Origin of the sequence: Pseudomonas sp. ATCC PTA-122608 (assembly GCF_001952855.1) — a bacterium.
Taxonomy (GTDB): Bacteria; Pseudomonadota; Gammaproteobacteria; order Pseudomonadales; family Pseudomonadaceae; genus Aquipseudomonas.
Map to the genome: position 1 here is coordinate 57004 of NZ_LPNO01000002.1, position 57671 is coordinate 114674.

52 protein-coding genes (2 of these 52 only partly in view) are annotated in these 57671 nt (G+C 60.8%); 29 read left to right on the forward strand and 23 right to left on the reverse strand.

Going from position 1 to position 57671, the window contains the following annotated elements:
• From AU074_RS02845 to AU074_RS02865, 5 genes are all read left to right on the forward strand, one after another.
• Positions 1-3424 carry the 3' portion of a response regulator gene (locus tag AU074_RS02845; RefSeq protein WP_076013408.1) on the forward strand. 74 nt of this gene lie to the left of the window's left edge, so only the last 3424 of its 3498 coding nucleotides appear in the window; its start codon lies beyond the left edge, outside the window; the stop codon is at positions 3422-3424.
• Positions 3425-4240, forward strand: coding sequence for a protein-glutamate O-methyltransferase CheR (locus AU074_RS02850; RefSeq protein WP_063030076.1), 816 nt, complete (start codon positions 3425-3427; stop codon positions 4238-4240).
• Positions 4237-4836 (forward strand): chemotaxis protein CheB, encoded by a 600-nt coding sequence (locus AU074_RS02855; RefSeq protein ID WP_076013409.1) that lies wholly within the window; start codon positions 4237-4239, stop codon positions 4834-4836. Before AU074_RS02850 ends, AU074_RS02855 begins: the two co-directional genes overlap by 4 nt.
• On the forward strand, positions 4830-6023 hold the full coding sequence (locus AU074_RS02860) for a hybrid sensor histidine kinase/response regulator (protein WP_076013410.1): 1194 nt from the start codon (positions 4830-4832) through the stop codon (positions 6021-6023). The genes AU074_RS02855 and AU074_RS02860 overlap by 7 nt, the downstream gene beginning before the upstream one ends.
• A gap of 78 nt (positions 6024-6101) precedes the next feature.
• A complete protein-coding gene (locus tag AU074_RS02865) occupies positions 6102-6479 on the forward strand; it encodes a response regulator (RefSeq protein ID WP_010171103.1) in 378 nt (125 codons plus the stop codon).
• A 30-nt stretch (positions 6480-6509) separates the two neighbouring features.
• Here the strand turns inward: AU074_RS02865 and AU074_RS02870 are convergent, their stop codons facing one another.
• From AU074_RS02870 to AU074_RS02885, 4 genes are all read right to left on the reverse strand, one after another.
• Positions 6510-8180, reverse strand: coding sequence for a response regulator (locus AU074_RS02870; RefSeq protein ID WP_076013411.1), 1671 nt, complete (start codon positions 8178-8180; stop codon positions 6510-6512).
• The gene (locus AU074_RS02875) at positions 8177-9679 is read right to left on the reverse strand and encodes an ATPase domain-containing protein (RefSeq protein WP_076013412.1); all 1503 of its coding nucleotides are present in this window, start codon (positions 9677-9679) and stop codon (positions 8177-8179) included. The genes AU074_RS02870 and AU074_RS02875 overlap by 4 nt, the downstream gene beginning before the upstream one ends.
• Positions 9680-9800: 121 nt before the next feature.
• Entirely contained in the window at positions 9801-10859 is a 1059-nt protein-coding gene (locus tag AU074_RS02880; protein WP_076013413.1) for a lipopolysaccharide assembly protein LapB, read from the reverse strand.
• A 75-nt stretch (positions 10860-10934) separates the two neighbouring features.
• Complete coding sequence (locus tag AU074_RS02885) at positions 10935-11825, reverse strand: bestrophin family protein (protein WP_076013414.1); 891 nt, start codon at positions 11823-11825, stop codon at positions 10935-10937.
• Positions 11826-12928: 1103 nt separating this feature from the next.
• Between AU074_RS02885 and AU074_RS02895 the strand changes: the two genes are divergently transcribed.
• Genes AU074_RS02895 through AU074_RS02915 form a run of 5 tightly spaced genes read left to right on the forward strand, consistent with a single transcriptional unit; the run spans position 12929 to position 18483 of the window.
• The gene (locus AU074_RS02895) at positions 12929-14578 is read left to right on the forward strand and encodes an AMP-binding protein (RefSeq protein ID WP_076013415.1); all 1650 of its coding nucleotides are present in this window, start codon (positions 12929-12931) and stop codon (positions 14576-14578) included.
• A 22-nt stretch (positions 14579-14600) separates the two neighbouring features.
• Entirely contained in the window at positions 14601-15368 is a 768-nt protein-coding gene (locus tag AU074_RS02900) for an SDR family NAD(P)-dependent oxidoreductase (protein ID WP_076013416.1), read from the forward strand.
• 10 nt (positions 15369-15378) lie between these two features.
• Positions 15379-16563 (forward strand): acetyl-CoA C-acyltransferase, encoded by a 1185-nt coding sequence (locus AU074_RS02905; protein ID WP_063030094.1) that lies wholly within the window; start codon positions 15379-15381, stop codon positions 16561-16563.
• Between the two features lie 9 nt (positions 16564-16572).
• Positions 16573-17700, forward strand: coding sequence for an acyl-CoA dehydrogenase (locus AU074_RS02910; RefSeq protein ID WP_076013417.1), 1128 nt, complete (start codon positions 16573-16575; stop codon positions 17698-17700).
• 9 nt (positions 17701-17709) lie between these two features.
• Positions 17710-18483 carry an enoyl-CoA hydratase gene (locus AU074_RS02915; protein WP_010171088.1) on the forward strand — a complete coding sequence of 258 codons (774 nt, stop codon included), beginning with the start codon at positions 17710-17712 and terminating at the stop codon, positions 18481-18483.
• 140 nt (positions 18484-18623) lie between these two features.
• Here AU074_RS02915 and AU074_RS02920 read toward each other — a convergent pair whose 3' ends face one another.
• The 12 genes from AU074_RS02920 to arnC all read right to left on the reverse strand — a co-directional run bounded on the left by AU074_RS02920 (position 18624) and on the right by arnC (position 31911).
• Positions 18624-19775, reverse strand: coding sequence for an acyl-CoA dehydrogenase family protein (locus AU074_RS02920; RefSeq protein WP_076013418.1), 1152 nt, complete (start codon positions 19773-19775; stop codon positions 18624-18626).
• A gap of 3 nt (positions 19776-19778) precedes the next feature.
• Complete coding sequence (locus tag AU074_RS02925) at positions 19779-20882, reverse strand: enoyl-CoA hydratase/isomerase family protein (protein ID WP_076013419.1); 1104 nt, start codon at positions 20880-20882, stop codon at positions 19779-19781.
• 142 nt (positions 20883-21024) lie between these two features.
• A complete protein-coding gene (locus AU074_RS02930) occupies positions 21025-21723 on the reverse strand; it encodes an HPP family protein (RefSeq protein ID WP_076013420.1) in 699 nt (232 codons plus the stop codon).
• Positions 21724-21902: 179 nt separating this feature from the next.
• Entirely contained in the window at positions 21903-22082 is a 180-nt protein-coding gene (locus AU074_RS32955) for a type VI secretion system contractile sheath small subunit (RefSeq protein WP_256576841.1), read from the reverse strand.
• Between the two features lie 514 nt (positions 22083-22596).
• Positions 22597-24219: a glycosyltransferase family 39 protein gene (locus tag AU074_RS02940; protein ID WP_076013422.1), complete on the reverse strand. Its 1623-nt coding sequence runs from the start codon at positions 24217-24219 to the stop codon at positions 22597-22599.
• A 3-nt stretch (positions 24220-24222) separates the two neighbouring features.
• A complete protein-coding gene (locus AU074_RS02945) occupies positions 24223-25602 on the reverse strand; it encodes a UDP-glucose/GDP-mannose dehydrogenase family protein (protein ID WP_076013423.1) in 1380 nt (459 codons plus the stop codon).
• Positions 25599-26012 (reverse strand): 4-amino-4-deoxy-L-arabinose-phosphoundecaprenol flippase subunit ArnF, encoded by a 414-nt coding sequence (gene arnF, locus AU074_RS02950; protein ID WP_076013424.1) that lies wholly within the window; start codon positions 26010-26012, stop codon positions 25599-25601. Before arnF ends, AU074_RS02945 begins: the two co-directional genes overlap by 4 nt.
• Positions 26009-26356 (reverse strand): 4-amino-4-deoxy-L-arabinose-phosphoundecaprenol flippase subunit ArnE, encoded by a 348-nt coding sequence (arnE, locus tag AU074_RS02955; RefSeq protein WP_003217625.1) that lies wholly within the window; start codon positions 26354-26356, stop codon positions 26009-26011. Before arnE ends, arnF begins: the two co-directional genes overlap by 4 nt.
• On the reverse strand, positions 26353-28008 hold the full coding sequence (gene arnT, locus AU074_RS02960; protein WP_076013425.1) for a lipid IV(A) 4-amino-4-deoxy-L-arabinosyltransferase: 1656 nt from the start codon (positions 28006-28008) through the stop codon (positions 26353-26355). Before arnT ends, arnE begins: the two co-directional genes overlap by 4 nt.
• Positions 28005-28889, reverse strand: a complete 885-nt coding sequence (gene arnD / locus AU074_RS02965) for a 4-deoxy-4-formamido-L-arabinose-phosphoundecaprenol deformylase (RefSeq protein WP_076013426.1) — start codon at positions 28887-28889, stop codon at positions 28005-28007. Before arnD ends, arnT begins: the two co-directional genes overlap by 4 nt.
• Complete coding sequence (arnA, locus tag AU074_RS02970) at positions 28889-30880, reverse strand: bifunctional UDP-4-amino-4-deoxy-L-arabinose formyltransferase/UDP-glucuronic acid oxidase ArnA (protein ID WP_076013427.1); 1992 nt, start codon at positions 30878-30880, stop codon at positions 28889-28891. The genes arnD and arnA overlap by 1 nt, the downstream gene beginning before the upstream one ends.
• On the reverse strand, positions 30877-31911 hold the full coding sequence (gene arnC, locus AU074_RS02975; protein ID WP_076013428.1) for an undecaprenyl-phosphate 4-deoxy-4-formamido-L-arabinose transferase: 1035 nt from the start codon (positions 31909-31911) through the stop codon (positions 30877-30879). The genes arnA and arnC overlap by 4 nt, the downstream gene beginning before the upstream one ends.
• 469 nt (positions 31912-32380) lie before the next feature.
• Here arnC and AU074_RS02980 point away from each other — a divergent pair, with 469 nt between their 5' ends.
• From AU074_RS02980 to AU074_RS03000, 5 genes are all read left to right on the forward strand, one after another.
• On the forward strand, positions 32381-33169 hold the full coding sequence (locus AU074_RS02980) for a M949_RS01915 family surface polysaccharide biosynthesis protein (protein ID WP_076013429.1): 789 nt from the start codon (positions 32381-32383) through the stop codon (positions 33167-33169).
• A 103-nt stretch (positions 33170-33272) separates the two neighbouring features.
• Positions 33273-34187 carry a tyrosine recombinase XerC gene (gene xerC, locus AU074_RS02985; protein ID WP_017480337.1) on the forward strand — a complete coding sequence of 305 codons (915 nt, stop codon included), beginning with the start codon at positions 33273-33275 and terminating at the stop codon, positions 34185-34187.
• A gap of 105 nt (positions 34188-34292) precedes the next feature.
• On the forward strand, positions 34293-35213 hold the full coding sequence (rbsK, locus tag AU074_RS02990; protein WP_076013430.1) for a ribokinase: 921 nt from the start codon (positions 34293-34295) through the stop codon (positions 35211-35213).
• 28 nt (positions 35214-35241) lie between these two features.
• A complete protein-coding gene (gene fucP / locus AU074_RS02995; protein WP_076013431.1) occupies positions 35242-36573 on the forward strand; it encodes an L-fucose:H+ symporter permease in 1332 nt (443 codons plus the stop codon).
• Positions 36570-37616: an aldose 1-epimerase family protein gene (locus AU074_RS03000; RefSeq protein WP_076013432.1), complete on the forward strand. Its 1047-nt coding sequence runs from the start codon at positions 36570-36572 to the stop codon at positions 37614-37616. Before fucP ends, AU074_RS03000 begins: the two co-directional genes overlap by 4 nt.
• On the opposite strand, the gene deoR is transcribed toward AU074_RS03000, so the two are convergent.
• Positions 37613-38371, reverse strand: a complete 759-nt coding sequence (gene deoR, locus AU074_RS03005) for a DNA-binding transcriptional repressor DeoR (RefSeq protein ID WP_076013433.1) — start codon at positions 38369-38371, stop codon at positions 37613-37615. The two genes, AU074_RS03000 and deoR, sit on opposite strands and share 4 nt — an antisense overlap.
• Before the next feature lie 129 nt (positions 38372-38500).
• Here deoR and deoC point away from each other — a divergent pair, with 129 nt between their 5' ends.
• Positions 38501-39184 carry a deoxyribose-phosphate aldolase gene (deoC, locus tag AU074_RS03010; RefSeq protein WP_076013434.1) on the forward strand — a complete coding sequence of 228 codons (684 nt, stop codon included), beginning with the start codon at positions 38501-38503 and terminating at the stop codon, positions 39182-39184.
• Positions 39185-39321: 137 nt separating this feature from the next.
• Complete coding sequence (locus AU074_RS03015; RefSeq protein ID WP_003217639.1) at positions 39322-39546, forward strand: DUF2188 domain-containing protein; 225 nt, start codon at positions 39322-39324, stop codon at positions 39544-39546.
• Between the two features lie 119 nt (positions 39547-39665).
• On the opposite strand, the gene AU074_RS03020 is transcribed toward AU074_RS03015, so the two are convergent.
• Both AU074_RS03020 and AU074_RS03025 read right to left on the reverse strand, forming a co-directional pair.
• On the reverse strand, positions 39666-40523 hold the full coding sequence (locus AU074_RS03020) for an SDR family oxidoreductase (protein ID WP_003217640.1): 858 nt from the start codon (positions 40521-40523) through the stop codon (positions 39666-39668).
• A gap of 98 nt (positions 40524-40621) precedes the next feature.
• Positions 40622-40894 (reverse strand): DUF2790 domain-containing protein, encoded by a 273-nt coding sequence (locus tag AU074_RS03025; RefSeq protein ID WP_076013435.1) that lies wholly within the window; start codon positions 40892-40894, stop codon positions 40622-40624.
• A gap of 277 nt (positions 40895-41171) precedes the next feature.
• Between AU074_RS03025 and AU074_RS03030 the strand changes: the two genes are divergently transcribed.
• From AU074_RS03030 to AU074_RS03080, 11 genes are all read left to right on the forward strand, one after another.
• Positions 41172-41684 (forward strand): sigma-70 family RNA polymerase sigma factor, encoded by a 513-nt coding sequence (locus AU074_RS03030; RefSeq protein WP_076013436.1) that lies wholly within the window; start codon positions 41172-41174, stop codon positions 41682-41684.
• On the forward strand, positions 41681-42628 hold the full coding sequence (locus AU074_RS03035) for a FecR domain-containing protein (RefSeq protein ID WP_076013437.1): 948 nt from the start codon (positions 41681-41683) through the stop codon (positions 42626-42628). Before AU074_RS03030 ends, AU074_RS03035 begins: the two co-directional genes overlap by 4 nt.
• 101 nt (positions 42629-42729) lie before the next feature.
• Positions 42730-45651 (forward strand): TonB-dependent receptor, encoded by a 2922-nt coding sequence (locus AU074_RS03040; RefSeq protein ID WP_076013438.1) that lies wholly within the window; start codon positions 42730-42732, stop codon positions 45649-45651.
• Positions 45652-45820: 169 nt separating this feature from the next.
• Positions 45821-46582: a GntR family transcriptional regulator gene (locus AU074_RS03045; RefSeq protein WP_076013439.1), complete on the forward strand. Its 762-nt coding sequence runs from the start codon at positions 45821-45823 to the stop codon at positions 46580-46582.
• Positions 46583-46599: 17 nt separating this feature from the next.
• Positions 46600-48312, forward strand: a complete 1713-nt coding sequence (locus AU074_RS03050; RefSeq protein WP_173860349.1) for a fumarate reductase/succinate dehydrogenase flavoprotein subunit — start codon at positions 46600-46602, stop codon at positions 48310-48312.
• Positions 48313-48367: 55 nt separating this feature from the next.
• Complete coding sequence (locus AU074_RS03055) at positions 48368-48613, forward strand: ferredoxin family protein (protein ID WP_003217650.1); 246 nt, start codon at positions 48368-48370, stop codon at positions 48611-48613.
• A gap of 123 nt (positions 48614-48736) precedes the next feature.
• Positions 48737-50143, forward strand: a complete 1407-nt coding sequence (locus tag AU074_RS03060; protein ID WP_076013441.1) for an ABC transporter substrate-binding protein — start codon at positions 48737-48739, stop codon at positions 50141-50143.
• Between the two features lie 12 nt (positions 50144-50155).
• Positions 50156-50938, forward strand: coding sequence for an ABC transporter permease (locus AU074_RS03065; protein WP_076013442.1), 783 nt, complete (start codon positions 50156-50158; stop codon positions 50936-50938).
• Positions 50938-51777: an ABC transporter ATP-binding protein gene (locus AU074_RS03070; RefSeq protein ID WP_076013443.1), complete on the forward strand. Its 840-nt coding sequence runs from the start codon at positions 50938-50940 to the stop codon at positions 51775-51777. The genes AU074_RS03065 and AU074_RS03070 overlap by 1 nt, the downstream gene beginning before the upstream one ends.
• Positions 51774-52727, forward strand: coding sequence for a HEAT repeat domain-containing protein (locus tag AU074_RS03075; protein ID WP_076013444.1), 954 nt, complete (start codon positions 51774-51776; stop codon positions 52725-52727). Before AU074_RS03070 ends, AU074_RS03075 begins: the two co-directional genes overlap by 4 nt.
• Positions 52724-53041, forward strand: coding sequence for a DUF971 domain-containing protein (locus AU074_RS03080; protein WP_076013445.1), 318 nt, complete (start codon positions 52724-52726; stop codon positions 53039-53041). Before AU074_RS03075 ends, AU074_RS03080 begins: the two co-directional genes overlap by 4 nt.
• Here AU074_RS03080 and AU074_RS03085 read toward each other — a convergent pair.
• Both AU074_RS03085 and AU074_RS03090 read right to left on the reverse strand, forming a co-directional pair.
• Positions 53026-54231 carry a multidrug effflux MFS transporter gene (locus tag AU074_RS03085; RefSeq protein ID WP_076013446.1) on the reverse strand — a complete coding sequence of 402 codons (1206 nt, stop codon included), beginning with the start codon at positions 54229-54231 and terminating at the stop codon, positions 53026-53028. The two genes, AU074_RS03080 and AU074_RS03085, sit on opposite strands and share 16 nt — an antisense overlap.
• Before the next feature lie 198 nt (positions 54232-54429).
• The gene (locus AU074_RS03090) at positions 54430-54789 is read right to left on the reverse strand and encodes a helix-turn-helix domain-containing protein (protein WP_076013447.1); all 360 of its coding nucleotides are present in this window, start codon (positions 54787-54789) and stop codon (positions 54430-54432) included.
• A gap of 98 nt (positions 54790-54887) precedes the next feature.
• Here AU074_RS03090 and AU074_RS03095 point away from each other — a divergent pair, with 98 nt between their 5' ends.
• On the forward strand, positions 54888-55637 hold the full coding sequence (locus AU074_RS03095) for an SDR family NAD(P)-dependent oxidoreductase (RefSeq protein WP_076013448.1): 750 nt from the start codon (positions 54888-54890) through the stop codon (positions 55635-55637).
• Positions 55638-55833: 196 nt separating this feature from the next.
• Here AU074_RS03095 and AU074_RS03100 read toward each other — a convergent pair whose 3' ends face one another.
• The gene (locus AU074_RS03100; protein WP_076013449.1) at positions 55834-56496 is read right to left on the reverse strand and encodes a DCL family protein; all 663 of its coding nucleotides are present in this window, start codon (positions 56494-56496) and stop codon (positions 55834-55836) included.
• 158 nt (positions 56497-56654) lie between these two features.
• Positions 56655-57671: the 3' portion of a phosphopentomutase gene (locus AU074_RS03105; RefSeq protein WP_076013450.1), read on the reverse strand. 237 nt of this gene lie beyond the right edge of the window; only the last 1017 of its 1254 coding nucleotides appear in the window; its start codon lies beyond the right edge, outside the window; it ends in the stop codon at positions 56655-56657.

Consider the following 57671-nt stretch of genomic DNA (forward strand, 5'->3'; position numbering starts at 1 on the left):
TGTCGGCGTGCTCAGCGCGGTGTTTTTCGTCTGCCTGATCACCTATCTGTTGTCGGTGATCCAGTGGGTGGAACACACCGACCGGGTGATCAACAATCTCAACGAAACCTCGAAGCTGACCGTGGACCTGGAAACCGGCATGCGCGGCTTCCTGATCACTGGCGACGAGCACTTCCTCGACCCGTACGAAGTGGCCAAGCCGCGAATCATTTCCGACTTGCGCAACTTGCAGGCATTGGTGGCGGACAATCCGGAGCAGGTGGATCGCCTCAAGCGTCTGGAATCGTTGCAACTGGCGTGGAACACCTACGCCCAGTCGATGATTGATATGCAGCGCCAGAGCGGTGATTTTCGCACCGCTGTGAAAGCAGGGCGCGGTAAAAGCCTGACGGACGAGATTCGCAAGGAGTACGACCGGGCGGTGGCGATGGAGCAACAGTTCCGCATCACCCGCAATGAGGACGTCACCCGTACCACGATCATCAGCGTCAGCTTGTATCTGGTGTTTGTGCTCGGCCTGAGTGGCTTCCTGGCGTATATCGGAAGAAAGAATTTAATCGAACTTTCAACAAGTTACAGTGAAAACCTCGCGTCACAACAGAAGATTGCCAAGCGCCTGGAGCAGCAAGCCTGGCTGCGCAACGGCCAGACCGAACTGGCCGAACAGGTCCTGGGCCAACTGACGTTGAACCTGCTGGGCCGCAACATTTTGCAGTTCTTCGCCCAATACATGGGCTCGGCAGTGGCGGCGCTGTACGTGCGTGAAGAGCACGGCGGCCTCACGCGCGTGGCCACCTATGGTTTCTCTCGCGAGCAAGAGCAGCAGGAGCAGTCGATTTACAACGATGAAGGCATCGTCGGCCAGTCGGTGCGGCAGGATCGCCTGATTCGCCTGGACGATGTGCCGGTGGACTACTTCAAGGTCAGTTCCGGCCTCGGCGAGGGCCCGACCCGCAGTGTGATGGTGGTGCCGACCAGTGATGATGGCCGGGTCAACGGCGTAATCGAACTGGGCTTTTTGCGCGCCCTGGACGACCGTGATGTCGAGCTGCTGGAGTTGATTGCCGGCAACATCGGTACGTCCATCGAAGCGGCGCGTTATCGCCAGCGCCTGCAGGAAGTGCTGGCCGAAACCCAGCAGCTTAATGAAGAGCTGCAAGTGCAGCAGGAAGAGCTCAAGACCGCCAACGAAGAGTTGGAGGAACAGTCCCGCATCCTCAAGGAATCCCAGGCCCACTTGGAAACCCAGCAGGCGGAGCTGGAGCAGACCAACGAACAACTGGCGGAGCAGACCCAGACCCTGGCCGAGCAACGCGATGCCATGGACCAGAAAAACGTCCAGCTCAACCGCGTACAGATCGAGCTGGAAGAGCGCGCCGACGAGTTGCAGCGCTCCAGCAAGTATAAATCCGAATTCCTCGCCAACATGTCCCACGAGCTGCGCACGCCGCTGAACAGCTCGTTGATCCTGGCCAAGTTGCTGGCGGAAAACCCGCAGGAAAATCTCAGCGCCGAACAGGTCAAGTTCGCCGAGTCGATCTATTCGGCCGGCAACGACCTGCTCAACCTGATCAATGACATCCTCGACATCTCCAAGGTCGAGGCCGGCAAGCTGGAAATGCGCCCGGAGAACTCCAGCGTGGCACGCCTGGTGGATGGCTTGCGCGGCATGTTCGAGCCGCTGGCAGCCGACCGCAAGCTCGGGTTTCAGGTGGAGGTGCAGGAAGGCACACCGCACATGCTGTTCACCGACCGCCAGCGCCTGGAACAGATTCTGAAGAACCTGCTGTCCAACGCGGTCAAGTTCACCGAGAAAGGCGAGGTCAGCCTGTCGGTATCCCGGGCACCGGGCGAGGGCGTCGCCTTTACCGTGCGCGACTCGGGGATAGGTATTGCTCCGGACCAGCAGGAAAGCATCTTCGAAGCCTTCCGTCAGGCCGATGGCACCACCAACCGCCGTTACGGCGGCACCGGCCTGGGCCTGTCGATCTCCCGGGACCTGGCGAACCTGTTGGGCGGCTATATCAGTGTCACCAGCGAACCTGGCCAGGGCAGCGTCTTTACCCTGGTGGTGCCCGAGCACTATGTAGAGCGTGACGAAGACACCCCGGCGCTGGAACAGCCGCGCGCGGTGGTCCCTGCGCCTGCACCAGCCCCGATCAAGGTCTCGCCGATGCCGATCGCCCACGAAGCGCAGATCCCGCGCTTTATCGATGACCGCGACAAGGCTCCATTCGCCACGCGTTGCATCCTGGTGGTGGAGGACGAGCCGAACTTTGCGCGCATCCTCTTCGACCTGGCTCATGAGCTGGGTTACCACTGCCTGGTGGCCCATGGCGCGGATGAAGGTTACGCCCTGGCAGAACAATACATTCCCGACGCGATCCTGCTGGACATGCGCCTGCCGGACCATTCCGGCCTGACCGTGCTGCAACGTCTCAAGGAGCATGCCGGAACCCGTCACATCCCGGTGCACGTGATTTCCGTGGAAGACCGCGTCGAAGCGGCCATGCACATGGGCGCCGTCGGGTACGCGGTCAAGCCGACCACCCGCGAAGAGCTCAAGGATGTGTTTGCTCGCCTGGAAGCCAAGCTGACGCAGAAGGTCAAGCGTGTGCTGCTGGTGGAAGACGATGACCTACAGCGTGACAGTATCGCGCGCCTGATCGGCGACGATGACATCGAGATCACCGCTGTAGGCTTCGCCCAGGAGGCCCTGGACCTGCTGCGCACCCACATCTATGACTGCATGATCATCGACCTTAAGCTCCCGGACATGCTCGGTAACGAGCTGCTCAAGCGCATGTCCACCGAGGATATCTGCTCGTTCCCGCCGGTGATCGTCTACACCGGGCGCAACCTGACCCGGGACGAAGAGGCCGAACTGCGCAAGTATTCGCGCTCGATCATCATCAAGGGCGCACGCTCCCCCGAGCGTTTGCTGGACGAGGTCACACTCTTTCTGCACAAAGTCGAATCCCAGCTGTCCCATGAACGCCAGACAATGCTCAGGACCGCCCGCAGCCGCGACAAGGTCTTCGAAGGGCGCAAGATCCTGCTGGTGGATGACGATGTGCGCAATATTTTCGCCCTGACCAGTGCCCTGGAGCACAAGGGCGCGATTGTCGTGATCGGCCGTAATGGCCGCGAGGCGATCGAGAAACTCAATGAAGTCGATGACATCGACCTGGTGCTGATGGACGTGATGATGCCGGAGATGGACGGTTACGAGGCCACGGCCTTGATCCGCCAGGACCCGCGCTGGCGCAAGCTGCCGATCATCGCGGTGACGGCCAAGGCCATGAAGGACGATCAGGAGCGTTGCCTGGCGGCAGGCTCCAACGATTACCTGGCCAAGCCCATTGACCTGGACCGGTTGTTTTCATTGATTCGCGTGTGGCTACCCAAGATGGAACGGATTTAATTGGAAAGAAGCACTGACATCGAACTGCGCTTGCTGATTGAGGCCATTTACCTCAAGTACAGCTATGACTTTCGTGATTACTCCGGGGCTTCGGTCAAGCGCCGCGTGGCCCATGCGCTGCGCCAGTTTGACTGCGCCACCATTTCGGCCTTGCAGGAGCGGGTGCTGCATGACCCGACGGCGTTCATGCAGTTGCTGCAGTTCCTGACGATTCCGGTCAGCGAGATGTTTCGCGACCCCTCGCATTTCCTGGCGATTCGCCAGGAAGTGGTGCCGCTGCTCAAGACCTACCCGTCGATCAAGATCTGGATCGCCGGCTGCAGCACCGGGGAAGAGGTGTACTCCATGGCCATCCTGTTGCGTGAGGAAGGCTTGCTGGAGCGCACCATCATCTACGCCACCGACATCAACCCCCGGTCCCTGGAAAAAGCCAAGCAGGGGATTTTTTCACTTGAGAACATCCGCGCTTATACCCATAACTACCAGCAGGCCGGGGGCCAGCGTTCGTTTGCTGATTACTACACCGCGGCTTACGATCATGCGATCTTCGACAAGACCCTGCGGGAGAACGTGACGTTCGCTGATCACAGCCTGGCAACGGATAGCGTATTCTCAGAAACTCAATTAATTTCATGCCGTAACGTATTGATTTATTTCAATAAAAAATTGCAGGATAGAGCGTTTGGATTGTTCCATGAGTCGCTGTGTCATCGCGGCTTCCTGGTGCTGGGCAGTAAGGAAACCCTGGATTTTTCCGGCTACAGCAAACAGTTCGAACCCCTGGTCAAGCAAGAACGGATCTACCGAAAATTATGAATGAAGCTGCTGCCAGCCCGGTATCCGGGATCGAGGCTGTTGTGATCGGCGCTTCCGCAGGCGGCGTCGAGGCGTTGCTGAGCATTTTTGGTGAATTACCGGCGAACTTCGACCTGCCGATCATCACCGTGCTGCACCTGCCGGACGAGCGCCGCAGCCAGTTGGCGGAAGTGTTCGACCGTCGCGTATCGATGAAGGTAGTTGAAGCGCGCGACAAAGAAGTGATCCAGCCCGGCACCCTGTATTTTGCCGGCCCCGGTTATCACCTGTCGGTGGAACACGACCGCAGCCTCTCACTGAGCCAGGAGGACCGCGTGCACCATTCCCGGCCGGCCATTGACTACCTGTTCGAGTCGGCTGCCGATGTGTACGGCTCTGGCCTGATGGCGATCCTGCTGACGGGCGCCAACCAGGATGGCGCCCGTGGCCTGGCCCATGTCAAACAGTGCGGTGGTACGACGGTGGTTCAGGACCCCGACGAGGCGCGAGTAGCCATCATGCCCCGGGCCGCCCTGAAGCTGCACACACCGGACCATATTCTTCCCTTGAGCCGCATTGGCACTTTGCTGGCTTCCCTGGAATCTTCCCCATGTTAAGTACTGTCCAGGCCAAACTGCTGATCGTCGACGATCTGCCGGAAAACCTGCTGGCCCTTGAAGCGCTGATCAAGCGCGAAGACCGCCAGGTCTACAAGGCATTAAGCGCCGACGAGGCCTTGTCGCTGTTGCTGGAGCACGAGTTCGCCATGGCCATTCTCGACGTGCAGATGCCCGGCATGAATGGTTTTGAGCTGGCCGAGCTGATGCGCGGCACCGAAAAGACCAAGAACATTCCGATCGTGTTTGTCAGCGCCGCCGGGCGTGAGCTCAACTATGCGTTCAAGGGCTACGAAAGCGGCGCCGTGGACTTCCTGCACAAGCCGCTGGATATCCATGCGGTCAAGAGCAAGGTCAATGTGTTCGTCGACCTGTACCGCCAGAGCAAGGCGATGAAGCAGCAGGTTGAAGCTCTGGAGCAAAGCCGCCGCGAACAGGAAGCCTTGCTCACGCGCCTGCAGGCCACCCAGGCCGAACTTGAACAAGCCGTGCGCATGCGCGATGACTTCATGTCGATCGTTGCCCATGAGGTGCGTACGCCCCTCAACGGGCTGATCCTGGAAACCCAGTTGCGCAAGATGCACCTGGCCCGGGACAACGCTGCGGCTTTTACCATGGACAAGATGCACGCCATGGTCGACCGCGATGAGCGGCAGATCCATAGCCTGATTCGCTTGATCGAAGACATGCTGGACGTGTCGCGCATCCGCACCGGCAAGCTGTCGATCCGCCCCGGGCGCTTTGACCTGACGCAACTGGTGCACAACCTGCTGGAGAATTTCGCCCCGCAAGTAGCGGCGGCCGAGTCCTCGGTGAAGTGGGTGCAGGAAGGGCCGGTGGAGGGCAACTGGGATGAATTCCGTATCGAACAGGTGGTGTCCAACCTGCTGACCAACGCCTTGCGCTACGGCGCCAAGAGCCCGGTGGAAGTGCGGGTGTATGCAGAGCATGGCGAAGCGCGGGTGGAAGTGCGCGACCACGGGATCGGCATCAGCGAAGACAACCAGAAACGGATCTTCCAGCAGTTTGAGCGGGTGTCGGCCAATCACGCGGTGGCGGGCCTGGGCCTGGGGTTGTTTATCTCCGAGCAGATTATCGCGGCCCACGGCGGTACTATCGAAGTCGAAAGCCGGATAGGCGAGGGTGCCTTGTTCCGCGTCTGCCTGCCCCTGGGGCCGCAGGCGTGAAATCAATCGTGAATCCGACGCAACCTCTGCGTGACCCTATGGTCGTATCAGCAGCAATTGACCGGACAAAGGCTTCCCATGAGTGAAGATGCGCAAGATGTGGTTCTGATCGTCGAAGATGACGAGTCGATTATGTTTGTGTTGGGTGAGTACCTGTCGGGCCTCGGTTACCGGGTATTGAAGGCGATTGATGGCGAGCAGGCATTTGAAATCCTCGCCACCAAGCCGCACCTGGACCTGATGGTCACCGACTATCGCCTGCCAGGTGGTATCTCCGGCGTGCAGATCGCCGAGCCTGCGATCAAGCTGCGACCGGAATTGAAGGTGATCTTTATCAGCGGTTACCCGCAGGAGATTCTCGACTGCAACAGCCCGATCACGCGCAATGCGCCGATCCTGGCCAAGCCGTTTGACCTGGATACGTTGCAGGAACATATCCAGCGCTTGTTGGCTTAAGCCTTGTGAAGGGGGGAGCGCGCTCCCTCTTCAAGCCTTGATCATTTCCCTCACCTTTGCCGTCAACAAATCAAAGGTGAATGGCTTGGTGATCATCTGCATGCCCGGGTCCAGAAAACCGCCCCTCACCGCCGCATGCTCTGCATAGCCAGTGATAAACAGCACCTTCAAGTCCGGGCGTACCTGTCGCCCGATTTCCGCCAGTTGCCGGCCATTCATGCCGGGCAGGCCGACGTCGCTGATCAGGAGGTCAATCCGCTGGCTGGACTCGATGATCGGCATGGCGCTGTCGGCGTCACCGGCTTCAACGAAGGCATAGCCCAGTTCGCTCAGCACGGCGCTGACCAGCACCCGCACGGCCGGGTCGTCCTCGACGATCAACACCGTCTCGCCAGCGTTGGCGAACGGCAGCAGCGCCGGGTTGAGAGGTTCATCTGCAATGACCTCGCCGACAAACCGCGGCAGGAACAGGCTGACGGTGGTGCCTTGGCCCACAACGCTGTGGATCGACACATGCCCATGGGACTGGCGCGCAAACCCGTAGATCATCGACAACCCCAGCCCGGTACCCTGGCCGATGGGTTTGGTGGTAAAGAACGGGTCAAACGCGCGGCTGATCACGCTCTCGGGCATGCCGCAGCCGGTGTCGCTGACGCTCAGTTCCACGTAGTCGCCAGGGTTGAGGGTGCCGTAGGCTGCGGTAAAGACGCTGTCGAGGTGGCGGTTGGTGGTTTCCACCACCAGTTGGCCGCCGTTGGGCATTGCATCCCGAGCATTGATGGCCAGGTTGAGCAGGGCGCTTTCCAGTTGATTGGGGTCGACTTCGGCGGTCCATAGTTGCTCGGTCAGCCGGATGTTCAGGGTGATGCTTTCGTTGAGGCTGCGTTGCAGCAGCTCACCCATCGAACTCACCAATTGGTTGATCTGTACCGGTTTGGAATCCAATGACTGGCGACGGGAAAAGGCCAGCAGGCGGTGGGTCAGGGCGGCCGCGCGGTTCGCCGACGTGACACCCAGGTCAATCAGGCTGTCGAGGTCTTCAGTGCGGCCCCGAGCGACGCGCCTTCGCAGCAGCTCCAGGCTGCCGATGATGCCCGTCAGCATGTTGTTGAAGTCATGGGCGATACCGCCGGTCAATTGGCCGACGGCTTCCATTTTCTGCGACTGGCGCAACGCTTCTTCGTTGTTGCGCAGTTGAGCCGTGCGCTCTTCCACCTGTTGCTCAAGGGTTTCCAGGGTGCGTTGCAGGCGTTGCTCGCTCTGGCTCAGTTCGATCAACCGGTCGCGGGCCTCGTACTGCCGGCGGCGCCCGCGCAGCGCCGTGGTCACAAGGCTGATCAAGGTAACCGGATGGAATGGCCGCTCGAGGAACGTCACGTTGCCGAGTAACTTGCTCAGGTGTGAGGAACCGTTCTGTTCGCTGCCGCCATGGTGCGTCATCAGCACAATCGGCAGGTCTGACCACGCCGGTTGTTGATGCAGGTGCGTGAGCAGCGGCTCCAGGTCGATACCGCGCATGGCCTCGGCGGCAATGACCAGCAAGCCTGCACCGTGCTCCAGCTCCTCGCAGAGCATCTGCAAATGGCTGGCGATGACGCCATTGAAACCGGCCTCATTGAGCATCATCAATGCCAATGAGCTGTCACGCCCCAGTGGCGCCAGAATGATCGCCCGTTCGGAGATGGCCGGTAGGCCACTCATGAACTTTCATCCTTGAGCAGCGGGTTATCGGTACCCATGTACGTCGGCACACCGCGCAACACACCTTGGAATGTATCCAGAGGCTCACCGATGGTCATGCCCGTGCTGCCGATACGGTATTCGCGAATCGTCGACTCATGGCTGCCGGTGCGTTTCTTGATGATCGAGATAGCCCGGCGGACTTTGCCGAGGGCTTCGAAGTAACGCAGCAGGATCACGGTGTCCGCCAGGTAGGTGATGTCCACCGGCGCTTGCATGTCGCCCACCAGCCCGTGTTGGGCAACGGTCATGAAGGTCGCGGCGCCACGACGGTTGAGGTACAGCAGCAGCTCGTGCATGTGCAGGATCAGCGCGTTTTCTTCCGGCATCGCGGCCTGGTAGCCGTTGACGCTGTCGATCACCACGGTCTTGATCCCGCGCTCATCCACGCAACGCCGCACCCGATGGGAGAACTCACCGGGGGAAAGCTCGGCGGCGTCCACTTGCTCGATCAGCAGGTTGCCGGTGTCTTGCAGAGCCTGCAGGTCGATACCCATGTTTTTCATGCGCTCGAACAGCAGGCCCAGTTCTTCATCAAAAATGAACAGCGCGGCTTTTTCGCCCCGGGCGACGGCTGCTGCCGCGAAGATCATCGAGATCAGCGATTTGCCGGTACCGGCCGGGCCCAGGATCAACGTGCTGGAACCGGTCTCGATCCCGCCGCCCAGCAATGCATCCATCTCGCGGATGCCGCTGGTCAAGGTCTGGCGGTTGTAGCCGCCACGGTGCTCGGCCGCCACCAGACGCGGGAACACATGCACGCCGCCTTCCATGATGGTGAAGTCGTGGAAGCCACCGCGGTACTTCTGACCACGGTACTTCACAATCCGCACGCGGCGGCGTTCTGCGCCGTAGTTGGGGGTCAGTTCTTCCAGGCGAATCACGCCGTGGGCCACGCTGTGCACGGTTTTGTCGAGAGACTCGGTGGTCAGGTCATCCAGCAGCAATACAGTGGCGTCGTAGCGCACGAAGTAGTGCTTGATCGCCAGGATCTGCCGGCGGTAGCGCAGGGAGCTTTGCGCCAGCAGGCGGATTTCCGAGAGGCTGTCGATCACGACGCGGGTCGGTTTGACCCGTTCCACCACTTCAAAAATCTGTCGGGTTGCTTCACCCAGCTCAAGGTCCGAGGAGTACAGCAGGCTCTGCTGGTGTTCGGCATTGAGCAGGCTTTCCGGCGGGGTCAGTTCAAAGATGTGGATGTGTTCATCCAGGTCCCAGCCATGGGACTTGGCACCCTGGCGCAACTCGCGCTCGGTTTCCGACAGGGTGATGTACAGCGATCGTTCGCCGCTTTTTGCGCCGGCCTGGAGGAATTGCAGGGCCACGGTGGTTTTACCGGTGCCGGGTTCACCTTCCAGCAGGAACAAATGGCTACGGGAAAGCCCCCCGGCAAGAATGTCGTCCAGACCTTCAATACCGGTGGCCGCCTTTGCTGTGAACAGCTCTTTGGATGTAGACAAGAAGTGCCCTCGGGTCACAAATAAGTAGTCGGCAGCGCCGGCTGGGGCGCGCCATATTTACTTGACCGTAGCGGCGTGTGGCGGTTCAACGTTTTGTATCAATTACAGCTTCTTGCTGTACCTACAGCCCTTGTTGCAACGCCGGATCGTCCGGATTTTGCTGTTCCAACTGGGCCAGCAACACCTGCACATTCTGCAACTGGCCGGTTTCCTTCCAGTAATTCACCAGCAAGACCCGCGCCTTGCGATTGGCCGGGTTGCGCTGAATGATCTCTTCCAACTGGCGCTGGGCGGCTTCCAGCTCCTGCTGGGCGTGCAGGGTGGTGGCCAAGTCGTAGCGGTAATCCTGATTGTTCGGTTCCAGCTCCACCGCACGGGACAGGCTGAGTAACGCAAACGCCCGCTCACCGTGGTGCAGCAGCCACATGCCAAGGGCATGTTGCAGATAGGCCGAATCGGGGTGGGCCTGCAACTGCTTGGCCAATAGCTGGCGGGACTCGTCGACCTTGCCCTGTTTGTCCAGCAGTTCGATTTGCGCGACCACCGCTTGCAGGTTATCCGGTTGCAGGCGCATCGCCTGTTCCAGGGCATTTTGAGCGTCGGGCAACAATGCGCTGTGAATGTACAGGCGTGCCAGCTGAATCCAACCTTCGGGACTCTCGGGTTGTCCCTTGAGCAACTTCACGTATTCGTCGAGTACCTGCTGCAACGGGCCGAAGTACAGGCCGAGGGTATCGGGAGAAAGCCCCAGCAAGGCATTGGCTGCGGCAAACCGAACGCTTTGCTCCGGGTCATCCAGCAATGGGCCGAGCAACAGTGTGCGCTGGCCGCTGGGCACCAGGCCGACGATGCTGTGAATCGCCGCCTCGCGCACCATGGGCGCGTCATTGGTGAGGTCCTTGTCCGCCAGCTTCAGGGCCTGGGGGCTGGGGTAATTGGGCAGTTCGGCATGCAGCGCAGCGCGGCGCACATCGGAGAGGTCCGGGCGGCCCAGCTGTTGATACAGCACACGGGCGGCGCCGGGTTCGCCGTTGTGCGCCTGTTTCAAGGCCTTGGTGTAACCGTGGGCGATGGCCGGCGGCACCACCACCGGCGGCGTACGGGTGAAATACCACGTGATCAGCACAATAAACAACAGGGCGCACAGGCCGATGATGGAGTAACGGCGTGACTTTGACATGCAGGCGTCCGAAAGCTTGGCAGCTAGTGCAAAGCCATCAGCTTCGGTCAGGTCACCGCGAGTGTCAAACCCGTATCACGTCAGCACGAACTCAATCGGCTCAAGGGCCGGCGGCAGCTCGGTTTCGCCGAGGGCCGCAAGAATCTCGCGCTCCAGGTTGCGGGCGATGGCGTTGCAGGGCAGGTCGTTTTCGTCGAAGCCGAAGGGGTCTTCGAGGTCGTCACCGATTTCATCCAGGCCGAAGAAGGTGTAGCTGACGATGGCGGTAAATACCGGCGTCAGCCAGCCCAGCGGCTCGGCCATGGCGAAGGGCAGCAGAATGCAGAACAGGTAGATGGTGCGGTGCAGCAGCAGGGTGTAGGGGAAGGGCAGTGGGGTGTGTTTGATTCGCTCGCACGAGGCCTGGACCTGGCTCAGGCCGTATAGCCGGGTTTCGAGTTGGGTGTAGCGCCAGTCGCTGATGTGGCCTTGTTCGGCGAGTTTCGAGCAGCGGGCGCCGAGGTCTTGCAGGATGCTGTCGGGGAGGTTGGGGTGGCTGGGCTCGACGTAGGCCCACGGCTTCATCGCCTGGGCTTCGTCTTCCAGGCGCAGGCGGGCGATCAGGCCATGGGCGAAGCCGCACAGGCCGCGTAGTACGGCTTCTCGGTCGGTGGGGGTGAGGATTTGGGTTTCGCGGATCAGTGAGCGTATTTCGATGATCATCTGGCCCAGTTGTTTGCGGCCTTCCCACCAGCGGTCGTAGCAGGCGTTGTTGCGAAAGCTCATGAAGATCGACAGGGACAGGCCGAGGAGGGTGAAAGGTGTGGCGTTGACCTTGGAGAAGTAGGCCGGGTGCAGGGTTTCTACCAGCACGATGACTGAGGCCAGCAGGGTTACCAGCAAGCTGCGTAAGGCGATGCGCTTGGCGATTGAGCCCTTCAGGGAGAACAGGATGCCGAGCAGGTTGGGTTTGGGACGGACGATCATGGGCGGGCTTCTTGGGTGGCGCAGGCTGTCAGGTTAGAAGCCTGTTTGCGTTGCGTCCAATTGCTTGGGCTGACTGGGTGATTGGTGGGGTCTATCGTCGGGGCTTTTGGTGTACATATCCGTTGCTGCGGTAACGGCGGCTTATGGTTCCGCTCTTACAGCGGGTCACTTTTGGCAAACGCCCCAAAAGTAACCAAAAGGTCTTTGCCCCACCACTCGGTGCCTCGCCTGGGCTCGGCATGCCCGCACTCCGGCCCGGTTCCGCGGGCCGCCGCGACGGGCCATCCATGGCCCGGCGCGGCTAAATCGGCTTCCCTGCCGATTTACCCGCTCCACCGTGCCTACTTGCGGCCATCGTGGTTGACGGGGCCCGCAGATCAAGATCACAAGCAGATCAAAAGCAGAGCACAGCGGCCTACAGGCCGGCTTGAGTGTTAGAAGCAGAGGCAAGATCCAGAGCGAAAACAGATCTGCTTTCCTGTAGGAGCGAGCTTGCTCGCGAAAAACCAGAGGGCGCCGCGTTCATCCAGGATGCCAGCGTCATCGTTAACGACCTTCGCGAGCAAGCCCGCTCCCACATTTGGACCGTGCCCGCTTTAGCTTCTGATTTTGCTGTTGCTGTTGCTTCACCACCCCCACTCAAGCCGGCCTGTAGGCCGCTGTGCCCTTGATCTGCTGTTGATCTTGATCTTAGGCGCCCCGTTAAACCACGCTGGCCGAACGAAGGCTTTGGAGCGTGGGTAACCCGGCAGGATGCCGGGTTAGCCGCGCTGGGCCAAGGATGGCCCATCGCGGCGGCCCACGCTCCAAAGCCGGAGTGAGGGAACTCCGAGCCTAAGCGAGGAGCCGAGTGGTGGGGCAAGAGCGTTTTGCTTACTTTTGCGCTCTTCAAAAGTGAGCCGCTGTAAGAGCGGAACCCATCGAAGCCGTTACCCAAATAACGGATATACACCCAAACCTCACCCAAAAAACAACACCCCATTGGCCAAACCAGTCAACCAAGTTGAAAGCTTTGACCATTGCCCACCCACCGCTCTAGAGCGACTATTTCACCGGTCTACGTACCCATCCTGAAAATAAAAACCACACAGGGATTTGAAGCGATGCGTGATTACTCGGCTGCCACCACCCAGTTCAACTACCAATACACCGTCGACGCCGCCTTGTCGGGCAACCTGCAGGCCCTCAACGCCTGCGTCGAATGCTGCGACCGCCACGCCTTACCCGGCCGCATCGCGCTGTTCTGGGAGGGCAAGGACGGCCGCAGCGCCACGTCCACCTTCACCCAATTGCAACACCAGGCCGCCCGCTTCGCCAACTTCCTCCTGGCCCAGGGCGTCAATCGCGGCGACAAGGTAGCAGGCCTCCTGCCACGCACCGCCGAGTTACTGATAGTGGTACTCGCCACCTGGCGCATCGGCGCGGTCTATCAACCGCTGTTCACCGCCTTCGGCCCCAAAGCCATCGAACACCGCCTCAACAGCTCTGGCGCCGCGCTGGTGGTGACCGACGCCGTCAACCGCCAAAAGCTCAATGAAGTGGCCGACTGCCCAACCATCGTCACCGTCGCCGGCCCCAACGGCGAAGGCATTGTGCGCGGCGATTTCAGCTTCTGGGCCGAACTGCCCAACTATTCCAACACCTGTGAACCCGTATTGCTGGGCGCCGACGACCCGTTCCTGCTGATGTTCACCTCCGGCACCACCGGCCCGTCGAAATCCCTGGCAGTACCGCTCAAGGCAATCGTGGCTTTCCAGAGCTACACCCGCGACGCCGTCGACCTGCGCCCCGAAGACGCATTCTGGAACGTCGCCGATCCGGGCTGGGCCTATGGCATCTATTTCGGCGTGACCGGCCCCTTGTCCATGGGCCACCCGATCACCTTCTACGACGGCCCGTTCACCCTCGAAAGCACTTGCCGCGTCATCAACAAGTACGGGATCACCAACCTCACCGGATCGCCCACGGCCTACCGCATGCTGATCGCCGGCGGCGAGCAGTTCGCCAAGTCGATCAAGGGCAAGCTGCGCATTGTCAGCAGCGCCGGCGAGCCGTTGAACCCAGAAGTGATCCGCTGGTTTGCAGACAACCTCGGCGTGACCATCCACGACCACTATGGCCAGACCGAATTGGGCATGGTGCTGTGCAATCACCACGGCCTGGAACACCCGGTGCACGTCGGCTCTGCCGGCTTTGCCTCGCCAGGCCACCGCATCGTGGTACTGGACGACAACCATCAGGAACTGCCCGCCGGCCAACCAGGCATCCTCGCCATCGACCGCGAACAATCGCCGATGTGCTGGTTCGCCGGCTACGACGGGGTCAAGACCAAAGCCTTCGTCGGCAAGTACTACCTCAGCGGCGACACCGTGGAGCTGAACCCCGACGGCAGCATCAGCTTTGTCGGGCGCAGTGACGATGTGATCACCACTTCCGGTTACCGCGTCGGCCCATTCGATGTGGAAAGTGCGTTGATCGAGCATCCGGCGGTGGTGGAGGCGGCAGTGGTGGGCAAGCCATGCCCGGAACGCACCGAGATCGTCAAAGCCTTTGTGGTGCTCAGCGAGCAATACCGCGCCGAGCCGGCCCTGGCCGAGGAGCTGCGCCAGCACGTGCGCAAGCGCCTGGCGGCTCACTCGTACCCACGGGAAATCGAATTTGTCAGCGAGCTGCCCAAGACCCCGAGCGGCAAGCTGCAACGCTTCATTTTGCGTAATCAGGAAATTGCCAAGGCCCAGGCGGCCACGGCGTGACCCATTCTTCAAGGAAACAGTGATGCAGATTGAGAACAAGGTTTTTCTGGTCAGCGGCGGCGCTTCAGGCCTCGGCGCGGCAACGGCCGAGATGCTCGTAGCAGCCGGTGCCAAGGTGATGCTGGTGGACCTGAACGCCGACGCCGTCGCCGCCCAGGCTGAAAAGCTCGGTGAGCAAGCGCGAAGCGTGGTCGCGGATATCAGCCAGGAAGCCGCGGCGGAAGCGGCAGTGCAGGCCACGGTTGCGGCCTTTGGTGGTTTGCATGGGCTGGTCAACTGCGCCGGTGTGGTTCGCGGCGAGAAAATCCTTGGCAAAAATGGCCCTCACGTTCTGGCCAACTTCGCCCAGGTGATCAACGTCAACCTGATCGGCAGTTTCAACCTGCTGCGCCTGGCTGCGGCGGCTATAGCTGAAACCGAGGCAAATGCCGATGGCGAGCGCGGGGTGATCATTAACACCGCTTCGGTGGCCGCGTTTGACGGCCAGATTGGCCAGGCCGCCTATGCCGCCTCCAAGGGCGCGATCGCCAGCCTGACCCTGCCTGCCGCCCGTGAACTGGCGCGCTACGGGATTCGGGTGATGACCATTGCCCCCGGCATTTTCGAAACCCCGATGATGGCCGGCATGACCCCGGAAGTGCGCGAGTCCCTCGCCGCCGGCGTGCCATTCCCGCCGCGCCTGGGCAAGCCAGGCGAGTACGCCGCGCTGGTGCGGCATATCATTGAAAACAGCATGCTCAACGGCGAGGTGATCCGTCTCGACGGTGCCTTGCGCATGGCAGCCAAATAAGGAGATTTTCATGACTGATCCCATCGTTATTGTCAGCGCAGTACGCACCCCAATGGGCGGGTTTCAGGGCGACCTCAAGGGCCTGACCGCCCCGCAACTGGGTGCTGCGGCGATTCGTGCAGCGGTCGAGCGTGCCGGTATCGCCACCGATGCCGTGGATGAAGTGCTGTTCGGTTGCGTGCTGCCCGCCGGCCTCGGTCAGGCGCCTGCGCGTCAGGCCGCTCTCGGCGCCGGCCTGGATAAATCGACCCGTTGCACCACCCTCAACAAGATGTGCGGCTCGGGCATGGAAGCCACGATCCTGGCCCATGACTCGCTGCTGGCGGGCAGTGTGGAGGTGGTTATCGCCGGTGGCATGGAGAGCATGTCCAACGCGCCGTACCTGCTGGACCGCGCCCGCAGCGGTTACCGCATGGGCCACGGCCGGGTGCTCGACCACATGTTCCTCGACGGCCTTGAAGACGCCTACGACAAGGGCCGCCTGATGGGCACCTTTGCCGAAGACTGCGCCGAGCACAACGGCTTTTCCCGTGAAGCCCAGGACGCGTTTGCCATTGCCTCCCTGACCCGTGCGCAACAGGCGATCACCGACGGTAACTTCATCGCCGAAATCGTCCCGGTGCAGGTCACCGTGGGCAAGGAACAGAAAACCATCACTCACGACGAGCAACCACCTAAAGCAAAGCTGGACAAGATCGCCACCTTGAAGCCGGCCTTCCGCGAAGGCGGCACGGTGACGGCGGCCAACTCCAGTTCGATTTCCGATGGTGCGGCGGCGTTGCTGCTGATGCGCGAATCTGAAGCGCAGAAGCGCGGGCTCAAGCCGCTGGCGGTGATCCATGGCCACGCGGCGTTTGCCGATGAGCCAGGCCTGTTCCCGGTCGCGCCGGTGGGGGCGATCCGCAAGCTGATGAGCAAGACCGGCTGGAACCTCGACGAAGTCGACCTGTTTGAAATCAACGAAGCCTTTGCCGTGGTCAGCCTGGTGACCATGAGCAAGCTGGAAATTCCCCACAGCAAGGTCAACATCCACGGCGGCGCCTGCGCCCTGGGCCATCCGATCGGCGCGTCCGGCGCGCGGATCCTGGTGACCCTGCTCTCGGCCCTGCGCCAGAAAGGCCTCAAGCGCGGCGTTGCGGCGATCTGCATCGGCGGCGGTGAAGCCACGGCCATGGCCGTTGAATGCCTGTACTAAGGAACACCTATGCTCCCGAATGACGAACAACTGCAAATCAGCGAAGCTGCCCGGCAATTTGCCCAGGAACGGCTCAAGCCGTTCGCCGCCGAGTGGGACCGCGAGCATCGCTTTCCCAAGGAAGCCATTGGCGAAATGGCCGAGCTGGGCTTTTTCGGCATGCTGGTCCCGGAACAGTGGGGCGGTTGCGACACCGGCTACCTGGCCTACGCCATGGCCCTGGAAGAGATTGCCGCTGGCGACGGCGCCTGCTCGACCATCATGAGCGTGCACAACTCGGTGGGCTGCGTGCCGATCCTCAAGTTCGGCAACGATCAACAGCGAGAACAGTTCCTCAAGCCCTTGGCCAGCGGGGCGATGCTCGGGGCGTTTGCCTTGACCGAGCCTCAGGCCGGTTCCGATGCCAGCGGCCTGAAAACCCGGGCCCGTCTAGAGGGCGATCATTACGTGCTCAACGGCTGCAAACAGTTCATCACCTCCGGGCAGAACGCCGGAATCGTGATTGTGTTTGCGGTTACCGATCCGGCTGCCGGCAAGCGCGGTATCAGCGCCTTTATCGTGCCCACCGACTCGCCGGGCTACAGCGTGGCGCGGGTCGAGGACAAACTCGGCCAGCACGCCTCCGACACCTGCCAGATTCTGTTTGAAGACCTGAAGGTGCCGGTGGCCAACCGTTTGGGTGAAGAGGGCGAAGGCTACCGGATCGCCCTGGCCAACCTCGAAGGCGGGCGCGTCGGCATTGCTTCGCAAGCGGTGGGCATGGCGCGGGCGGCGTTCGAGGCCGCTCGGGATTACGCCCGCGAGCGGGAAAGCTTTGGCAAGCCGATCATCGAGCACCAGGCCGTGGCCTTCCGCCTGGCAGACATGGCGACCCAAATCGCAGTCGCCCGGCAGATGGTGCATTACGCTGCAGCCCTGCGTGACAGCGGCAAGCCGGCGCTGGTGGAGGCGTCCATGGCCAAGCTGTTTGCTTCGGAAATGGCCGAAAAGGTCTGTTCGCAAGCATTGCAAACCCTCGGCGGTTACGGTTACCTGAGCGACTTTCCCCTGGAGCGGATCTACCGCGATGTGCGGGTCTGCCAGATTTACGAAGGCACCAGCGATATTCAACGCATGGTCATTTCACGCAATCTCTGAGGAGTATCTATGAGTTACGAAACCATTTTGCTGGACGTCCAGGGCCGTGTGGGGCTGATCACCCTCAATCGCCCGCAAGCGCTGAACGCCCTGAACGCGCAGCTGGTCAGTGAGTTGAACCAGGCGCTGGACAGCCTCGAAGCCAACCCGGAAATCGGTTGCATCGTGCTCACGGGCTCGAAAAAAGCCTTTGCCGCCGGCGCCGACATCAAGGAAATGGCCGAGCTGACCTACCCGCAGATCTACCTCGACGACCTGTTCAGCGACAGCGACCGCGTGGCCAACCGCCGCAAGCCGATCATCGCCGCAGTCAACGGCTTCGCCTTGGGCGGCGGTTGTGAACTGGCCTTGATGTGCGACTTCATCCTGGCCGGTGACAACGCCAAGTTTGGCCAGCCGGAAATCAACCTCGGCGTGCTGCCGGGAATGGGCGGCACCCAGCGCCTGACCCGCGCCGTGGGCAAGGCCAAGGCCATGGAAATGTGCCTGACCGGGCGCTTTATCGATGCCGTGGAAGCGGAGCGCTGCGGGATTGTTGCGCGGATCGTGCCGGCGGATGAGTTGCTGGACGAGGCGCTGAAAGTCGCGACCCTGATCGCCAGCAAATCGGTGCCCATCAGCATGATGGTCAAGGAAAGCGTCAACCGCGCGTTTGAAGTGAGCCTGTCGGAAGGCGTGCGCTTTGAGCGCCGGGTGTTCCATGCGGCGTTTGCCACACTGGATCAGAAGGAAGGCATGGCGGCGTTTGTAGCCAAGCGTGCGCCGGAGTTCAAGGACAAATAAACACTGTCCTGAAACGCTGAAGATCAAAAATGTGGGAGCGGGCTTGCTCGCGAAGGCGGTGGATCAGTCGATACATCTGGTGACTGTCACACCGCCTTCGCGAGCAAGCCCGCTCCCACATGGGTTCTGCGAAATACCTGTTACAGCTGGTAGTTTTTCAACTCTCTGGCAATCACCATCCGCTGAATCTCGCTGGTGCCCTCGTAAATCTGGGTAATCCGCGCATCCCGGTAATAACGCTCCACCGGGTAATCCTCCAGATACCCATAACCCCCATGGATCTGCATCGCCGACGAGCAGACCTTCTCGGCCATTTCCGAGGCGAACAGTTTGGCCTGGGACGCTTCCGACAGGCACGGCTTGCCCGCACTGCGCAACCGCGCGGCGTGCAGGATCAGCAGGCGCGCTGCATTCAGGCGGGTTTGCATGTCGGCCAGCATATTCGCCACGCTCTGATGCTCAATGATCGCCTTGTCGAACTGCACGCGGTCACGGGCGTAGGCCAGCGCGGCTTCAAAGGCGGCGCGGGCGATGCCCAGCGCCTGGGCGGCGATTCCGATGCGCCCGCCTTCGAGGTTGGACAGGGCGATGGCCAGGCCTTTGCCGCGTTCGCCCAGCAGGTTGGCTCCGGGCACGGTGCATTGGTTGAGGGTGACGGCGCAGGTGTCGGAGGCACGAATGCCCATCTTGTGTTCGGTGCGGTCCACCACGAAGCCCGGGGTGTTGGTGGGCACCAGGAACGCCGAGATGCCTTTCTTGCCCAGGTCCGGGTCGGTCACCGCAAACACGATCGCCAGCTTGGCGCGCTTGCCGTTGCTGACAAATTGCTTGGCGCCGTTGATCACCCATTGGCCGTCCCGCAGTTCGGCGCGGGTGCGCAGGTTGTGCGCTTCGGAACCGGCCTGGGGTTCGGTCAGGCAGAAGCACCCAATGGCCTGGCCGCTGGCCAGTTCCGCCAGCCAGGTTTCCTTTTGTGCTTGTGAGCCGTAGTTGAGGATTGGCCCGCAACCCACTGAATTATGGATACTCATCAGCGCGCCGGTGGCGCCGTCACCGGCGGAAATCTCTTCCACCGCCAAGGCGTAGGCCACGTAGTCGACATAGGTGCCGCCCCATTCTTCGGGCACGACCATGCCCAGTAAACCCAGTTCGCCCATCTTGGCGACCAACCCATCATCGATCCAGCCGGCTTTTTCCCAGGCCTGGGCGTGGGGCGCGATTTCGCCACGGGCAAAGTCCCGGGCCATGTCGCGGATCATTACTTGTTCTTCAGTAAATTCAATATCTTGCATGGCTTAGTTCCCGTTCTTGTCGAAGTCGCGGAAGAAGCTTTCGACATGATCAGCCTCCAACGCCTGGAGGGTTGGAGGGTTCCAGCGAGGGGTTTTGTCCTTGTCGATCAGCAGGGCGCGCACGCCTTCGATCAGGTCGCCACGGTTGAACCACTGGCGATCCAGGTGCAACTCCAGGGCAAAGCACTGCTCCAGTGGCAGGTGGCGCCCGCGGCGCAGCATCTGCAGGGTCACGGCCATGGCCAGGGGCGAGCGGGTTTGCATCAGGCTTGCGGTGGTCAGTGCCCAGTCATGGCTGTCGGCAACCGTGACTTGCTGCAATTGCTCGACGATGCTCGGCACATCCGGCAAGGCAAAGAAGTGGTCGATGGCCGGGCGCAGCGCCGCCAGTGGGGCGTCAGGCAGTTGCTGCACGGCAAGGCTGGCCAGCACGCCCTGTAGATCCTTGAGCGGTGAGTCGTGCCATGTCAGGCGGTCGAGCCGCTGATCGAGCTCGGTTAACCTGGCGCTGTCGAGGTACCAGTCTGCAAGCCCGCAATACAGTGCGTCGGCCGCGCGAATCTGCACGCCGGTCACGCCGAGGTAGATCCCCAGTTCACCGGGAATACGCGGCAGGAAATAGCTGCCGCCTACGTCAGGGAAATAACCGATGGCCACTTCAGGCATTGCCAGGCGGCTGCGTTCAGTGACCACCCGCAGGTCGGCGCCTTGCACCAGGCCCATGCCGCCGCCGAGGACGAAGCCGTCCATCAGCGCCAGGACTGGTTTGCGGTAGTTGTGGATGGCCAGGTCGAGGGCGTATTCCTCGACGAAGAAATCTTCGTGGAGTGTGTCGCCGCTCTTGAAGCTGTCGTACAGCGAGCGAATGTCGCCACCGGCGCAAAAGGCTTTTTCACCTGCGCCGCGCAAGACGATGGCATGCACCGCTGGGTCGTCCTCCCAGGCCTGCAAGTGCCGGCTGAGGCTACGGACCATGTCCAGGGTAATGGCGTTAAGGCCGGTGGGGCGATTGAGGGTCAGGTGGCCTATGTGGTTGCGTACCTGCGCCAGGACCTCGTCGTGCACGACCCCGGCGCTGCTTGCCTCGGATGAAACCTGAGCAGTCATCTCTAACTCCCTGCTTTTATTGTTCTTTATCAAGATGTTCGCGGGCGAACCATCTCGCGATCGTAACAGTGCAAATTTGGCCAGTACAAGTCGGAATCATGCAGGTCGTTTTTGCATTTATGCCCTAGGGACGATGCTGGCCCTAACGTTGGAAAACCGCGCCGATCGTCCGCCGCCGCGCATACCGCTCGCTGGCCTGGATCAGTTCTTCCAGCTCCTGCTGCGTCACGTCCAGGAACTGCTCACGCTCGGCCAGTGCCTGCTTGAGGTCTTCGGCGCTGATGCCGGGGTTTTCGATGGCCGTTGGCAGGAAGTTCGGTGCAGCGGGTTCGCTGGCTCCCTTGGGGTATCGCGTGCGCGTTGCGTTGTTATAGGCCAGGGCGCAGGCCAGCAAGGCAGCGGCGCCCAGCATCACGGCGCCCAGTTCGTGCAAGCCGATGGAAATCGATGCGGGATCAGCCAACACCAGGCTCATCGCCAGCCCGCCTGCAGGCGGGTGCAGGCAGCGCAGCCAGCAGATCAGGATGACCGTCATCCCGGCCGCCAGGCACGCGCTGCCCAACGTACGTCCCAGCACCCGCGCCACCAGCAGGGCAACGACCCCGGCACACAGGTAGCTGCCAATAATCGACCAGGGCTGGGCCAATGCTCCGGATGACACGGCAAACAGCAGAACCGCCGAGGCTCCCAGCGGGCCTATGAGGTGCAAGGCCACCTCCATGCCAAACACTTGGGCGCACACCCAAACACTGAACAAAGTGCCCAGGGACATGCCGATGGCGGCACGGCTCCATTCGGCAGGGCGGGTATTGATGGCAGCAGGTAACCAGCGAGCGAGCATTGACAGACGATCCATAAAAAGCGGGCGAAAAAAAAGGCTTGCCTGGTTTCCCGGAAAAGCCCTTCAAAAAAACAGTTCCTGCATTTGGGGGAGGAACCTGTGCAGTGTGCCCATCGGACAAGGTTGCTGCAATTGCATATTAATGCCGATCAAGTGCAGTATTTTTGCAGTTAACCGACCTAGCCAAAGGGTATCAGCCGGGTTGGCGGCGGCAGGTGGCTGCTGATCTTGCCCAGCACCCGATCATTGGTTTCCTCGTTGATCAGCAGGTTCTGTACGTTTTCCCGCAGTGACGGATCGTTGGCCAGAGGCCCCTTGAGTACTACCAGTGCATCGCGCAATCCCATGAGCCGATCCAGTTTGGGTAGCGGGAGGTAACCCACATTTACTTTGTCCAGAGATAAACACGCAACAGCTTCAGAGATTGAGGGGGCGGGCAATCGATGGTCGGACACAGAAGATTCCTCTAAATGAAATAAACGGCAGGGCTAATTGCTGTTTAAAACTTATTTATTGTTATTGCGGCTGTTTATTTAAAGCGGGATAAGTCTTGATGGCTTACTGCTACGCTCTTCGTTTTTCTAGAGATACACAGGAAGGCCCTACACCAAGCCTTTGAGGCTCTGAAAATAACTGGCAGGTAGTAATTAATTAACTCACTTGGCAGGCGAGTCTACAGTCGGGGACATGTAGCGGGAAGGGATGTTGCATCGGTAGTTGCGGATAGGTGCGTAGGATCTTTCTCGATAGTTAATATCTGGAAAGTTTCAAAGTTGAATGGAGAAAGAAGTTTCTTACGTGCACTTGGACGTATAACTACGGAAAGTACTGGCGAGGAATAAGCGGTCTACGCCGCTTATCCCGCACCCAGTATCAAGGTTGCGCTGTTTTGACCAAATGTAGCAACACATAGGGGTTCTTGTCGAACTCACCAGTCAGCACCGGTTGCAGTGAGCGAAAGCGCGGGTCGCTTAACGCCTCATAGTCCGACTGGCTCATGATCAGCCAGGCCGGTGCCTGGATCGGTGCCAGGTCGGCGGGCAACTGGGTAAACAACGGTACTCGGTCGCAATCGAGGTTGACCATGAACTTGATGGCCTTGGCGTCCTTTCCGAGCGCATGCAGTACCAGCGGCGCCGGTTGCTGCTGGGTCAGCGCATGGGCCTGGAGGGTAAAGGTGCGCGTGTCGTACAGGCGGCGTTCCAGGGGTTCGACCATCACGATATACGCCAGCCACACCGCAAGTACCGCGGAGAAGGCCGGCCCCAGGTAGCGAAGGCGCCGGTTGAACAAAAAGCCCAAGGTCAGCGTCTGGAGTGCAATCAGGATCCCGAACACCGGATTGAGGCTGCCGATCTGCTCGGGAAAGCGATGACGCGCCACGAACAAACCTGCGATCAGTAGCCCCGGAATCACCGTCCACAGCGCCAGCATCAGCCAGCGCAGCCCGGCGAACAGTTTTCCCCGTGCTACCTGGAATGGATACGCCGCGATGATCGCCGCCATGGGCAGCATCGGCAGCACATAGCGGGCCTTTTTCGCCTGGGGCACCGACAAGCCGATCATCACGATCAAGCCGGCGGCAAGGCAGTACAGCACCAGTTTCAGCGCTGGACCTTTGTCCTCGCGACCGCCAGCCGCCACCGCAAGTAGTGCCAGCAGGGCCAGCGGGTACGCCGGCGCGTAGTTGCCCAGTGAACTGCTGAAGTAATACAGCACGCTGCCGGAGCCTTCGGTACCGTCCATGCGGCCGAGGAACTGCATGCGGATCACGTCCTGCATGAAGGTTTCACCGCCGCTGAGCTTGGCCAGCAGCAACAGCAGGCCGACGCACGCTGCCAGCAACGCCAACGCCAACAGGCCAAAACTGAACAGCTGCCGCCATTGACGATTGATCAGGTAATAGCTGCACAACATGCCCGTGGGAATCACCAGGCCGATCGGCCCACGGATCGCGAACCCCAGGATCAGCAGCAGAAACAGCCAATGCAGACGACGGCAGGCGCCGAAATGGTCATGGGCATAACCCAGGTAAAACACCGCCAGGGCCACTGCAGCCAGCATCTGGTCGAGGGACACTGCGCGGGTTTCGCTGATGAAGGTACTGCTGAGCAGCAGCACCGCAATGCTCAGCAACGCCCAGCGCCGGGAGTAGGGCGCGGTCAGCCGGTAGATCAGCACCACGATCAGCGCTGAAGCAATGGCCGTCGGCAACCAGGCCGTCAGGCTGGTGACCTGCCCCAGGGGCAAGGACAGCAGCCAGGTCAGCAGTGTCGAAGTGGCCAGGTAATCGGCGTAAGGCTGGCCATACGTCGTCGGGAAGAACCCCGGCCCATGGCGCAGCATCTCCTGGGCGAACAGCACGAAGCGCGAATCAAAGCCGATGATGGCCTGGTTCCAGTTGCCCGCGATAAACAGGATCAGTGCCAGGAGCCCCAGTACCCATGAGTGTCGGCGGATCGTCGGGTTGAGCAGGGGCGGATGAACTTTGTCCACGTCTTAGGCTTCCTCGGCCTGAGGCGCCCAGTTTTGCTGGGGGATCGGCAACTGGCAGGATTCGCCGCGGCCCATCGGGAAGTACTGGATGCCTTTGCGGGCGAGGCGCTCACCGTCGTACAGGTTGCGACCGTCGAAGATCACCGGGGTTTTCAGGCGCTGCTGGATCAAGTCGAAGTCCGGTGCCTTGAACTGCTGCCATTCGGTGCAAATGATCAAGGCGTCGGAGCCGCTCAAGGTCGATTCCGGGGTACCCATCAGCATCAGGCGCGGGTCATCGCCGTAAATACGCTGGGTTTCCTGCATGGCTTCCGGGTCGAACGCCCGCACATTGGCGCCGGCAGCCCACAGGGCTTCCATCAGCACCCGGCTGGGTGCGTCGCGCATGTCGTCGGTGTTGGGTTTGAACGCCAGGCCCCACAAGGCGAAGGTTTTGCCCCGCAGGTCACCCTTGAAGAACGCGTTGGCACGCTCGAACAGCTTGCTCTTCTGGCGCTGGTTGATGGCTTCCACGGCTTCCAGCAGGTCGCTGGAGCAGTTGGCGGCCTTGGCGCTGTGGATCAGGGCGCGCATGTCCTTGGGGAAGCACGAACCGCCATAACCGCATCCCGGGTAGATAAAGTGGTAGCCGATACGCGAGTCGGCACCGATGCCCAGGCGCACGGCTTCGATGTCGGCGCCGAGGTGTTCGGCCAGTTCGGCGATCTGGTTGATGAAGCTGATCTTGGTGGCCAGCATGCAGTTGGCAGCGTACTTGGTCAGTTCGGCGCTGCGCAGGTCCATGAAGATGATGCGGTCGTGGTTGCGGTTGAACGGTGCATACAGTTCGCGCATCACCTCGCGCACTTCTTCGCGTTCGCAACCGATGACGATACGGTCCGGGCGGCGGCAGTCGGCAACGGCCGAGCCTTCCTTGAGGAATTCCGGGTTGGAGACGATATCGAAGTCCAGGTGGCGGCCCGCAACGCGCAAGGCTTTTTCCATGTGGGCGCGCAAGGTGTCGCCGGTGCCGACAGGCACGGTGGATTTTTCCACCAGGATCACTGGATCGATCCGGTGACGGGCCACCGCATCGCCTACCGACAGCACGTATTTCAAGTCGGCCGAGCCGTCTTCGTCCGAAGGCGTGCCCACGGCGATAAACAGCACTTCGCCGTGTTCGACCGCGAGTTTTTCGTCATAGGTAAACGTCAGGCGTCCGCCTTCGAGATTTTCCTTGACCATCGCCGCCAGGCCCGGCTCGAAAATGCTCACGTGGCCCTGTTGCAGCAACTTGACCTTGTTCTCGTCTACGTCCATGCAGATGACATCGTGACCGACTTCGGCCAATACAGTGGCCTGCACCAGACCGACGTAACCACTACCAAATACACTGATTTTCATGGGGCATTCCTGGGACTTGTAGTGCTAGCACGACGAGAGTTGATAGTCAGGACTCCGAGAATGACCAAGGCCACCCCCGCAGTTTTTGAAACGGAAAAATGTTCGTTGAAGACCGGCAGGCTGGCAGCCAGCAGGTACACCAACGCGTAGCTGATGCTGAGCAGCGAGTAGGCGCGCCCCAGCGGCAAATCTTTCAGGGCGCCGAGCCAGCAGAGCATCGAGAGGGCATAGGCGATGATCGCCAGGATCACCAAGCCCAGCGCGCCGAGGTCGATGGCGCCGGTGTTGAGTGCTGTCAGCCATTCAGCGGGCAGCGGCAGGCGCGTCATGCTCCAGCGCATGCCCAACTGGGCACCGCTGACCAACGCAACGCTGCCCAGGGCCAGGGCAAAACCGCGAGCGCGACTCATACCTGACGCCCCAGCAGCACCACACCGGCAATCACCAGCAGCACACCGAACCAGTGGCGGCCATCGATGTGTTCATGGAACACAAAGCGCGCCACCAGGGTGACCAGTACAAAGTTGAGGCTGAGCATCGGGTAGGCGATGCCGACTTCCAGGCGTTGCAGCACCAGCAGCCACACCAGCAAACCCAGGCCCAGGCACACCAGCGCCGACCACAGCCACGGCGAGCGCAACTTTAAGGCCCAGCCGTCGGGCTGGTCACGCCAGCCTTCCACGGCAAACTTCTGGGACACCTGGCCCATGCAGGTCAGCAGGCAGGCACCTAACAACAGCAGCAGAGTGGTCATGGCGCGCTCTGCGGGTAGATCAAAATCACGATATTGCCCTGCTCGTAACGCTTGCCGTCTTTAGGCAGCAGGTCAACTTCCTGGCGTTCGTCGTCACCTTTGACCCGCATCACCACGCCCACCGAGCCTTGTTTGCGCGCATCGCTCATCCATTGCTGGACGCTGGCGGCATCGATCTTGCGGTAAGCGGTGTCCGGGAAGGCGATGCCGTATTTCACTTCGCCAACGGTGTTGTAGAGCATCACTTCAGGCCGCTGCAGGCGCCACGACAAGGCCGATGCAGCGCCGAGGTCGTTGCTCAGCAACGCAGTGGTCGGCTGCAGTTCCTGGAGGTGATCGATGATGAACTGGTCCGGGGTCTTGTTATAAACCACCGAGTGCGGCAACGCGGCCGGCACCAGCGCCACCAGCAACCAACTGCCAATCACCGGCGCGGCCCACATCTGCAGCGGGCGGGCGGCTTGCAGCAGGTTGGCGATGATCCAGCCGAACAGGAACACGAACACCAGCACCAGGCTCAGAGTTTCCTGGCCGTGCTCATACACCGGCTTCTTCAACTGGAACCAGGTCAGGGCCAGCAGGCCCAGCACGCCGATGATCAGGTTCAGCCAGCCATTGATGCGCAATACGCGGCCACGGGCCTGGCCCAGTTTCTCGGCCAGGGTATGCCCCATCAACAACGCCAGAGGCAGCAGGCACGGCATGATGTAGGACGGCAGCTTGCCTTTGGCCAGGCTGAAGAACGCCAGCGGCATCAGTAGCCATAGCAGCAGGAAGCCGATGTTGGCACTGCGCTTTTCCAGCCACGCCTGTTTCACGGTGGACGGCAGCAACGCCATCCACGGCAGGCTGAACGCGACCAGCAGCGGCAGGTAGTACCAGAACGGCTCGGCATGTTGCGCATCGTCGCCGGCAAAGCGCTGGATGTGCTCGTGCCAGAAGAAGAAGTTCCAGTAATCCGGTTCCTGGGCATGCACCATCAGGGCCCAGGGCAGGCTCACGAGAATCGCCACGGCCACGGCCACCAGGCCATAGGTGAGCAGTTCACGGAAGCGTTTCTGCCAGAGCATGTAGGGCAGGGCGATCAACACCGGCAACAACCAGGCGAGGAAACCCTTGGTCATGAAGCCCATGCCACAGGCGAACCCGAGCAAGGCCCACGACCACAAGCGGCCACGGGTCGTGGTGCTGTCGAAACAGAACCACAGCGCGGCGCCGGTCAGGTTGACCCAGAAGGTGAACTGCGGATCGAGGTTGGCATAGCCCGCCAGGAACGCGACGCTGACGAAACTCATGTACAGCACGGCGCTGACCAGGCTCTTGCGCGGGTCGTTCCACAAACGCCGGGCCACGCAGTACACCAGCAGGATGCTCAAGCCGGTGCTCAAGGCCGAGGCGAAACGCACGCCGAACAGGTTCTGGCCGAAGATCGCCTGGCCCAGCGCGATCATCCAGTAGCCGGCCGCAGGCTTCTCGAAGTAGCGAATCCCCATGAAGTGCGGCGAAGCCCATTTGCCGGTCAGCAGCATTTCCTGGCTGATCTGCGCATAGCGGGTTTCGTCGGGAATCCATAGACCATGGGTGGCCAACGGGATCAGGTAGAACACCCCGAAAGCCAGCAGGAGCAGGGGCAGGGCCCAGCGCCGGATCATGCCTTTTGCACTCCGAGCCAGCCTTCACGGCCGCTCAGCGCACCGCGCACCAGCTGTTGCTGGGGCAGGGTGCTCAGGTCGGCGGGCAACAGGTCGCCCAACGGTTTGAATTGAATGCCGCGCTGCCCTGCCTGGGCGAGCAACTGACGAAAATCATTGGCCATCAGAATCCCTTCTACTTCTGCGTGGATCGTATAGACGTTGAGCTTCGACGGCTTGAAGCGGTCGAGGATGTACGCGTTGAAATCCTTGGCGGCCACCACCGGGCCCACGACTTCGTCGAAGGTCGGCATGTCTACCGGAATTTGTGGAGTGCCGGCACTGCCATCCGCCAGGGTTGGCCGGAACAGGCTGGTACCCCGGCAATCGCTGTTGTAACGGAAGTTGAACGATTGCTTGGCTTGCACCACGCGCTCATCGGAACGCCAGCCGGCGGCGGCTGAGCAGTCGATGCGCTCACCGAGGATGTCGCTCAAGGTGTCGACGCCACGGCGAATCTGTTCGATCAACTGTGCATCGCTCCAACTCCCGGTGTTGGCTTGCCAGCCATGGTGGTCCCAGGCGTGCAGCCCGACTTCATGCCCGGCAGCCTTGGCCTGGCGCATCAAGTGCCCCAGGTCGCGGCCAATGGGTTTGCCCGGCCAGGCGGTGCCGGCCAGCAAAATGTCCCAGCCGTACAAACCGGCAGCGTTGGAGCGCAGCATCTTCCACAGGAATTGCGGGCGGATCAGGCGCCACAAGTGGCGCCCCATGTTGTCCGGCCCGACGCTGAAGAAGAAGGTCGCCTTGACCCCGGCTTCGTCGAGCGACTCCAACAACCTTGGCACGCCTTCGCGGGTGCCTCGGTAGGTGTCGACGTCGATGCGTAGACCCGCTTGCATCAACGCTTGTCCGCGATTTCGAGCATGGCTTCACGCAGGAAGAAATCCAGGGTGTTGCCGATGGTTTCACTCATCTCGACGGTAGGCTCCCAGTTCAGCAGGCGCTTGGCGTTGTCGATGCTTGGCTTGCGGTGTGCCACGTCCTGGTAACCGGTGCCGTAGAACGCCTTGCTCTCTACGTCGCGGAAACCGGCAAACGGAGGGAAGTTGCTGCGCAGCGGGTGAGCTTCGAACTGACGCAGCAGTTCTTCGCCCAACTGACGGATGCTGGCTTCGTTCTCCGGGTTACCGATGTTGATGATCTGGCCGTTGCAGTTATCGTTGTCGTTATCGATGATGCGGGCCAGGGCTTCGATGCCGTCGGCGATGTCAGTGAAGCAGCGCTTCTGCTCGCCGCCGTCGAACAGACGGATTGGCGTGCCTTCCACCAGGTTCAGGATCAACTGGGTGATGGCGCGGGAGCTGCCGATACGGGCCGAGTCCAGGCGGTCGAGGCGCGGGCCCATCCAGTTGAATGGACGGAACAGGGTGAACTTCAGGCCTTTGTCGCCGTAAGCCCAGATCACGCGGTCCAGCAGTTGCTTGGAAACCGAGTAGATCCAGCGCTGCTTGTTGACCGGGCCCACCACCAGGTTGGAGGTGTCTTCGTCGAAGTACTGGTCCTGGCACATGCCATACACTTCGGACGTCGACGGGAAGATCACGCGCTTGTTGTACTTCACGCAGTAGCGAACCAGTTTCAGGTTCTCTTCGAAGTCCAGTTCAAATACGCGCAACGGGTTGCGGGTGTACTCGATCGGGGTGGCGATGGCTACCAGCGGCAGGACCACGTCGCACTTCTTGATGTGGTACTCGATCCACTCGGAGTGGATGCTGATGTCGCCTTCCACATAGTGGAAGTTCGGGTGGCTGCGCAGGCGCTCGATCGCGTCGGAGCCAATGTCCAGGCCGTAGATTTCGTAACGGTCATCACGCAGCAGGCGCTCGGACAGGTGGTTGCCGATAAAGCCGTTCACACCCAGGATCAGCACGCGGGTGCGGCGTGGCTTGCGGCCGGACTCGGCACCGCGCAGGACGGAACCGTCCACCAGGCCCAGTTCATCCGCCAGGGACGGGCCGGCCAGGTACAGGCCGTTTTCGTTGCGCTGGCCGAACTTGACCACCAGGGAGTCTTCGCCGCAGGCGATGCGCAGCGGGTTGACGCTGATCACGCGGCCTGGTGCCAGGCCTTCGTTGCCTTTGACGACTTCAGCGTTCCAGACGATCAGCTTGTGCTCGCCCACGGCGCAGAAGGCACCCGGGTAAGGCTGGGTAACGGCGCGTACCAGGTTGAACAGTTCTTCAGCCGGTTTTTTCCAGTCCAGCTTGCCGTCTGCTGCGGTACGACGACCGAAGTAGCTGGCTTTGCTTTCGTCTTGGGCGGTTTCGGTCAGCTTGCCTTGGGCCAGTTGTGGCAGTGCGTCGCGCAGCAGGCTGGTGGCGGCGTCACGCAGTTTGGCGTGCAAGGTCAGGCCGGTGTCGGTGCGGTCGATCACGACTTTCTGCTGGGCCAGGATCGCGCCGGCATCGGCACGCTTGACCATACGGTGCAGGGTCACGCCGGTTTCGGTTTCGCCGTTGACCAGTACCCAGTTGGCCGGTGCGCGGCCACGGTATTGTGGCAGCAGGGAGCCGTGCAGGTTGAACGCGCCTTTCTTGGCGGTGGCCAGCAGGGCTTCGCTCAGCAGGTTGCGGTAGTAGAACGAGAAAATGTAGTCCGGGTTCAGCTTGGCGATGCGCTCAATCCACAGCGGGTGGTTGGCGTCTTCCGGGGCATGCACCGGGATGCCGTTGCGGGCGCACAGTTGCGCGACGGAACCGTAGAAATTGTTTTCCTTGGGGTCATCGGCATGGGTGAACACGGCAGCAATTTCGTAACCCGCATTGAGCAGGGCTTCGATGCCTGCACAGCCAATATCGTGGTAAGCGAAGACAACAGCTTTTGAATTCATGACGAAACCTGATCGGAAGGAGAAGTAGAAGTGTGGGAGGAGGTCAGGCCGTCGACCGTGAAGGTCTCGGCCGGCGCTGCCGGTTGGTTGCGCAGCACTTTTTCAATAAAGAACCGTGGGCGGGCCCGCACATCGCTGTACATGCGGCCCAGGTATTCACCCAAGAGGCCCATGCCGATGAACTGGCCACCGGTGAACACGAACAGCACGGCGAACAGCACGAACATGCCGTCACCGGCCCAGCCGGCACCGAAGGCCAGGCGCATCACGATCAATGCGACCGCAAACAGCATGCCGAGGGCCGCCAGGCTGAAACCGACGATGCTCAACAGGCGCAATGGCGTGGTGGTCATGCAGGTCAGCAGGTCGAACATCAGGCTGATCAGGCGCATCGGGCTGTACTTGGACTCGCCGTGCTCACGCTCGGCGTGGTGCACGAGGATTTCCGTGGTGTGGCGCGCAAAGCTGTTGGCCAGGATCGGGATGAAGGTACTGCGCTCGCGGCAGGCCAGCATCGCGTCGACGATGGTGCGGCGGTAAGCGCGCAGCATGCAGCCGTAGTCGCTCATGGCGACGCCCGTGGAGCGTTGTACGGCGAGGTTGATCAAGCGCGACGGCCAGCGGCGAAAGGCTGAGTCCTGGCGGTTGTTGCGCACGGTGGCAACCACGTCGTAGCCCAAGGCGGCCTGCTCGACCAAGCGCGGGATTTCTTCCGGCGGGTTTTGCAGGTCGGCGTCCAGGGTGATCACGACGTCGCCCCGGCAATGCTCGAAGCCGGCCATGATCGCGGCGTGCTGGCCGTAGTTGCGGTTGAGGATCACCGCGACCACGTTGCTGCCTTCGAGGGCGGCGGCGTCTTCCAGCAATTGCGCGGAGTTGTCGCGGCTGCCGTCGTCCACCAGGACGATTTCGTATTCGTAGGCCAGTTGCTTGCAGGCCGCCATGGTGCGGCGCAGCAGTTCAGGCAGGCTTTCTTGTTCGTTGTAGACCGGGATAACGATCGACACGCAATGAATTGGGTAGGGTTTCAAAGATTCATTACCTCGGGGGTTAGAGCAACTTGAAGCGTAAAGACAGCAGTCATCAACAGCCTGGAGAAGCAGGCGCTTGATTAAAAATAACGTGGATTCATGGCATTCATTCGTGAGTCCTGACAGGTGACGGTGGGTCTTCCATGGCTTACGTGAGTAAAGACCAAAATGCTTAAAGGTAAAGCGGAATCAACGAGTTAACCTGCGAAGTACGGTTCGTTCTCAAGTCGTGCCGCCAAGATTAAGCGCAAAAATGTTCAACGAATATGAAACGCAGATGAAAAAGTCGTTTTTCTGGCAGGTAGACAGCTAGGGTTCAGGTAAACAACATCAATGCGCACAACCCCGTGTTCGCGGTGTGTGGCGGGGCAGTGGTGTTTTCCCGCGCGCGGGTTCATTCCTGAACAATCTTCTCTGCAATGCCGTGCAAGTGCCGGTAAAGTAAGCCATCTCTTGCCAGGGCAGTCGGATGAATAGCGTGCAGCGTTTACGGCCAATGTTGATGGTGTTGTTAATGACGGTGGCCTGGGCCACGAGTGTGCGGGCCGATGACGGCGTGGCACTGACGGCCATCGACCAGGTGCCCGATGGCGTAGAAGTGCGGGGTAAACAGGTCGGTGCCTTCACCTGGAGTGATAAACAGGGCAAGAACCTGTTGGTGCTCGCTGAGCAAGTCAGCGAACGCGACGACGACGGCGCGCAGTCGGCCTTTGTCTACGCGGCCCAGTACCTGCTCGACGGTGATCGGCCCAAGCGGGTGTGGATGCTCTACGACGACGTGCAGCATTGCGAGTTCGACGCCGGGGCGCACTACAACACCGAGGCCACCAAGGTTACCGATCTACTGGGTGACGGCATCAGCCAGGTGACGGTGGGTTACAGCCGTACCTGCACCAGCGATGTCAGCCCCAATGATTTCAAGCTGATCATGCACATCGGCAAGTCGCAGAAGTACCGCCTGCGCGGCATCGACCGCTATGGCGCCAGCTGGTGGGATGAAGACGCCGGCGCCCTGCAAGGCATGCCGTTGCCCAAGGATTGCAGCATCGTCGCCCAGCAAGCGCTGGTCAGCCAGTACAAGGAGCAGGGCACCGAGCTGCCGCTTCCCGGCTGTTATGGCGACGAGGAGGACTTTGCCAAGGCGCCCAAACCGTACCTGGCGTTCATGCGCCAGCACTGGTTTGCCTTGATGCAGAAGCAGGACACCAACTGGAGCCAGCAGCAGACGCCAGCCCCGACGGAAGACGATCAGGAATAGCCCCATGGATTGACCTGCGCTAGACTCGGCGCTCGCCAATTCACTAAATATGTCGATTAAACAGATGGTTAGTCGACATATTTAATCCAAAGGCTGATCTACCTTGACTGAGTCTACCCGCAACCCGCTGACCCTCTACCTCACCCGCCTGGCGCCTTCCAGCCAGCTGACCATGCGCTACGTGCTGCAAGACGCCGCCGACCGCCTGGGCTTTGAAGACATCAACCTCGAAGACATCGACTGGCACTTGCTGCAACCCGAACACGTTATGGCCCTGGTGGCGGCGCTGCGGGAAGACGGTTATGCGCCGAACACCTCCTCGCTGTACGTCAACGCCGTGCGCGGGGTGATGAACGAAGCCTGGCGCATGAGTCTGATCAGCCAGGACCACCTGTTGAAGATGCGCTCGGTCAAGGCCATGGCCGGCACACGGCTGAGCCAGGGTCGCAACCTGCGGCGCACCTTGATTCGTGAGTTGATGGAGGTCTGCGCCGCCGACCCGCGCCCCCAGGGCCTGCGGGATGCAGCGGTGATCGGGATCCTGTATGGCTCGGGGATGCGCAAGTCGGAGTCGGTGAATATCGAGCTGGGCCAGGTCAATTTTGACGAGCGCAGCCTGCAGGTCACCGGCAAGGGCAACAAACAACTGATCAAGTACGCGCCGGCCTGGGCCTTTGCCAAGCTGGAGGCGTGGCTTGAGTTCCGTCGCAGCCAGTTGAAACCCGGTGAGCAGGACGACAGGTTCCTGTTCAACCGCATTCGCCGGGGCAGCCATATCACCCGCGAGCGCATCACCAAGCACGCGATTTACTACATCGCCCGCCAGCGCGGCGAGCAAGTCGGCGTGAAGATCATGCCCCATGATTTCCGCCGTTCGTTCATCACCCGGGTGATTGAAGAGTACGACCTGTCCATCGCCCAGAAGCTGGCGCACCACACCAATATCCAGACCACCGCCAACTATGACGTGCGTGACGACAATGAACGGCGGCGGGCGGTGGATCGATTTGATTTGTAGCGCCCTTGCAAAAAAAAGATTGAATATTCACACCTAATGTTATTTAAATAACAAAACAAAAGCGTCACGACCTGCCTGGTCGTGACGCAACAAGGTGGAATAGCAATGGGCAAGATCGCAGTCATCGGCAGCAATATGGTGGATTTGATCACCTACATCGACCGCATGCCGGTCCAGGGCGAAACCCTGGAAGCGCCGGGCTTTGCCCTGGGTTGCGGCGGCAAAGGGGCCAACCAGGCGGTGGCGGCAGCCAAGCTTGGGGCGGATGTGTTGATGCTCAGCAAAGTCGGCGACGACATGTTTGCCGACAACACACTGGCCAACTTCCAGCGTTTTGGTATCGACACCCGTTATGTACAGCGGGTGGCCGGTGTGTCCAGCGGCGTGGCGCCGATTTTCGTGCGGGCCGACTCCCACAACAGCATTTTGATCGTCAAGGGCGCCAATGCGCATTTGCTGCCGGCGGATATCGACGCGGCGGCCGCCGACCTGCGTGAGTGCACGCTGATCGTGCTGCAACTGGAGATCAATCTGCCGACGGTCTATTACGCCATCGAATTCGCTCACCGCCATGGCATCGCCGTGCTGCTCAATCCTGCGCCGGCGTTGGCCGGGTTGAGCGCTGAGCACTTGGCGCAGCTGGATTTCCTGATCCCCAACGAATCCGAACTGGCGTTGATTACTGGCCAAGTCGTGGACTCGCCGGACTCGGCCCGCACGGCTGCACGCACCCTTGTCGCCAGCGGCATTCGTCACGTGATCGTCACCCTCGGCGAACACGGTGCGCTGTACGTGGGCGAGGAGGGCGAATTCGAGGTGCCGGGTCAGCGGGTCGACGCCCGTGACACCACCGGCGCCGGTGACGCCTTTATCGGTTGCTTCGTTCAGCACTGGAGCCGCGACGGCCAAATCCGTCATGCCATGGAGCAGGCGGTGGCGTATTCGGCGTGCTCGGTCACGGCGCTGGGTACCCAGACCTCTTATCCCGACAGCGAAGCATTCGCCCGCTTCCAGCAACAGCGCTAACGCCCTCTACCCAGCCCGGAGAACAATAATGAACAAACCTGCGCTGCAACAGACACCCGATGGTTTCTACCTGAACCGCACGCCCTGGTTCGCCTTTATCCTGCTGTGCAGCATCTTTGCCTTGTGGGCGGCAGCGGCGAGCATGAATGACGTGCTGATCGCCCACTTCAAGAAGGCGTTTTTGCTCAGTGATTTCCAGACCGCCTTTGTGCAGTCGGCGTTTTACCTGGGCTACTTCTTTGTTGCGATTCCGGCCGCGATGGTGGTTCGTCGGTTCAGCTACAAGACCACGATCCTGATCGGCCTGCTGCTGTACATGTTCGGCTGCCTGTTGTTTTTCCCGGCGGCGTCCACGGCCAAGTACGGCATGTTTTTGCTGGCGCTGTTCGTGATTGCTGCCGGCCTGTCGTTCCTGGAGACGGCGTGCAACACCTACTCGACACTGATGGGCCCACGGGAAACCGGGACCCGGCGCTTGAACATCTCCCAGACCTTTCATCCGTTCGGCGCCATGGCCGGGGTGTACGTGGGCAGCTTCGTGATGTTCAAGGACACCGACGCCACCACCCAACAACTGCAGCAGATGAGCGTCTCCGAGGCGGCGGTGCAGCAGTTGCAAATGATTCAGTCCACGTTGTTGCCCTACAAGTGGATGATCGCTGTGCTGGTGCTGATGTTTATCCTGATCGCCATCACCCGGTTCCCGGCCTGCAAGGGCAATAAGCCGGCCGACAGCAAGCCCGGGAGCCTGCGTCAAAGCCTGGGACGGCTGTGGCGTAACCCGCGCTTCACCTTTGGCGTACTCGCGCAGTTTCTGTACGTGGGCGCGCAGGTGGGCGTGTGGAGCTTCACCATCCGCCTGGCCATGCAAATGGGCGGCATGAATGAACGCAGCGCTTCATGGTTTCTGCTCACCACCTTTGCCGCCTACTTTGTCGGCAAGATGATCGCCAACTTGCTGATGCGCCGACTGCACCCGGCCAGGGTCCTGGCGATTTACGGCGTGCTGTGCATCGTGCTGCTGGCCTACACCATTCTGGTGCCGAACATCTCGGCGGTGTACGCAGCGGTCGGCGTGAGCATTTTCCTCGGCCCCTGCTGGCCGACAATCTACGGCTTGACCATCGATGGCCTGGGCGAGGACACCGGCGTCGGCGGTTCATTGCTGGTGATGAGCATTGTCGGCGGCGGAGTGATTCCGATCTTCCAGGGCCTGTTGTCCGACGCCAGCGGGGGCAACATGCAGTTGGCCTACAGCGTGCCGTTGCTGTGCTTTATCGTGATCGTGATCTATGCGGTCAAATGCCTGCGCCAGTCAGACACCGCCCCGTTGGGCTCGGCAGCAGCGGTGGCCTCATGAACACGCATATGCCGCTGTATCGTGCGGTGTTTGGCGAGCAGGAAAAGATCCTGTTGCAGTCTGGGGATTTCAAGGTCAGCGCCTGGACGTACCCGTCCGGCGTGCTGGCTGTGGCCCTGGAGAACAGCCGTGGGCGGCTTGTCGTGCTGCCTTATCAAGGGCAGATGATCTGGTCGGCCGTGTTCGACGGCTGTGACCTGACCATGAGCAACCTGTTTGAACAGCCTCGTCCCAGCCCGACGATCATCGATACCTACGGCTGCTTCATGTTCCACAGTGGCCTGCTGCGCAATGGTTGCCCGGCGCCGGATGATACGCATGCGCTGCACGGTGAAATGCCCTGCGCGCCCATGGACACGGCCTGGCTGGAAATAGGCGAGGGCTTTGTGCGCCTGGGCGGCTCGTATCAATACGCCAAGGGATTCGGTGATCGTTACCGGGCGTGCCCCAGCGTGACCCTGCGCGCCGATTCGGCCGTGTTCGACATCGACATGGACGTGACCAACCTGGCCGGCAAGCCCATGGACCTGATGTACATGGCCCACATGAACTACGCCTATGTGGCCGGCGGCCGGTTCGTCGAGCCGCTGGGTATGCAGCGCCTGCGCCTGCGTACCAGCGTGCCGGACCACGTCAAGCCAACACCCGACTGGAGCGCCTACATGGCGCAGCTGGCCGAGCATCCAGCCCAGTTGGCCTGCCTCGATCAGCCGGCGCTGTATGACCCTGAGATTGTGTTTTTCTTAGACGGCGTGGGTACCGACGCCACGGGCCACGCGCACTTTCTGCTGGAGCATAGCGATGGCGCGGCGTTCTACACCCGTTACCTTCCCGAACAGTTCGAGCACGCCGCACGCTGGATTCTGCACACGCCGGATCAACAAGTGGCGGCCTTCGTGCTCCCGTCAACCTGCGAGCCCGAAGGCTATAACGCCGAGAAAGCCAAAGGTCACGTGCGTCAGCTGGCAGCCGGGGCCAGCGCTTCGTTCAGCGTGACCACCGGCTACTTGAATGCGCAAGAGCGGCAGCGGTTGCTGGATTAGACCAGCAATTGCGCGCCGCTGGCCTGAATGGCGTCCTTGTAGGCGCGGGGGATTTTCTTGTCGCTGACCACGTACTGAAAGTCGCCCAGGGTGGCGAAGTGAGCGGTGCGCACTGTGTCGAATTTGCTGAAGTCGGCGAGCAGCACCCGTTGCTGGGCCTGGCGCAGGACCTTTTGCTTGACCTCGACTTCATTGAAGTTGAAGCACGTCACGCCGAACTCCTGACTGACGCCCGCGGCGGTCACGAAGGCCCACGTCAGGCGCACGCTGTCGAGAATGCTGCTTTCGGCACTGCTTTCAAACACCTGGTTCTTGCGGTGAAAAGTGCCGCCGCATAACACGATGTGGCAGTTGGGCTTGTTCTGCAGCCTGAGCAGCACGTTCAACGAGCTGCACACCGCGGTGAACTCCAGCTCATCAGGGATGAAATCAATGACAAAGGGCGAGGTGGTGCCGCAGTCGAAAAATACCGTGTCACCGGGTTGTATCAACCGGGCGGCGAGCTTGCCGATGCGACGCTTTTCCTCGACGTGGCGCGTGTCCTGATCGGCTACCCGATAATCGCTGGCCTCGCTGCCGACCCGGGTGATATGGCCACCGAGCAGGCGCAAGTGATCGGTGAAGTGGCTCAGATCCCGGCGCAGGGTCATCTCGGACACGTCCAGCAGCGCGGCCATTTCCCTCAGGTGAATGGCGTTCTGGTCCTGCAAGGCTTGTTGGATAAGCTTGAGTCGCTCGGCTTTTCTACTGTCCACGAGTATTCCAGGGCTTGATTGTTTGTGTTAAATAAGTAACATTAAGTGTGAGTATTGTAACGTATTTTATGTGAGCGCTGTGACAAGCGGTACACGAACATTGGCAACATACAGGCAAGGACTCGTTAAATGAACACTCTTCAACCCGCAGCACTGGCGAAGTACATCGATCACACCTTGCTGGCTCCCGACGCCTCCCGTGAGCAGATCCGCACCTTGTGCGAAGAAGCCCGGGAACATGGCTTTTATTCGGTGTGCGTGAATTCAGGCCAGGTGCCTTACGCCGCGTCGTGCCTGACCGACGATAGCGTGGTGATTTGTGCGGTGGTGGGTTTCCCGCTGGGTGCCGGCCTGAGTGATACCAAGGCATTTGAAGCCCAACGGGCAATTGCCGCCGGGGCAGGGGAGATCGATATGGTGCTCAATATCGGTTGGTTGAAGGAAGGGCTGCTGGACGCGGTGCGCGATGACATTGCCTTGGTCCACAAGACCTGCGGCGCCGTGCCGTTGAAAGTGATCCTGGAAACCTGCCTGCTCGACGACGAACAGAAAGTCCAGGCGTGCGAGATCTGCCGGGATTTGGGCGTGGCGTTCGTCAAGACGTCCACCGGGTTCAGCCGCAGCGGCGCAACGGTCGAAGACGTGGCACTGATGCGCAAAACCGTGGGTGCCGGGGTTGGGGTCAAGGCCTCCGGTGGCGTGCGCGATTATGAGACGGCGATCAAGATGATCAATGCCGGGGCAACACGTCTGGGCAGCAGTTCGGGGATAGCGATTGTGGGCGGCGTGATGACGGCCGCGAGCGGTTACTGATCCAGATCCGATTGACTGTAGGCCCGCCTGTAACCTGATCCGCCAACTGCCTTGAACTCTGCCCGGCACCCGCGCTCGCAATAAGTAGGGCGCGGGTTTTGCCGCGTGCCGTGTTCATTCAGTCAAGGGAGCAGACCATGGATACCTACAACATCAACAAGACCGGCACGGGTTGGGCACTGACCAAGCAGGGCTCGGCGCGGCCGTCGAAAACGGCGGAAACCAAAGAGGCGATCGTTGAGTTGGCGAAGGAATTTCTCAGCGACAAGACGGCGTCGCTGAGGATTCACAGCATGGACGGGCGGATTCAGGAGGAGCGCACGTACCCGCGCAAAGCTGATCCGACACGATCTCCAGGCTAACCGAGTACCAAATGTGGGAGCGGGCTTGCTCGCGAAAGCGGAGTGTCAGGCACTACATGTGTGACTGATCCACCGCCTTCGCGAGCAAGCCCGCTCACACACTGGATTGACGTCCGGCCTTAGAGAATCGGCTTGCCACCGGTCACCGCATAGCGCGAGCCCGAGATGTAACTCGCCTCATCCGACGCCAGCAGCACATAGATCGGTGCCACTTCCACCGGCTGTCCCGGGCGGCCCAGTGGCGTCTCGCTGCCAAAGCTGTTCACGTCCTCATCGGGCATGGTCGAGACAATCAACGGCGTCCAGATCGGCCCTGGCGCCACACTGTTCACACGGATGCCCTTGCTGCCCAAGAGTTGCGCCAGGCCGCCGGTAAAGTTGGCAATTGCGCCCTTGGTGGCCGCATACGCCAGCAACGTCGGCTTGGGCATATCGGAGTTCACCGAACTGGTATTGATGATCGACCCGCCGGCCTTCATATGTGGCAGGGCCGCCTTGCAGATGCGAAACATCGCAGTGATGTTGATATCGAAGGTCTTGACCCATTCCTCGTCGGGAATCTCTTCCAGAGTCTCGTGGGTCATCTGGAACGCTGCGTTATTCACCAGCACGTCGATACGCCCGAACTGCTCGACGGTTTGGTCGACAATCGCCTGGCAGTTGGCCTTTTGCGCGAGGTCCCCGGGTAACAGCAGGCACTGGCGACCGGCTTCTTCCACCCAGCGTGCGGTTTCCTTCGCGTCCTCGTGTTCATCCAGGTAGGCGATGGCCACGTCGGCACCTTCACGGGCAAAGGCAATCGCCACGGCGCGGCCGATGCCGCTGTCGGCGCCGGTGATCAGGGCGATCTTGTTGGCCAGGCGGCCGGAGCCGGTGTAGCTCTTTTCGCCGCAGTCGGGGTAGGGGTCCATCTTCTTCTGCGAACCGGGAACGGATTGGGCCTGGCTGGCGAAAGGTGGGCGTGGGTAGTCAGTCATCTCAATCTCCATAGATCACAACGGGTTCTATGGATTAGTAATTTTGCGCGCGGCAATAGTTGTAATCGATTCCCGCCAGGCCCGACGAATGGTTGCAATCAACCGTGCTGGCAGGCATCGCCCAGGCGCATGTAGTCCAGCTCATGCCGCACGCCGTGGCTGTCGATGTAGACCATGTGGCCCTTGACCGGACCGCACTCGGTGGATGATTCGGTACTGACCCGCACCACCTTGGCGATATCCAGGTCCTGAGAGTAGTCGTACGTCTCGCTGGCGGGTGCGCTGGCACTCACAGTGGGCGCCGTGGCTTCGCCCTGGGCGATGGCCAGTGTGCTGAACAGGCCCAGCACGGCAATAAGCAGATAACGCATGAGAACCTCCGGCACCACGAAGGTGGTGGCTTGACTGTGGGGCTCATTCTACAAAGCGCCTGCCGGGGGGATGAACGCCTGCGGGCCAATAGCAGACATCAGCCAAATCGATGCGCGCAGGCGCTTATATTCATTTGAGAGTAACAGCTGATTTTTTATTACTTCCAAAGCCCGATACCTCTGCGGCACAGTCGCTGCCTTTATTCCAGGCCCCGACTCAGGGGGCGTTGGCGGATGATTGTTGAGACGGGCGATAGGTCTCGTAAGGGAGCAAGGCATGGGTGTCAGTCAGGCCCTCGGTTACCCATTGATTGGGCAGATGTTCCAAAAGGATTACCAGTGGTTGTGCAGCTCAGTCAGGCGAACCTTGGGGTGTCATCACAGCGCACAGGACATTGCCTCGGAAACCTTCCTGCGGGTGTTGTCGCTACCGGACCCCGCCGCTATTCGCGAACCTCGGGCGCTGTTGACCACCATCGCCCGGCGCCTGGTTTACGAGGGCTGGCGTCGGCAGGACCTGGAACGTGCGTACCTTGAAAGCCTGGCCCACGCGCCCGTGCCGGTGAACCCGTCACCCGAAGAGCGGGTGTTGGTCATTGAGGCTTTGCTGGCCGTGGATCGCCTGCTGGACGGGCTGTCCGCCAAGGCCAAGGCGGCGTTTCTTTACCATCAACTGGACGGCCTGACCTACAGCCAGATCGGCGAGCGCTTGCAGGTCTCCACCAGCCGTGTACAGCAATACATGGCCGATGCCTTCAAGCGCTGCTACCTGGTGATGGCCCAGCCATGAGCCTTTTGCGCCCGGAAGAAACCGTGGTGGAGGAGGCCGCGCGGTGGATGGCCCTGCTGCAATCGGAGCACGCCAGCACTCAGGAACGGCAGGCCTTCGAGACGTGGTGCGCGGCTGACATTCGTCACCGCCAGGTAATTGATCAAATGAGCGGTGGCATGGGGCTGTTGCGCAATCATGCATTGCGCGGAGTGCCCAGCGAGCACCTTTTGCATAGCCTGAAAGCACCGTCCAGCCGTCGACGTTTTGTCGCTGGCAGCCTGGGTATCGTCGCGTTGGCAGCGCTGTTTCTCGGTCGTCGCCAGGGCTGGTTGGGGGATACCGGCGAGCTGTCCACTGGCACTGGGGAGCGTAAACACTTCACGCTGGACGACGGCAGCTTGCTGACGCTGAACGCACAGAGCCGGGCGATTGCGCGTTTCGATGCACACCGGCGTGTGCTGGAGTTACGGGATGGGGAGTTGCTGGTGGACGTGGCCAAGGACCCGGCGCGGCCCTTCGTGGTGCAAACCCGGCATGGCCAGATTCGCGCGTTGGGTACCCGATTCCTGGTGCAGCGTTACGAAGCGTCCACCCGTCTGTTGATGCTGCATTCGCGAGTGGAAGTGGTCACTCAGGACGGCGCGCGTCAAATCGTGGAGGCGGGGCAGAGCATGCGGTTTGATCAACAGCACACCTTTGGCCTTGGCCCCCTCAAGGGCGATGAAACCGGTTGGACCCAAGGACGCCTTGAAGTCCACGACCGGGCGTTAAGCGAAGTGATCGACAGCCTGCGCAGCTATCGCCCCGGGATTCTGCGCCTGAGCCCCAATGTGGCGCAGCTGCGCCTGAGCGGCATCTATCCCCTGGACGATACGGACCGCACCCTGCAGTTGCTGGAGAATTCATTACCGATTCGCGTGACGTATCACAGCGCCTATTGGGTAAGTATTGAGGCCCGTTAAACCGGTTATAAACTCATAGCATCTTCGCCTAAACACCGCCCTATAAAAACGCGTCTGCCGCTGCTCAACCCCTGTAGACACATTCAACAGGGAGATCCTCGATGTTCTTATTCAAACAACAATTACCTCGACTGACGCTGGCGGCGGCGTTGGCGATGGGTGTCTGCAGCACCTGCGTAATGGCCCAGGAAGCGGCCAGCCAGGTGTTCAGCTTTGATATCGCCGGCGGTCCGCTCGATACGGTGCTGCTGGATATTTCCCGGCAGACCGGCGTGATGATTTCCTTCAATCAGCAGTTGGTTCAGGGCAAGCGCAGCGCCCCCATTCGCGGAGATTTGGGCAGCCTGCAAGCGGTGGACAAAGCGTTACAGGGCAGCGGCCTGCAAGTCAGCGACAGCGAACAGGGGCTGACGGTGCACGCAGCGCCCGTGACCTCCACCAACGCCGTCCCGGCCGCGGGGAAAAGTACTGACTACCGTATGGAAAAAGTCACAGTGACCGGCTCGGCGATTCGTCGGGTGGACGCGGAAACGGCCGTGCCGGTGACCATCCTGCGGGTCGAGCAATTGCGCGAGCAGGGTGTGAGCACTACCGAGGAGTTGATTAGCCGCATCTCGGCGAACCAATCTTCCGTTGGCTCCGGGCGTTCGGTGGGTTCCAGCAGCGGCGGTGCAGCGTTTGCCGACTTGCGCGGGATTGGCGCGAACAAAACCCTGGTGCTGCTCAACGGCCGGCGCCTGAGCAACAACGCCGTCAACACCACCAACGGCTCCGGGGTGGACTTGAACACCATCCCGTTCGCCGCTATCGACCGTGTGGAAGTGCTGCGCGATGGCGCGTCGGCGCTGTACGGCACCGACGCGATCGGTGGGGTGATCAACTTCATCACCAAGACCAGCCTGACCGGCGGCCAGCTCTCGACCAATTACGATTCGCCGACCCGCTCCGGCGGTGGTGACAGCCATAACTTCAGCGGCAGTTATGGTTTTGGCGACCTTGAAGACGACCGCTTCAACGTATTTGGCGTGGTCAGCTATGACAAGCAGACGCGCCTGGCCGCCAAGGACCGCGACTACACCTACAACTACCAGCCCGGTCGCGGCCTGGATTTCACCTCGGGCACCGCCGCCCCGGCGAACTGGAGCCAGGGCAGCAACGCGACCAACCCGCTGGCCGGCTCCGGCTGTAACTCCCCCGGGTTGCTGTCACGCAATGGCATCTGCCGCCAAAGCCTGTGGAGTTACCTGGACCTGGTGCCGGAAACCGAAAAAACCTCGGCCTTTGCCAAAGCCACCGGCAAGCTGGCCGATGACCACACCGTGAGCCTTGAGTACTTCTGGGCGCGCAACGAAAACCGCACGCAGATCGGCCCGGGGACCCTGATGGGCGCCCAAGTGAATCCGAGAACGGCGTTCTATCCGGGCAACGGCATCACTCCGGGCCCGACGGGTTTTGCCCTGGACCCAACACAACCCGTGGATGTGAACTGGCGCGAAACCGACGCCGGGGCGCGCAAGCACGAAGATGACAACACCAGCCAGCGCCTGCTGCTGAGCTTCGAGGGCAACGTGGCGAACTGGGACTACAACGTCGGTGCGTCCTACAACCAGAACAAAGTGGTGCAAACCATTCTGGACGGTTATGTGAACGACCAGACCATCAGCCAGGGTATCGCCAACGGCGTGATCAACCCGTTCGGGCCGCAGAGCGAAGCGGGCAGGGCGTTGCTCGCCTCCAGCCGCGTCGATGGCGATTACGCCACTGCCGTGGGCCGAGTGAAGAGTATCGACGGTCGCGTCAGCCGTGAAATCGGCGACTGGTTTGGCGCAGGTCCCACAGGCCTGGCGCTGGGTGGCGAATACCGCAAGGAAGATTTTCACCAGGACTTCGCCCAATTCGCCGAGACCGTGCAGAGCCTCGGCGTAGACCCCAATGGTGCGGTACGCGGCAATCGCAGCGTCTCGGCCGAGTACGCCGAGGTGAATGTGCCGGTGCTCGAAAGCCTGGAGCTGTCCGCGGCGGTGCGTCATGACAAATACAGCGACTTCGGCAGCACCACCAACCCGAAATACTCGTTCCGTTTTCAGCCATTCAAAGAGCTGGTGGTTCGCGGCGCCTACAGCGAAGGGTTCCGTGCGCCGTCGCTGTATGAGTTGTACAACCCGACCTACACCAGCTACACCGTGGCCAACTACAACGACCCGCGCCTGTGCCCGGGCGGTACGCCGGCCAATGGAGGGATCGGTAACCGCGACTGCGCCCAACAGTTCCGCCGGCAAACGGGCGGCAACGGCAGCTTGAGCCCGGAAACCGCACGTAACGTGACCTTTGGCTTCGTGTTTCAACCGATTGAGCGCCTCAGTGCCGCCCTGGATTTCTGGTGGATCACCATCGCCAACCAGATCGCCGAGTTCCCCGAGTCCTCGGTATTTGACGACCCGGATGCCTACGGCGACCGCTTGATTCGCAAGGCCGACGGCTCCATCGATCACATCGTTACCGGCCTGGCCAACCTCGGGAAAACCAAGACCAACGGCGTGGATGTGAGTTTCGATTACCGCTTCCCGAGCACCGCCATCGGTGACTTCGGGATCGGCCTGCAAGGCACCTACGTCAACGAATACAAATACCAACAGGAGCTCAAAGGCGACTACATCGACAAACTCGGTGATTTTCGTGGCGGCGAATTCTCCACCGCTGGCGCCGTTGCACGCTGGCGCCACAGCCTGACCGGCACCTGGGCCCGCGGACCGCTGGGCGTCAGCCTGACCAACCGCTACACCAGTGGCTATCACGACTCGGACCCGGAAACCCATGATTCCGTAGGCTCCTACAATGTCTGGGACCTGGCGGGTACCTACAACTGGAACAAGTCCCTGGCCGTCACATTGGGCGCGAAGAACCTGTTCGACCGCGCGCCGCCATTCAGCAACCAGACCTACGCGTTCCAGAGCGGGTACGACCCCAAGTACGCCGACCCGTTTGGGCGGATCCTCTACACCCGAGTCAGTTACAACTTCTGATTTTTCATCAGGTCTGGACGCTGCTCTATAAATTAGGCTGGTTCGCTGCACCTACCTCCTAGGTGCAGCGTGATTCTCCTGTCCATAACCTTATTCCAAAACGGTATTTCCGCGCCCTTCATAAGACTCCTTATGATCACGTCATAACTCGTTATGACAAGTGACCCTGATGAACGAATCAACCGTCGCCTTATCCCCTCTGTCCAGCGTTCCGCTGCATGCCCAACTGCGGGATCTACTGCGCAGCCGCATCCTCGATGGTGAGTACGCGCCGAATACCCAGATGCCTTCCGAAAGCGAGCTGGGTGCGCGCTTCAAAGTCAGCCGCATCACCGTGCGCCAGGCCTTGGGTGATCTGCAAAAGGAAGGTCTGATCTACAAGATCCACGGCAAGGGTACCTTCGTCTCCAAGCCCAAGGCTTATCAGAACGTCAGTACTCTGCAAGGGTTGGGCGAGTCCATGACCGAGCGCGGCTATGAAGTGATCAACCGTCTGCGCAGCTACCGCTTTGTGCCCGCTGACAAGTTGGTGGCCGAGCGCCTGGGCGTGGAGGAGGGCACCACTGTCACGCAGATCAAGCGCGTACGGCTGATCAACCGCGAGCCGGTGTCGCTGGAAATCACCTACCTCAGCCAGGCCCTGGGCGAACGCCTGGAAAACGCCGACCTGGTGACCCGCGACATCTTTCTGATCCTGGAGAACGACTGCGGCCTGCAACTGGGTCACGCCGATGTGGCGATTGACGCGGTGCTCGCCGACAGCGAACTGACCCAGGCGCTGAACGTGGAGGCGGGTTCGCCGATCATGCGCATCGAGCGCCTGACCCACACCGCCGACGGCCAGCCGGTGGACTTTGAACACCTGTATTACCGCGGCGATGCGTTTCAGTACCGCCTGCGCATCGACCGTCAGCGAGGTAGCCGCCCGTGAGCCGCAAAACCCTGGAAATGGAATACGACATCGTGGTGATCGGCGGCGGCACCGCCGGCCCCATGGCAGCGATCAAGGCCAAGGAGGCCAACCGCGATTTACGCGTTCTGTTGATCGACAAGGCCAACGTCAAACGCAGCGGCGCCATCAGCATGGGCATGGACGGGCTGAACAACGCGATTATTCCAGGCCACTCCACGCCGGAGCAGTACACCAAGGAAATCACGATCGCCAACGACGGCATCGTCAACCAGGCGGCGGTGTATGCCTACGCGACCCACAGCTTTGAAACCATCGAGCAGTTGGACCGCTGGGGCGTGAAGTTCGAGAAAGACGAAACCGGCGATTACGCGGTGAAAAAAGTCCATCACATGGGCGCTTACGTGCTGCCGATGCCGGAAGGGCACGACATCAAGAAGGTGCTGTATCGCCAGCTCAAGCGGGCGCGGGTCAACATCACCAACCGGCTGGTCTGCACCCGTTTGCTGACCGACAGCGAAGGCGCAGTAAACGGCGTGATGGGGTTTGACTGCCGCACGGCCGACTTCCAGGTGATCAAGGCCAAGGCGGTCATCCTGTGCTGCGGCGCGGCCGGCCGCCTGGGTTTGCCATCGTCGGGTTACCTGATGGGCACCTATGAAAACCCGACCAACGCCGGCGACGGCTACGCCATGGCCTACCACGCAGGTGCGGAACTGGCGAACCTGGAGTGCTTCCAGATCAACCCGCTGATCAAGGACTACAACGGCCCGGCCTGCGCTTATGTCACCGGGCCCTTGGGTGGCTACACCGCCAACAACAAGGGTGAGCGCTTTATTGAATGCGACTACTGGAGCGGGCAGATGATGTGGGAGTTCCACCAGGAGCTCGAAAGCGGTAACGGCCCGGTGTTTCTCAAGCTCGATCACCTGGCCGAGGAAACCATCCAGAACATCGAGCAGATCCTGCACAGCAACGAGCGTCCCAGCCGTGGTCAGTTTCACGCCAACCGGGGCACCGACTACCGCAGCCAGATGGTCGAGATGCACATCTCCGAGATCGGCTTCTGCAGCGGGCATTCGGCGTCGGGCGTGTGGGTCAACGAGCGCGCCGAGACGTCGGTCAAGGGCCTGTATTCGGCGGGCGACATGGCGGCCGTGCCGCATAACTACATGCTCGGTGCGTTCACCTATGGCTGGTTCGCCGGCATCAACGCTGCCAGCTTTGTGGCCGGGCGCGAATTCAGCGCGGTGGATGCCCGGCAAGTCGCCACCGAGCAGGCTCGGGTCTACGCGCCGCTGGACCGCGAAACCGGCCTGCCGCCGGCCCAGGTCGAGTACAAGCTGCGGCGCTTCGTCAACGATTACCTGCAACCGCCCAAGGTCACCCGCAAGATGGAAATCGGTTTGCAACGCTTTGCCGACATCGAGCGCGACCTGGACCAGATGAAAGCCCACAACCCCCATGAATTGATGCGCGCGATGGAAACCAGCGTGATTCGCGACTGCGCCGAAATGGCCGCCCGCGCCTCACTGTACCGCGCTGAAAGCCGCTGGGGTTTGTACCACTACCGGGTTGACCACCCGCAACGCAACGATGCCGACTGGTTCTGCCATTGCCACCTGAAAAAAGGTGACGACGGGCAGATGGTCAGCTTCAAGAAACCCGTCGAGCCGTATGTGATTGCGTTGGATGCCGAAGAGCTGCAGGCCTACGACCGCCTGCGGGTGGGCGCCCACGCGGCTGCCTGAACCTGCGTTGCACCGCTACAGCCAGAGAGCGCAAAAGCGCCAAGGACACCGTGAAATGGCCTATCAGCCCCAGGAAATATTCTTCCGCTCCAATGCCCCGGTGACGGTGGATGAAGACAAGTGCATCGCCGAAAAAGGCTGCACGGTCTGCGTCGACGTGTGCCCGATGGACCTGTTGGCGATCAATCCGGCAACCCAGAAAGCGTACATGGCGTTCGATGAATGCTGGTACTGCATGCCCTGTGAAAAAGATTGCCCCACCGGCGCAGTCAAGGTCGAGATCCCGTACCTGCTGCGCTGAGATCTGCCGCAAACGCCATCCGCCAACCCCGGACGCCATCCGAGTGACACCCCCTCGTTTCCCACCACGCCAGACCGTGGCGGAGACGACTCTTTCAACCACGATTCGAGGGGAACTACCCAAATGTTATTACGTGCAACCTTGGCCGGCCTGGTGCTGGCTTCCTTGAGCCTGTCGGCTCAGGCCCAAACGATCCGGGTGGCCATCGGCACCCAGGACACCACCATCAACTGTGCGGCGGGCGGCTTGCTGATCCGCGAGCTGGGGCTGTTGGACAAGTACCTGCCACACGACGGCAAGTACAAGGACGCTACCTACGACGTGCAGTGGAAAAACTTCACCAGTGGCGCGCCGCTGACTAATGAAATGGTCGCCGGCAAACTGGACTTTGGCGCGATGGCCGACTTCCCCGGCGCCTTCAATGGCGTGGCGTTCGAAGCGGCGGGCAAGCACAGCCTGTTTATCAGCGTGTTGTCGGGCAATATCAAGGGCAGCGGCAATGGCATCGTGGTGCCGATTGCTTCCAGCGCCCAGTCCCTGGCCGACCTGAAAGGCAAGACCATCTCCGTACCATTCGCCTCGACGGCCCACGGCATGTTGCTGCGCGCCGTTGCAGCCCAGGGTTGGGACCCGCTCAAGGACGTCAACATCATTGCCCAGGCGCCCGAAGTGGCGGGTTCGGCGTTGCAGGCCAACAAGATCGACGCCCATGCGGACTTTGTGCCGTTTGGCGAACTGTTCCCCAACCGGGGTTTTGCCCGCAAGATCTACGACGGCTCGCAATCCAATACCCCGACGTTTCACGGCGCGCTGGTGGACGAGGGTTACGCCAAACAGTACCCGGAAGTGGTCATCGCCTACCTGCGCGCAAGTATCGAGGCCAATCAGTTGCTGGCCGCAGAACCGGAGAAGTACAGCGAACTGATCGAAAAAGTCACCGGTGTCGAAGCCGAGGTCAACTATCTGTTCCATGGCCCGCTGGGGGTGCAAACCCGTGACCTGAGCTGGAAACCCGAATACCGCCAGGCCGTGGGCACCGCGATCGACACCCTCAAATTGCTGAAAAAGGCCGACCGCGGTCTGGACCTCAATATCTTTATCGACGACCAGTACATCCGTGCCGCGTTCAAGGCATCTGGCCTGGACTATGCGGCGCAATTGGGCAATTACACCCAATCCCCGCTGAAGGCCAATGATGCCCTGACCGGCAAACCGATCACCGACTGGAAGCATGTCGCGCAAATCTGGGTCAAGGGCGAGCCCAAGGTGCGCGATTACGCATCGGCCGAGGCGGCGTTCACCGCCCTGGACAGCCTGAACAAACAAGGCAAGGCGGTGCGCGCGGTCTATGCCCAGGCCCAGGACAGCGGCATCAAGTTGTTGGCCAGCCAGGCGTGGTTTGCGAGCAATCAGCAAGGCCAACTCAGCGCGTTCCTGCTCAAGGGCCAGGCGCAGCAGTTCGCCCAGGCCCAGGGCGGCAAGGTGTTCAACTTTACCGACGCCGGCGCGCAGGCCGTTGCCGGTCGCTGAGGGAGCGTGTTCATGACAAGCACCCCATGGCGCTGGCTGCCCAAGGCCGCTTCATTGCTGTTGTGCCTGCTGTTCTGGCAGTTGGCGGCCAGCCAGCACTGGAACCTGTGGCTGGTGACCTTCGCCAATGTGCCCACGCCGGGCTCCGTGGTGCAGGCCGCCCTTGGGCTGGCGGACTCGGGCAAGCTCGCCAGGCACCTGGGTGCGAGTTTGACCCGGGTGTTTGAAGGCTACCTGGCGGCAGCAGTGGTGGGCATCGGCCTGGGCATCGCGATTGGCCGCTGGAAGTGGGCGGAAGACCTGCTGTTGCCGCCATTGGAGGTGATCCGGCCGATCCCGGCGGTGGCCTGGATTCCGCTGGCGATCCTGATGTTCCCGTCGTCGGAGGTGTCGATGATCTTCATTACTTTTACCGGCGCGCTGTTTCCGGTGTTGCTCAATACCGTGCATGGCGTGGAGGGCGTCGACCCACGGCTGATCGCTTCGGCACGCAGCCTGGGGGCAGGGCGCCGGGCGATCCTGCTGGAAGTGATCCTGCCAGGCGCCGCGCCGAGCATCATCACCGGCCTGGCGATTGGCATGGGTACTTCGTGGTTCTGCCTGGTGACGGCGGAAATGATCTCCGGCCAATACGGCATCGGCTATTACACCTGGGAGTCCTACACCATCCAGAACTATGCCGACATTGTCGTCGGCATGCTGTTGATCGGGGTGCTGGGCATGGGCAGCAGCCTGTTGGTCAAGCGCCTCGGTGCACTGTTCACGCCCTGGCATCGACCACGAGGTAAAGCCTGATGAGTCAACTTGAAGGGCGTGTCGAGATTCGCGGCTTGTCTATTGTATTGGGCGAAAAGCAGCAGGCATTCGAGGCGGTGAAAGCGTTGGATTGCAGGATCGAGCCGGGCCAGTTTGTGTGCATCCTCGGGCCGTCCGGGTGTGGCAAGTCGACCTTGCTCGGCGCGCTGGCCGGGCACCTCACGCCGAGCCAGGGCACCCTGGAAATGGACGGCGAGCCGGTTGCCGGGCCTTCCCAGCAGCGGGGCATGGTGTTTCAGCAACACACCCTGTTCCCATGGCGCTCGGTGCGCGAAAACGTCGCCTTTGGCCTGAAGATGCGCGGCGTGGGCAAGGCCGAGCGTCTTGCTGCCGCCGATGGCATTCTTCAACTGGTGGGTCTGGAAGATTTTGCCGAGCGCTGGCCCAACCAGCTGTCTGGCGGCATGCAGCAGCGGGTGGAAATCGCCCGGGTGTTGATCAACCGTCCCGGCCTGCTGTTGATGGACGAACCCTTCGGCGCGCTGGATGCCTTGACCCGCATGAAGATGCAGGCGTTGCTGCTGGACATCTGGACGCGTATCCGCACCACGGTGGTGTTTGTCACCCATGACATCGACGAAGCGCTGTTCCTGGCCGACCGCATCCTGGTCATGAGCCCACGTCCGGGGCGCATTATCGAAGATTTCCTGCTGACCTTCCCGAGGCCGCGCAGCACCGAGCTGATGACCTCGCCGGAATTTACCCACCTCAAGCGCCATTGCCTTGAGCTGTTGCACCACGAAGAGGGTCGCCAGTTGCCACGGCTGAACCCGCTCGGGCTACCCAACGATCACCCAAGACCGCGATTTGCCATATGACCTATGAAACCGAAAACCCCGACATCGAAGCCCTGCGCCCCCGGCTGCAAGCGCCGGATGCCGGCATGCGCCGGATCGCCCTGATTGATTTGGCAGACCTGGAAGACCCAGACGGCCTGGTGTGGCTGGTAGACAGCCTGCGCCACGACCCGGCCACCGACGTGCGCGCCCAGGCCGCCAGCCTGCTGGAAGCCTGGGAGGAAGACGAAGTGGTCGAGGCGCTGTGCCAGGCGCTGACCGACACCGAGGTATCGGTGCGTGACGCAGCCGCCCAGAGCTTGAGCGTGCTCAAGACAACACAGGCGGGCCGGTTGTTATTGCCCTGGACCACCCACGCCGACGTCAGTGTGCGCACGGCTATATTTCGTGCCTTGCGCGAGTTGCGCCTGGAGGCAGCGGCGCCGTCGGCACTATTGGCGCTGAAGGATGCCGATGCTGGCGTACGCCGCGAAGCGGTCGGCGTGCTCGGCTGGCTAAAGCACCTGCCGGCACTGGAGGCCTTGGCGATACTGGCCAGCAGCGACCCGGACACCGAAGTCCGGCGCGCCGCCACCGGCGCCCTGGGTCTTGCCAGTGATGATCGGGTGCTACCCGCGCTGTATGACGCGTTGCAGGACGTCACTTGGCAAGTGCGGGAGGAGGCGGCGACTACCCTGGGCAAAGTCGGTAGTGCCAGTGCAGGTGACGCCTTGATCAAGGCGCTGGCCGATGACTACTGGCAAGTCCGCCTGCGCGCAACCCGCAGCCTGGGTCGCCTGCGCTATGCCCCAGCGTTGCACGGGCTGGTCCTGACCTTGGGCCATAGCATCAGCAATCTGCGCAAGGAAGCCGCTCTGGCACTGGGCGAATTGGGCGATCGCCAAGCCCTTGGTCCGTTGCGTGATGCCGCCGTCGATGGCGACCCGGAAGTGCGCAAGGCGGTCCGCATTGCCCTGGAGCAACTGCAATGAACAGCGCACCGAAAAGCATTGGGCGCGATGATGAAGGACGCTTGAGGCTGGAATGGCATGAAGGCGTGCAATGGATCGACCATACCCGCCTGCGCCGTGAATGCCCGTGTTCACAGTGCAGGGCCTTTCGGTTGAGGGGCATGCTGCCGCTGGTATCGGACCGTGTTCGGGTATTGGAAGTGCATCCCCAGGGGTATGGCGTGCAGTTGATCTTCAGCGATGGGCATCAGCGGGGGATTTACCCGTGGGCCTATTTGGCGGGCATGGGGCTTCAGGCTGAGGCCCCAATTTCCACTGCTCAGGTACGCGGCTGAGGCTGCAGGTGCGCCGGCAGGCGGTGCAGCGTCCACCACACGGTGAGCATCGCCGCCACAGCGCTGAGTGCGATGCCGATCAACATCGGCGCCGGTGTGTGGTCGGCGAACACACCCACTACCGCCATGCACACGGCCGCGGTGATCATCTGGATCGCGCCCAACAATGCCGATGCAGAACCGGCGACGGCGCCGTGATCTTCCAGGGACAACACCCCGGCCGCCGGCAATAGCAGGCCGAGGAAACCAAAGCCGACAAACAGCAGCGCCATCATCAACGGCAGGCTGTTGCCCCACAGTGTGGTAAGCGCGAGCAAGGTCATGACGGTCGCCACGCCGGCCACCGACCAACGAATCAGAGGGGCCAAACCGAAGCGGGCACTCACGCGCGCCGTCAGTTGGCTAAGGGCAAAAAACGACGCTGCGTTGAGGGCAAAGCACAGGCTGAATTGCGTTGGCGTGAGCCCGTAATACTCGATGTAAACGAACGGCGCGCTGCCGATGAACACAAAGAACGTCGCCAGGCCAAAACCGCCCACCACCGACAACCCGGTAAACACCGGATCGCGCAGCAACGCGCCGTAGCTGCCGAACGCATTGCCCAGGGTCTTGCCCAAGCGGCGTTCGGCGGGGTGGGTTTCCGGCAGTTGCACGGCGGTCATGACCAGGCAGAGCACTGCGGCCACACCCAGCACCAGAAATACTTCGCGCCAGCTCCATACCGCAATGATCAGGCTGCCGGCCAGTGGCGCGAGAATCGGTGAAATACTCACCACCAGCATCAACAAGGCCATCAACCGTGCAGCTTCATGGCCGGTGTACAAGTCACGGACAATTGCCCGGGGAATCACCATCCCGGCGCAGGCGCCAAAGGCCTGCAACGCCCGGAAGCCGATCAGCGCTTCGATGGAGGGGGCGAGGGCGCAACCAATGCTGCCCACGATAAAGATCACCAGGCCGGCGTAGATCGGCGGTTTGCGCCCGAACACATCGCTGATCGGGCCGTAGAACAGCTGGCATACACCGATGATCATGAAGAACACCGTCAGGCTCATCTGCACCGCAGCGGGCGAGGCATGCAGGCTGGCACCCAGCGTTGGCAAAGCCGGCAGGTAGATGTCGATGGCAAACGGGCCGACGGCGGTGATCAACCCCAGCAGCAGGGCGAGGTGGGCGATACTTCGAGACATGGTGATTCCGGACGGCGGTAAAAAAGAGCGGCCAGCTTAGTGATCACCCTCGGTGCATACAAGCCGGTGCTTACAGACTCAGTACATAGTCATGAGGGGCCGAGTGTCGTAAACGATCCCTGATCGCGTAATAAACTCGTAATCTATTGATTTAACTCAACTAAATATCCATTTAGTCGAGTTAAGTATTTCGTGAGTTTAAGGCTGGGCGAGGGCGCCTGTTCGGCGTTCGCTGATGCGTTCAACCGCGAGCATGTGATCGGTACCCCATTGGCAAAGCGGCCCCAAGGCCTTGGCCAGTGAATGGCCGAATGGGGTCAGGGAATATTCGACCTTCGGCGGGATTTCCTTGAAGTCGATGCGATTAATGATTTCATCGCGTTCCAGCTCCTTCAGCTGCTGGATCAGCACCTTATCCGTCACGCCGCCAACTGCACGCCGCAGTTCGCCATAACGGTGAACTTCATGGGCCAGGTGGTACAAGACCAACGGTTTCCATTTCCCGCCAATCACCGCCAGGGCGGCGTCGAGCCCGCAATTAAAGGTGCTATTCGACATGTTTGTGCCCTCAGGCTGGGTACTTACCAAAAGGTGCATACTATTCAAAACAATAGCGCAGATCTACGCTTGAGCCTCAACATTTCCAGGAAACACTCATGAACAGGCTCAACGGAAAAATCGCAGTCGTCACCGGTGGCAACAGCGGGATTGGCTTGGCCAGTGCCATACGTTTTGCGGCCGAAGGTGCACAGGTCGTTATCGTCGGACGTCGCCAGGAGGAACTGGACAAAGCGTTGGTCCTGATCGGGCATGACGCCGTTGCAATCCAGGGCGACATTTCAAATCTGCAGGATCTGAAGCGGGTATTCGCCCAGATCAAAGCAGACAAAGGCCAGATTGATGTGTTGTTCGCCAATGCTGGCTTGGGAGATCTGGAACCCATCGGATCGATCACCGAGGAATCATTTGATCGCACATTTGGCGTGAACGTGAAAGGCACGCTGTTCACCGTACAAAACGCGTTGCCACTGATGAGCGCCGGTGGCTCGATCGTGCTGACCGGTTCAACGACAGCCTCGATGGGCACCGCAGCGTTCAGCGTGTACAGCGCCTCGAAAGGTGCACTGCGAAACTTCGCCAGAAGCTGGGCGCTGGATTTGCAAGGCACGGGTATTCGCGTCAACGTGCTTTCACCTGGGCCGACAACGACACCGGGTTTGGACCGAGCGCTTTCGGGTACCGGCCAGAAGGATGCGATTGTTGATTCGATGGTGACGCGTGTGCCGCTGGGTCGTATGGGTTTGCCAGATGAAGTGGCGAATGCGGCATTGTTCCTGGCGTCGGATGAAAGCAGCTTCATGACAGGCAGCGAGATGTTCGTAGATGGTGGTTTCGCTCAGGTGTGATTCAGGGTCATCGGCCAAATCGAGATGGGTTGGGTTTGGCCGATGAGGAGCGTGGTGCGCTGGTTGAAATCTGGTTGGCACTGCCCCTGATAATGAATCATATAATTACGCATAATGTATATTATGTTAAATGCTGTATATAAGCCTGCAACGCTCCCAATTGTCCAATCCCATTAACTCCCGGCGACCTTACCGTCTACATGCTGGTTTCCGTAAAGGCAGCACGCCGACCTCCCTTTGCCACATTGGCGGCCTTCAATAGCGGTTGAAGTTCCGCATGGAGCCGGTGGTAGTCCTCGAATGCGGTAGAAATCTTCAGGTCCATCAACGCCAGGTTTTCTCCATTTCCGGACGTTTCCATAGCGGCCAAGTCTACTTTGCGATCCTGACAAAATCGCTCCAGCAGAATCCAGAAAGGATCCTTGTGATCAATGTGTAAATCCTTTCGATCGGTGATGATCACGTCGCTGATCGCACACTTTACTGGCAGACCAAGTGCATCACGAAATGCGATCAATTGAGAACGCACAGTAAACCTCAATGCCTCGCATACCTTGCCATGTGGCGATTGGACTGCGCCAGTGATGCAGCGTTTGTAGGAGAAACCTTCTTCGCTACCATCAATGCGGACGAGTCTGATCCCCCTTCCCGCTCCCACTTGGTTCCTCACGATCTTGAAGTGGTCGATTCCGACACCCATTTTTCTACTCGCATCCGGGTGCATTGCTATGAGCAGGTGCATTTTTTTGACCGCGAGCTTGTTAGTGATCATGCCAATCTGTGCTTTTTGCAGATAGTTTTTGAGACGGTCCAAAAGATCCTTTTTAGATTTGTACTCAAATGGCCCTAACCAGAACATTTAGAAGTCTCCTACCTCATTTGTTAACTCAGCGTCGTAATTACAAGGGGATACGTCCCAACCAAATCAGAAGTTTTAAATCAACAAGCTTGGCGCAACGCGTAGTGCATATCTCGCGAACAGCTCTTTACGCCCGTGTCGCTGGATCAAATCATCTCCTATTCAAGCGTCATATGCGATGAAGCACGAGCCTCCAACAGAAAAGACGTCCCCCACTCCAACGGTCCCAACCCCAAATGCGCTGCCAACGTCTGGCCAATATCGGCAAAACTTTCACGCTCACCCAACCAGCCTGCCGCCACGCCCGCACCATAAGCCAACACAGGCACATGCTCGCGCGTGTGATCGCTGCCCGGACGAGAAGGATCACAACCGTGGTCGGCGCTGATGACCAGCAATGTTTGCGGGTCCATCAACGCCAATAACTCCGGCAACCTGTGGTCGAAGGCTTCCAGCGCGGTCGCATATCCGGCCAGGTCCCGGCGGTGCCCGTAGAGCATGTCGAAGTCGACGAAGTTGGCAAACACCAGGCTGTTGTCTGGCGCTTCCCTGTAAGCCTTGAGCGTGGCATCGAACAGCGCGTCGTTGCCGTCTGCCTTGTACAAGCGACTGATGCCGCGGTGCGCGAAAATGTCGCCGATCTTGCCCACCGCATGCACGGTGCCGCCGGCGTCGCAGAGATGATCAAGCAATGTCGCCGATGGCGGTGGCACGGTGTAGTCGCGGCGATTGCCGGTGCGGCGAAACTCACCCGGGTGTTCTCCGGTGAACGGTCGGGCAATGACCCTGCCAACGGTGTATTCATCGCACAAGGTGCGCGCTATTTCACACACCCGGTACAACTCCTCAAGCCCGAAATGGCTTTCATGGGCGGCGATCTGCATCACGCTGTCGGCCGAGGTGTAGCAAATCGGCTGCTTGCTGCGGATGTGTGCCTCACCCAATTCGTCCAGCACCGTGGTACCCGAGGCATGGCAATTGCCCAGGATACCCGGCAAGCCTGCCCGTTCAATGAGGTCGGCCAGCAACTGTGGCGGAAAGGAGTTGATCGGCTCTTCGAAATAACCCCAGTCGAACAACACCGGCACGCCCATCATTTCCCAGTGCCCGGACGGTGTGTCTTTGCCGGACGATTGCTCCCGTGCGTGGCCGAAGGCACCGCTCGGTGCAGCGTC

Bases quoted from the DNA above. Each gene is read 5' to 3' on its own strand.
- AU074_RS03075 (WP_076013444.1), top strand. From the start codon at position 51,774: ATGACCTATGAAACCGAAAACCCCGACATCGAAGCCCTGCGCCCCCGG.
- AU074_RS03000 (WP_076013432.1), top strand. From the start codon at position 36,570: ATGAACACGCATATGCCGCTGTATCGTGCGGTGTTTGGCGAGCAGGAA.
- AU074_RS02945 (WP_076013423.1), bottom strand. From the start codon at position 25,602: ATGAAAATCAGTGTATTTGGTAGTGGTTACGTCGGTCTGGTGCAGGCC.
- AU074_RS02930 (WP_076013420.1), bottom strand. From the start codon at position 21,723: ATGCTCGCTCGCTGGTTACCTGCTGCCATCAATACCCGCCCTGCCGAA.
- AU074_RS03090 (WP_076013447.1), bottom strand. From the start codon at position 54,789: ATGTCGAATAGCACCTTTAATTGCGGGCTCGACGCCGCCCTGGCGGTG.
- AU074_RS02855 (WP_076013409.1), top strand. From the start codon at position 4,237: ATGAATGAAGCTGCTGCCAGCCCGGTATCCGGGATCGAGGCTGTTGTG.
- AU074_RS02880 (WP_076013413.1), bottom strand. From the start codon at position 10,859: ATGTCAAAGTCACGCCGTTACTCCATCATCGGCCTGTGCGCCCTGTTG.
- arnA (WP_076013427.1), bottom strand. From the start codon at position 30,880: ATGAATTCAAAAGCTGTTGTCTTCGCTTACCACGATATTGGCTGTGCA.
- AU074_RS02895 (WP_076013415.1), top strand. From the start codon at position 12,929: ATGCGTGATTACTCGGCTGCCACCACCCAGTTCAACTACCAATACACC.
- arnE (WP_003217625.1), bottom strand. From the start codon at position 26,356: ATGACCACTCTGCTGCTGTTGTTAGGTGCCTGCCTGCTGACCTGCATG.
- arnT (WP_076013425.1), bottom strand. From the start codon at position 28,008: ATGATCCGGCGCTGGGCCCTGCCCCTGCTCCTGCTGGCTTTCGGGGTG.
- AU074_RS03015 (WP_003217639.1), top strand. From the start codon at position 39,322: ATGGATACCTACAACATCAACAAGACCGGCACGGGTTGGGCACTGACC.
- deoC (WP_076013434.1), top strand. From the start codon at position 38,501: ATGAACACTCTTCAACCCGCAGCACTGGCGAAGTACATCGATCACACC.
- AU074_RS03020 (WP_003217640.1), bottom strand. From the start codon at position 40,523: ATGACTGACTACCCACGCCCACCTTTCGCCAGCCAGGCCCAATCCGTT.
- AU074_RS03070 (WP_076013443.1), top strand. From the start codon at position 50,938: ATGAGTCAACTTGAAGGGCGTGTCGAGATTCGCGGCTTGTCTATTGTA.
- AU074_RS02980 (WP_076013429.1), top strand. From the start codon at position 32,381: ATGAATAGCGTGCAGCGTTTACGGCCAATGTTGATGGTGTTGTTAATG.
- AU074_RS03085 (WP_076013446.1), bottom strand. From the start codon at position 54,231: ATGTCTCGAAGTATCGCCCACCTCGCCCTGCTGCTGGGGTTGATCACC.
- AU074_RS02925 (WP_076013419.1), bottom strand. From the start codon at position 20,882: ATGACTGCTCAGGTTTCATCCGAGGCAAGCAGCGCCGGGGTCGTGCAC.
- AU074_RS02920 (WP_076013418.1), bottom strand. From the start codon at position 19,775: ATGCAAGATATTGAATTTACTGAAGAACAAGTAATGATCCGCGACATG.
- AU074_RS03040 (WP_076013438.1), top strand. From the start codon at position 42,730: ATGTTCTTATTCAAACAACAATTACCTCGACTGACGCTGGCGGCGGCG.
- AU074_RS03025 (WP_076013435.1), bottom strand. From the start codon at position 40,894: ATGCGTTATCTGCTTATTGCCGTGCTGGGCCTGTTCAGCACACTGGCC.
- AU074_RS02910 (WP_076013417.1), top strand. From the start codon at position 16,573: ATGCTCCCGAATGACGAACAACTGCAAATCAGCGAAGCTGCCCGGCAA.
- rbsK (WP_076013430.1), top strand. From the start codon at position 34,293: ATGGGCAAGATCGCAGTCATCGGCAGCAATATGGTGGATTTGATCACC.
- AU074_RS02860 (WP_076013410.1), top strand. From the start codon at position 4,830: ATGTTAAGTACTGTCCAGGCCAAACTGCTGATCGTCGACGATCTGCCG.
- AU074_RS03080 (WP_076013445.1), top strand. From the start codon at position 52,724: ATGAACAGCGCACCGAAAAGCATTGGGCGCGATGATGAAGGACGCTTG.
- AU074_RS03055 (WP_003217650.1), top strand. From the start codon at position 48,368: ATGGCCTATCAGCCCCAGGAAATATTCTTCCGCTCCAATGCCCCGGTG.
- AU074_RS03060 (WP_076013441.1), top strand. From the start codon at position 48,737: ATGTTATTACGTGCAACCTTGGCCGGCCTGGTGCTGGCTTCCTTGAGC.
- AU074_RS02870 (WP_076013411.1), bottom strand. From the start codon at position 8,180: ATGAGTGGCCTACCGGCCATCTCCGAACGGGCGATCATTCTGGCGCCA.
- AU074_RS02885 (WP_076013414.1), bottom strand. From the start codon at position 11,825: ATGATCGTCCGTCCCAAACCCAACCTGCTCGGCATCCTGTTCTCCCTG.
- AU074_RS03100 (WP_076013449.1), bottom strand. From the start codon at position 56,496: ATGTTCTGGTTAGGGCCATTTGAGTACAAATCTAAAAAGGATCTTTTG.
- fucP (WP_076013431.1), top strand. From the start codon at position 35,242: ATGAACAAACCTGCGCTGCAACAGACACCCGATGGTTTCTACCTGAAC.
- AU074_RS02905 (WP_063030094.1), top strand. From the start codon at position 15,379: ATGACTGATCCCATCGTTATTGTCAGCGCAGTACGCACCCCAATGGGC.
- arnD (WP_076013426.1), bottom strand. From the start codon at position 28,889: ATGCAAGCGGGTCTACGCATCGACGTCGACACCTACCGAGGCACCCGC.
- AU074_RS02915 (WP_010171088.1), top strand. From the start codon at position 17,710: ATGAGTTACGAAACCATTTTGCTGGACGTCCAGGGCCGTGTGGGGCTG.
- AU074_RS02900 (WP_076013416.1), top strand. From the start codon at position 14,601: ATGCAGATTGAGAACAAGGTTTTTCTGGTCAGCGGCGGCGCTTCAGGC.
- AU074_RS03095 (WP_076013448.1), top strand. From the start codon at position 54,888: ATGAACAGGCTCAACGGAAAAATCGCAGTCGTCACCGGTGGCAACAGC.
- AU074_RS03065 (WP_076013442.1), top strand. From the start codon at position 50,156: ATGACAAGCACCCCATGGCGCTGGCTGCCCAAGGCCGCTTCATTGCTG.
- AU074_RS03045 (WP_076013439.1), top strand. From the start codon at position 45,821: ATGAACGAATCAACCGTCGCCTTATCCCCTCTGTCCAGCGTTCCGCTG.
- arnF (WP_076013424.1), bottom strand. From the start codon at position 26,012: ATGAGTCGCGCTCGCGGTTTTGCCCTGGCCCTGGGCAGCGTTGCGTTG.
- AU074_RS03030 (WP_076013436.1), top strand. From the start codon at position 41,172: ATGGGTGTCAGTCAGGCCCTCGGTTACCCATTGATTGGGCAGATGTTC.
- AU074_RS02865 (WP_010171103.1), top strand. From the start codon at position 6,102: ATGAGTGAAGATGCGCAAGATGTGGTTCTGATCGTCGAAGATGACGAG.
- AU074_RS03035 (WP_076013437.1), top strand. From the start codon at position 41,681: ATGAGCCTTTTGCGCCCGGAAGAAACCGTGGTGGAGGAGGCCGCGCGG.
- AU074_RS03050 (WP_173860349.1), top strand. From the start codon at position 46,600: ATGGAATACGACATCGTGGTGATCGGCGGCGGCACCGCCGGCCCCATG.